59 protein-coding genes (2 of these 59 only partly in view) are annotated in these 56916 nt (G+C 40.1%); 30 read left to right on the top strand and 29 right to left on the bottom strand.

The window, feature by feature from the left end; all coding sequences use genetic code 11:
• The 3 genes in view from ESA94_RS07430 to ESA94_RS07420 are tightly spaced (at most 1 nt apart) and all read right to left on the bottom strand, a layout consistent with a single transcriptional unit that may run on beyond the window.
• A protein-coding gene (locus ESA94_RS07430; RefSeq protein ID WP_129130191.1) for a class I SAM-dependent methyltransferase crosses the window boundary here: on the bottom strand, window positions 1–145 show its 5' end (the start). It extends 536 nt beyond the left edge of the window; the window shows 145 of its 681 coding nt (coding positions 1–145); its start codon is at window positions 143–145; the stop codon falls past the left edge of the window.
• Window positions 142–1845: a single-stranded-DNA-specific exonuclease RecJ gene (recJ, locus tag ESA94_RS07425; RefSeq protein ID WP_129130190.1), complete on the bottom strand. Its 1704-nt coding sequence runs from the start codon at window positions 1843–1845 to the stop codon at window positions 142–144. Before recJ ends, ESA94_RS07430 begins: the two co-directional genes overlap by 4 nt.
• 1 nt (window position 1846) lies before the next feature.
• A complete protein-coding gene (locus ESA94_RS07420; RefSeq protein WP_129130189.1) occupies window positions 1847–2818 on the bottom strand; it encodes a polyprenyl synthetase family protein in 972 nt (323 codons plus the stop codon).
• 186 nt (window positions 2819–3004) lie between these two features.
• Here ESA94_RS07420 and ESA94_RS07415 point away from each other — a divergent pair, with 186 nt between their 5' ends.
• The 7 genes from ESA94_RS07415 (at window position 3005) to ESA94_RS07385 (ending at window position 9304) form a co-directional block, all read left to right on the top strand.
• On the top strand, window positions 3005–4699 hold the full coding sequence (locus tag ESA94_RS07415; RefSeq protein WP_129130188.1) for an OmpA family protein: 1695 nt from the start codon (window positions 3005–3007) through the stop codon (window positions 4697–4699).
• Between the two features lie 136 nt (window positions 4700–4835).
• Window positions 4836–5666: an outer membrane protein assembly factor BamD gene (locus tag ESA94_RS07410; RefSeq protein WP_129130187.1), complete on the top strand. Its 831-nt coding sequence runs from the start codon at window positions 4836–4838 to the stop codon at window positions 5664–5666.
• Window positions 5641–5982, top strand: a complete 342-nt coding sequence (locus tag ESA94_RS07405; protein WP_129130186.1) for a DNA-directed RNA polymerase subunit omega — start codon at window positions 5641–5643, stop codon at window positions 5980–5982. Before ESA94_RS07410 ends, ESA94_RS07405 begins: the two co-directional genes overlap by 26 nt.
• Before the next feature lie 90 nt (window positions 5983–6072).
• Window positions 6073–7272: a bifunctional phosphopantothenoylcysteine decarboxylase/phosphopantothenate--cysteine ligase CoaBC gene (gene coaBC, locus ESA94_RS07400; protein ID WP_129130185.1), complete on the top strand. Its 1200-nt coding sequence runs from the start codon at window positions 6073–6075 to the stop codon at window positions 7270–7272.
• Window positions 7265–8188 (top strand): type IX secretion system protein PorD, encoded by a 924-nt coding sequence (gene porD / locus ESA94_RS07395; protein WP_129130184.1) that lies wholly within the window; start codon window positions 7265–7267, stop codon window positions 8186–8188. The genes coaBC and porD overlap by 8 nt, the downstream gene beginning before the upstream one ends.
• Window positions 8185–8601 (top strand): DUF4296 domain-containing protein, encoded by a 417-nt coding sequence (locus ESA94_RS07390; protein WP_129130183.1) that lies wholly within the window; start codon window positions 8185–8187, stop codon window positions 8599–8601. Before porD ends, ESA94_RS07390 begins: the two co-directional genes overlap by 4 nt.
• 145 nt (window positions 8602–8746) lie before the next feature.
• Window positions 8747–9304, top strand: a complete 558-nt coding sequence (locus tag ESA94_RS07385; RefSeq protein WP_129130182.1) for a hypothetical protein — start codon at window positions 8747–8749, stop codon at window positions 9302–9304.
• On the opposite strand, the gene ESA94_RS07380 is transcribed toward ESA94_RS07385, so the two are convergent.
• The 4 genes from ESA94_RS07380 to ESA94_RS07365 all read right to left on the bottom strand — a co-directional run bounded on the left by ESA94_RS07380 (window position 9301) and on the right by ESA94_RS07365 (window position 11934).
• The gene (locus ESA94_RS07380; protein ID WP_129130181.1) at window positions 9301–9951 is read right to left on the bottom strand and encodes a response regulator transcription factor; all 651 of its coding nucleotides are present in this window, start codon (window positions 9949–9951) and stop codon (window positions 9301–9303) included. The two genes, ESA94_RS07385 and ESA94_RS07380, sit on opposite strands and share 4 nt — an antisense overlap.
• Window positions 9952–9986: 35 nt before the next feature.
• Window positions 9987–10811 carry a sensor histidine kinase gene (locus tag ESA94_RS07375; RefSeq protein ID WP_129130180.1) on the bottom strand — a complete coding sequence of 275 codons (825 nt, stop codon included), beginning with the start codon at window positions 10809–10811 and terminating at the stop codon, window positions 9987–9989.
• 13 nt (window positions 10812–10824) lie between these two features.
• Entirely contained in the window at window positions 10825–11286 is a 462-nt protein-coding gene (locus ESA94_RS07370; protein ID WP_129130179.1) for a hypothetical protein, read from the bottom strand.
• 282 nt (window positions 11287–11568) lie between these two features.
• Window positions 11569–11934, bottom strand: a complete 366-nt coding sequence (locus ESA94_RS07365; RefSeq protein ID WP_129130178.1) for a hypothetical protein — start codon at window positions 11932–11934, stop codon at window positions 11569–11571.
• A 523-nt stretch (window positions 11935–12457) separates the two neighbouring features.
• On the opposite strand from ESA94_RS07365, the gene ESA94_RS07360 reads away from it, so the two are divergent.
• The 4 genes from ESA94_RS07360 to ESA94_RS07345 all read left to right on the top strand — a co-directional run bounded on the left by ESA94_RS07360 (window position 12458) and on the right by ESA94_RS07345 (window position 16178).
• Entirely contained in the window at window positions 12458–13117 is a 660-nt protein-coding gene (locus ESA94_RS07360; RefSeq protein ID WP_129130177.1) for a response regulator transcription factor, read from the top strand.
• A 116-nt stretch (window positions 13118–13233) separates the two neighbouring features.
• Window positions 13234–13917, top strand: a complete 684-nt coding sequence (locus ESA94_RS07355) for a response regulator transcription factor (protein ID WP_129130283.1) — start codon at window positions 13234–13236, stop codon at window positions 13915–13917.
• Between the two features lie 71 nt (window positions 13918–13988).
• A complete protein-coding gene (locus ESA94_RS07350) occupies window positions 13989–14834 on the top strand; it encodes an aminotransferase class IV (RefSeq protein ID WP_129130176.1) in 846 nt (281 codons plus the stop codon).
• 30 nt (window positions 14835–14864) lie between these two features.
• Entirely contained in the window at window positions 14865–16178 is a 1314-nt protein-coding gene (locus ESA94_RS07345) for a cryptochrome/photolyase family protein (RefSeq protein WP_129130175.1), read from the top strand.
• Here the strand turns inward: ESA94_RS07345 and ESA94_RS07340 are convergent.
• Together ESA94_RS07340 and mqnB are read right to left on the bottom strand one after the other, a co-directional pair.
• The gene (locus tag ESA94_RS07340; RefSeq protein WP_129130174.1) at window positions 16175–16984 is read right to left on the bottom strand and encodes a 1,4-dihydroxy-6-naphthoate synthase; all 810 of its coding nucleotides are present in this window, start codon (window positions 16982–16984) and stop codon (window positions 16175–16177) included. The genes ESA94_RS07345 and ESA94_RS07340 overlap by 4 nt on opposite strands.
• A gap of 11 nt (window positions 16985–16995) precedes the next feature.
• Window positions 16996–17652, bottom strand: coding sequence for a futalosine hydrolase (mqnB, locus tag ESA94_RS07335; protein WP_129130173.1), 657 nt, complete (start codon window positions 17650–17652; stop codon window positions 16996–16998).
• 94 nt (window positions 17653–17746) lie between these two features.
• Here mqnB and ESA94_RS07330 point away from each other — a divergent pair, with 94 nt between their 5' ends.
• The 4 genes from ESA94_RS07330 (at window position 17747) to fabD (ending at window position 20347) form a co-directional block, all read left to right on the top strand.
• Window positions 17747–18157, top strand: a complete 411-nt coding sequence (locus tag ESA94_RS07330) for a 6-pyruvoyl trahydropterin synthase family protein (RefSeq protein WP_129130172.1) — start codon at window positions 17747–17749, stop codon at window positions 18155–18157.
• Between the two features lie 94 nt (window positions 18158–18251).
• Window positions 18252–18665 (top strand): 6-pyruvoyl trahydropterin synthase family protein, encoded by a 414-nt coding sequence (locus ESA94_RS07325; protein WP_129130171.1) that lies wholly within the window; start codon window positions 18252–18254, stop codon window positions 18663–18665.
• Between the two features lie 45 nt (window positions 18666–18710).
• Entirely contained in the window at window positions 18711–19307 is a 597-nt protein-coding gene (folE, locus tag ESA94_RS07320) for a GTP cyclohydrolase I FolE (RefSeq protein ID WP_129130170.1), read from the top strand.
• Between the two features lie 149 nt (window positions 19308–19456).
• Window positions 19457–20347 carry an ACP S-malonyltransferase gene (gene fabD, locus ESA94_RS07315; protein WP_129130169.1) on the top strand — a complete coding sequence of 297 codons (891 nt, stop codon included), beginning with the start codon at window positions 19457–19459 and terminating at the stop codon, window positions 20345–20347.
• 54 nt (window positions 20348–20401) lie between these two features.
• Here fabD and ESA94_RS07310 read toward each other — a convergent pair whose 3' ends face one another.
• The 5 genes from ESA94_RS07310 to ESA94_RS07290 form a co-directional block, all read right to left on the bottom strand.
• Window positions 20402–20740: a hypothetical protein gene (locus ESA94_RS07310; protein ID WP_129130168.1), complete on the bottom strand. Its 339-nt coding sequence runs from the start codon at window positions 20738–20740 to the stop codon at window positions 20402–20404.
• Between the two features lies 1 nt (window position 20741).
• A complete protein-coding gene (locus ESA94_RS07305) occupies window positions 20742–21194 on the bottom strand; it encodes a GNAT family N-acetyltransferase (protein WP_129130167.1) in 453 nt (150 codons plus the stop codon).
• A gap of 47 nt (window positions 21195–21241) precedes the next feature.
• Window positions 21242–22210 carry a YitT family protein gene (locus ESA94_RS07300; protein WP_129130166.1) on the bottom strand — a complete coding sequence of 323 codons (969 nt, stop codon included), beginning with the start codon at window positions 22208–22210 and terminating at the stop codon, window positions 21242–21244.
• 132 nt (window positions 22211–22342) lie between these two features.
• Window positions 22343–24139: a serine hydrolase gene (locus ESA94_RS07295; protein ID WP_129130165.1), complete on the bottom strand. Its 1797-nt coding sequence runs from the start codon at window positions 24137–24139 to the stop codon at window positions 22343–22345.
• Window positions 24140–24217: 78 nt separating this feature from the next.
• A complete protein-coding gene (locus ESA94_RS07290; protein ID WP_129130164.1) occupies window positions 24218–25345 on the bottom strand; it encodes a trans-sulfuration enzyme family protein in 1128 nt (375 codons plus the stop codon).
• 136 nt (window positions 25346–25481) lie between these two features.
• On the opposite strand from ESA94_RS07290, the gene ESA94_RS07285 reads away from it, so the two are divergent.
• Window positions 25482–25976: a DinB family protein gene (locus ESA94_RS07285; RefSeq protein ID WP_129130163.1), complete on the top strand. Its 495-nt coding sequence runs from the start codon at window positions 25482–25484 to the stop codon at window positions 25974–25976.
• A 28-nt stretch (window positions 25977–26004) separates the two neighbouring features.
• Here ESA94_RS07285 and ESA94_RS07280 read toward each other — a convergent pair whose 3' ends face one another.
• From ESA94_RS07280 to ESA94_RS07270, 3 genes are all read right to left on the bottom strand, one after another.
• Window positions 26005–26532, bottom strand: coding sequence for a GrpB family protein (locus tag ESA94_RS07280; RefSeq protein ID WP_129130162.1), 528 nt, complete (start codon window positions 26530–26532; stop codon window positions 26005–26007).
• An 89-nt stretch (window positions 26533–26621) separates the two neighbouring features.
• On the bottom strand, window positions 26622–27068 hold the full coding sequence (locus ESA94_RS07275) for a DUF1569 domain-containing protein (protein ID WP_129130161.1): 447 nt from the start codon (window positions 27066–27068) through the stop codon (window positions 26622–26624).
• 185 nt (window positions 27069–27253) lie between these two features.
• Window positions 27254–28255: a beta-ketoacyl-ACP synthase III gene (locus ESA94_RS07270; protein WP_129130160.1), complete on the bottom strand. Its 1002-nt coding sequence runs from the start codon at window positions 28253–28255 to the stop codon at window positions 27254–27256.
• A 177-nt stretch (window positions 28256–28432) separates the two neighbouring features.
• On the opposite strand from ESA94_RS07270, the gene ruvA reads away from it, so the two are divergent.
• Window positions 28433–29017: a Holliday junction branch migration protein RuvA gene (gene ruvA / locus ESA94_RS07265; RefSeq protein WP_129130159.1), complete on the top strand. Its 585-nt coding sequence runs from the start codon at window positions 28433–28435 to the stop codon at window positions 29015–29017.
• A 37-nt stretch (window positions 29018–29054) separates the two neighbouring features.
• Window positions 29055–36344 (top strand): T9SS outer membrane translocon Sov/SprA, encoded by a 7290-nt coding sequence (gene sov, locus ESA94_RS07260; protein WP_129130158.1) that lies wholly within the window; start codon window positions 29055–29057, stop codon window positions 36342–36344.
• 167 nt (window positions 36345–36511) lie between these two features.
• On the opposite strand, the gene ESA94_RS07255 is transcribed toward sov, so the two are convergent.
• Window positions 36512–36790 (bottom strand): GNAT family N-acetyltransferase, encoded by a 279-nt coding sequence (locus tag ESA94_RS07255; RefSeq protein WP_129130157.1) that lies wholly within the window; start codon window positions 36788–36790, stop codon window positions 36512–36514.
• Between the two features lie 144 nt (window positions 36791–36934).
• On the opposite strand from ESA94_RS07255, the gene ESA94_RS07250 reads away from it, so the two are divergent.
• Together ESA94_RS07250 and ESA94_RS07245 are read left to right on the top strand one after the other, a co-directional pair.
• On the top strand, window positions 36935–37750 hold the full coding sequence (locus tag ESA94_RS07250) for an enoyl-ACP reductase FabI (RefSeq protein ID WP_129130156.1): 816 nt from the start codon (window positions 36935–36937) through the stop codon (window positions 37748–37750).
• Window positions 37751–37874: 124 nt separating this feature from the next.
• Entirely contained in the window at window positions 37875–38264 is a 390-nt protein-coding gene (locus ESA94_RS07245) for a VOC family protein (protein WP_129130155.1), read from the top strand.
• 144 nt (window positions 38265–38408) lie between these two features.
• On the opposite strand, the gene ESA94_RS07240 is transcribed toward ESA94_RS07245, so the two are convergent.
• Window positions 38409–38630 carry a DUF2795 domain-containing protein gene (locus ESA94_RS07240; RefSeq protein ID WP_129130154.1) on the bottom strand — a complete coding sequence of 74 codons (222 nt, stop codon included), beginning with the start codon at window positions 38628–38630 and terminating at the stop codon, window positions 38409–38411.
• 155 nt (window positions 38631–38785) lie between these two features.
• On the opposite strand from ESA94_RS07240, the gene ESA94_RS07235 reads away from it, so the two are divergent.
• Window positions 38786–39448, top strand: coding sequence for an ABC transporter ATP-binding protein (locus ESA94_RS07235; RefSeq protein WP_129130153.1), 663 nt, complete (start codon window positions 38786–38788; stop codon window positions 39446–39448).
• Window positions 39449–39555: 107 nt separating this feature from the next.
• Here ESA94_RS07235 and ESA94_RS07230 read toward each other — a convergent pair whose 3' ends face one another.
• From ESA94_RS07230 to mgtE, 4 genes are all read right to left on the bottom strand, one after another.
• A complete protein-coding gene (locus ESA94_RS07230) occupies window positions 39556–40116 on the bottom strand; it encodes a cob(I)yrinic acid a,c-diamide adenosyltransferase (protein WP_129130152.1) in 561 nt (186 codons plus the stop codon).
• Between the two features lie 99 nt (window positions 40117–40215).
• A complete protein-coding gene (locus tag ESA94_RS07225; protein WP_129130151.1) occupies window positions 40216–40920 on the bottom strand; it encodes an ABC transporter ATP-binding protein in 705 nt (234 codons plus the stop codon).
• A gap of 13 nt (window positions 40921–40933) precedes the next feature.
• Entirely contained in the window at window positions 40934–41224 is a 291-nt protein-coding gene (gene gatC, locus ESA94_RS07220) for an Asp-tRNA(Asn)/Glu-tRNA(Gln) amidotransferase subunit GatC (protein ID WP_129130150.1), read from the bottom strand.
• A gap of 83 nt (window positions 41225–41307) precedes the next feature.
• Window positions 41308–42702 (bottom strand): magnesium transporter, encoded by a 1395-nt coding sequence (gene mgtE, locus ESA94_RS07215; RefSeq protein ID WP_129130149.1) that lies wholly within the window; start codon window positions 42700–42702, stop codon window positions 41308–41310.
• 127 nt (window positions 42703–42829) lie between these two features.
• On the opposite strand from mgtE, the gene ESA94_RS07210 reads away from it, so the two are divergent.
• Window positions 42830–43213: an SET domain-containing protein gene (locus ESA94_RS07210; RefSeq protein WP_129130148.1), complete on the top strand. Its 384-nt coding sequence runs from the start codon at window positions 42830–42832 to the stop codon at window positions 43211–43213.
• Window positions 43214–43379: 166 nt separating this feature from the next.
• Window positions 43380–44675, top strand: coding sequence for a T9SS type A sorting domain-containing protein (locus tag ESA94_RS07205; RefSeq protein WP_129130147.1), 1296 nt, complete (start codon window positions 43380–43382; stop codon window positions 44673–44675).
• Between the two features lie 75 nt (window positions 44676–44750).
• Here ESA94_RS07205 and ESA94_RS07200 read toward each other — a convergent pair whose 3' ends face one another.
• Window positions 44751–46649 carry a gamma-glutamyltransferase family protein gene (locus ESA94_RS07200; RefSeq protein ID WP_129130146.1) on the bottom strand — a complete coding sequence of 633 codons (1899 nt, stop codon included), beginning with the start codon at window positions 46647–46649 and terminating at the stop codon, window positions 44751–44753.
• Between the two features lie 187 nt (window positions 46650–46836).
• On the opposite strand from ESA94_RS07200, the gene ESA94_RS07195 reads away from it, so the two are divergent.
• Window positions 46837–47487, top strand: coding sequence for an MCP four helix bundle domain-containing protein (locus tag ESA94_RS07195; protein WP_129130145.1), 651 nt, complete (start codon window positions 46837–46839; stop codon window positions 47485–47487).
• Here the strand turns inward: ESA94_RS07195 and ESA94_RS07190 are convergent, their stop codons facing one another.
• The 3 genes from ESA94_RS07190 to ESA94_RS07180 all read right to left on the bottom strand — a co-directional run bounded on the left by ESA94_RS07190 (window position 47488) and on the right by ESA94_RS07180 (window position 50628).
• A complete protein-coding gene (locus ESA94_RS07190) occupies window positions 47488–47967 on the bottom strand; it encodes a nucleoside deaminase (RefSeq protein ID WP_205755923.1) in 480 nt (159 codons plus the stop codon).
• Window positions 47968–48032: 65 nt separating this feature from the next.
• The gene (locus ESA94_RS07185) at window positions 48033–48251 is read right to left on the bottom strand and encodes a hypothetical protein (protein WP_129130144.1); all 219 of its coding nucleotides are present in this window, start codon (window positions 48249–48251) and stop codon (window positions 48033–48035) included.
• 106 nt (window positions 48252–48357) lie between these two features.
• Window positions 48358–50628 carry an aconitate hydratase gene (locus ESA94_RS07180; protein WP_129130143.1) on the bottom strand — a complete coding sequence of 757 codons (2271 nt, stop codon included), beginning with the start codon at window positions 50626–50628 and terminating at the stop codon, window positions 48358–48360.
• Window positions 50629–50846: 218 nt separating this feature from the next.
• Here ESA94_RS07180 and ESA94_RS07175 point away from each other — a divergent pair, with 218 nt between their 5' ends.
• The 3 genes from ESA94_RS07175 to ESA94_RS07165 all read left to right on the top strand — a co-directional run bounded on the left by ESA94_RS07175 (window position 50847) and on the right by ESA94_RS07165 (window position 53127).
• The gene (locus ESA94_RS07175) at window positions 50847–51065 is read left to right on the top strand and encodes a PspC family transcriptional regulator (RefSeq protein ID WP_129130142.1); all 219 of its coding nucleotides are present in this window, start codon (window positions 50847–50849) and stop codon (window positions 51063–51065) included.
• 68 nt (window positions 51066–51133) lie between these two features.
• Entirely contained in the window at window positions 51134–52123 is a 990-nt protein-coding gene (locus ESA94_RS07170; RefSeq protein ID WP_129130141.1) for a helix-turn-helix domain-containing protein, read from the top strand.
• 17 nt (window positions 52124–52140) lie between these two features.
• On the top strand, window positions 52141–53127 hold the full coding sequence (locus ESA94_RS07165) for a helix-turn-helix transcriptional regulator (RefSeq protein WP_129130140.1): 987 nt from the start codon (window positions 52141–52143) through the stop codon (window positions 53125–53127).
• A 9-nt stretch (window positions 53128–53136) separates the two neighbouring features.
• Here the strand turns inward: ESA94_RS07165 and ESA94_RS21390 are convergent, their stop codons facing one another.
• Both ESA94_RS21390 and kdsA read right to left on the bottom strand, forming a co-directional pair.
• On the bottom strand, window positions 53137–53286 hold the full coding sequence (locus ESA94_RS21390) for a hypothetical protein (protein WP_164972670.1): 150 nt from the start codon (window positions 53284–53286) through the stop codon (window positions 53137–53139).
• Window positions 53287–53395: 109 nt separating this feature from the next.
• Complete coding sequence (gene kdsA / locus ESA94_RS07160) at window positions 53396–54217, bottom strand: 3-deoxy-8-phosphooctulonate synthase (RefSeq protein ID WP_129130139.1); 822 nt, start codon at window positions 54215–54217, stop codon at window positions 53396–53398.
• Window positions 54218–54468: 251 nt separating this feature from the next.
• Here kdsA and ESA94_RS07155 point away from each other — a divergent pair, with 251 nt between their 5' ends.
• The 3 genes in view from ESA94_RS07155 to ESA94_RS07145 are tightly spaced (at most 35 nt apart) and all read left to right on the top strand, a layout consistent with a single transcriptional unit that may run on beyond the window.
• Entirely contained in the window at window positions 54469–55407 is a 939-nt protein-coding gene (locus ESA94_RS07155) for an NAD-dependent epimerase/dehydratase family protein (protein ID WP_129130138.1), read from the top strand.
• Between the two features lie 19 nt (window positions 55408–55426).
• On the top strand, window positions 55427–55930 hold the full coding sequence (locus ESA94_RS07150) for a hypothetical protein (RefSeq protein WP_129130137.1): 504 nt from the start codon (window positions 55427–55429) through the stop codon (window positions 55928–55930).
• Window positions 55931–55965: 35 nt separating this feature from the next.
• A protein-coding gene (locus ESA94_RS07145; protein WP_240671004.1) for a TlpA disulfide reductase family protein crosses the window boundary here: on the top strand, window positions 55966–56916 show its 5' portion. Its footprint extends 270 nt past the window's final position; 951 of the gene's 1221 nt are visible here — the first part of the coding sequence; its start codon is at window positions 55966–55968; its stop codon lies beyond the right edge, outside the window.

The following is a 56916-nucleotide window of genomic DNA, read 5'->3' as shown; positions in this document are numbered from 1 at the left end:
ATTTGGAAAGACTGATGGCCGCAGTCGTATCAATATTGTACCTGCGTTCGCCCTGGATTTCTTTTTTTAACGTAAACCAACCCAGTTTATAACTCCAGTTGGAAGCAATGTAGTAGAAGTATTTGATATGGTTTAGAAGTTTCAAAAAACAGATGGTCTTATGTCAATAATCTTTAGTTGAAGACTTGTTGTGCCGTTCCATTCATTCTCATCAATTGTATATACAACATCAACAGGTCCCTTTTGTAAAATAGGGAATAAATGTGCAGAGCGGAAACTGATGCCTGTTAAAACTGTTTCATTCTGCTTTACTACAAAACGAAGATGCTGTTCTTTTACAATTTTACTGTAGCCTGTATCAATTACATTTTTCGATACAAAAACAGGACGCATGTTTTCGGGACCAAACGGCTCCATTTGTTTAATGATGTTGAAAAAAGCAGGTTTTATATCCGCAAATTTCAGTTCGCTGTCAATAATTATTTCAGGAGTTAATTGATGATCTTTAATTGTTTCACTTACAGTTTTTTCAAACGCATTTGTAAATGCATCGATGTTTTCTGGTTGTAAGGTTAAGCCTGCTGCTGCAAAGTGCCCCCCGTAACCTAAGAGGTGCTCCCTGCATGCATGAATAGCTTCGTATAAATTAAACCCGTTAACACTGCGGGCACTTCCTGCAGCATAATCGCCGCTTTTTGTTAATACAATTGTTGGGCGATAATAATGTTCTGTTAACCGTGATGCAACAATGCCTACAACGCCTTTGTGCCAATGCGGTTGGTAGAGTACAGTTGTTTTTTTTGTTTTGAGTTTGTCATTACTGTTAATGATGTGCAGTGCTTCTTCGGTAATCGACATATCCGCTTCTTTTCTGTCATCATTATCTGCATGCAACAGTTCGGCGAAGCTTAGTGCCTGTTCATAGCTGTCGGCAATAAACATGTCTACTGCTTTTTTTGCATCGTCCATGCGCCCTGCTGCGTTTACTCTTGGCGCAATTATAAAGACCAGGTTGTTGATATGCATTTCTGTACGCACATCACTTAAATGCATTAATGCTTTTATACCATTTGATGGTTGTGTGTTTACTCGTTTTAAACCATGAAAAGCAAGTATTCTGTTTTCTCCTGTAATTGGTACAATGTCGGCTGCAATTGCAGTTGCCACCAGATCGAGATAACAGTAGATTTTCTCATCTGCAAGTTGGTGTTTCTCTGCAAGTGCAGTAATCAGCTTAAATCCAACCCCGCAACCACATAGCTCTTTGTAAGGATAAGCACAATCTGTTTGTTTGGGATTGAGAATAGCTGCTGCGTCGGGCACGGCCGCATCGGGTAAATGGTGATCGCACACAATAAAGTCGATTCCAAGCTCTTTTGCATAGGCAATAAGTTCTACAGATTTAATACCACAGTCGAGCGAAATAATAAGCGTAAAGTTGTTGTTTTTTGCAAAGTCGATTCCTTGTTTTGAAACACCATAACCTTCACGATAGCGATGGGGGATATAAAAATCGAGTAATGATTTGGGATGAAGCTCACAAAGAAATTGGTACATGCAGGCAACACTTGTTGTACCATCCACATCATAATCGCCGAATACCAAAATTTTTTCCGAAGCTGCAATAGCTTTACCAATCCGAGCCACAGCTTTGTCCATATCTTTCATTAGCCAGGGACTATGCAGATCACTTAACTGCGGTCTGAAATAATCTTTGGCTTTTACGAATGAGTCAATTCCACGTTGTGCAAGAGTTTTACAAATAACAGCGTGGACTTTCAGTTCCTGTTCTAAAATATCAGCGCCTTTCGGGTTGTCAGCTAAAAATGTCCATCGTTTCTGCATATCAGTATTTTCTGTCGGTTGTATAGCGCACAAGAGATTCTAAACCATCACGGATTTCGTTTTGAGGAAACTGCTGCAATAAAGCAATGGCCTCATCTCTGTAACGAAACATCGTTTTTTCTGCATATTCAATACCTCCCGCCTTTACAACTTCTTCGATAATGTATTGGATGTTTTTCTTTTGACGGTTATCATTTTTCAAAAGATAAATCAGCTCTTTTTTCTTGACCCCATCAACGTTGTTTAGCGTATAGATCAACGGAAGGGTAAGTTTTTTTTCTTTGATATCGTTTCCAGTAGGTTTACCAATTGATGCACTTCCATAATCGAACAAGTCGTCTTTTATTTGAAAAGCAATTCCGGCTTTTTCTCCAAAAAGTTTCAACTGTTCAGTTTTGTAATCGTCAGCTGTTGTTGACCATGCTCCTGCTGCACAGGCAGAGGCGAGGAGTGAAGCTGTTTTATTGGTAATGATTTCAAAGTAAACTTCTTCACTAAGGTTTAATTTACGGGTTTTTTCTATCTGTAATAATTCGCCCTCGCTCATTTTTTCAACCGCCTCAGATAAAATCTTTAGCGTGTTAAAGTCGTTGTTTTTAAGAGAAAGTAGTAATCCTTTCGATAAAAGGTAGTCGCCAACAAGAACAGCTACTTTATTTTTCCAAAGGGCATTAATTGAGAAAAACCCCCTTCTTTCCATCGATTCATCGACCACATCGTCGTGAACTAAGGTAGCAGTATGCAGTAACTCCACTAAGGCCGCAGCACGGTGCGTATTCTCTGTAACTGTTCCAAACAGTTTGGCGCTTAAAAAAACAAACATTGGCCGAACCTGCTTTCCCTTGCGTTTGATAATGTATTGCATAATGCGGTCAAGCAAAGAAACCCTGCTTTTCACCGCCTGTCGAAACCTGTCTTCAAAGGTATTTAGCTCGTCTTTTATAAGAAGTTGAATGGAAGAAGTCGTATTCATGATGCGGCAAATTACGGTAATTGCCTTTTTTTCAATAAAAATCAGTTCAAAGCAGCACTTCTTTATCGAAAGCGGTCATATACGACTAACTGATTGTAAATAAATTGCAAAAAATTTGCTTTTTAAGCTGTGATCTCTATTTTTGCATTAATCATCAGGAATTTTCGAAACTTAATTACAACAACTATGGCAAGCAAAAAGTACACCCTTTTACTGGGGGCCCTATGTTTCTTTTTAACAAACGTCTCTGCTCAAAGCTACGACTGGAAAGACTCCTCTCTCATCCCTAAAAAAGGACAAGCTCAACACAGCGAGTTTTTACAAAACCAAAACGCATTTCCTGCGAAACCACGTAACCAATGGGAAATTGGTTTAAGTGTTGGTAACTCTTTAATTTCAGGCGACGTATACGCTAAAATCCCTCAAATTGGTTGGGGTGCGCATGTTAGAAAAGCGTTCGGTTACATTTTCTCAGCTCGTGTTCAGTACATCGGCGGTATCGCAAAAGGTATGAACTTTACACCAGCTTACAACTATGCTAAAAACCCAGCTTGGGGTCCTAAATACGACGGCCCTCAAAACATTAAGCATGGCGGTACAACTCCAGGTTTACCCGGCGGTCAGTCTGGTCAACTTTACCAGGTAAGTTCTAAGCAGTTGCAAACTAATAGTTTGTATGTGCCTATTACTGACAACAACATCGATGCGGTTTATTATAACTACCGCACAGTGTCTCATCAGTTAGCTTTACAAGGTATTATTACTTTAAATAATATCCGTTTCCATAAATCAAAAACCAATTTCGTTATCTACGGTTTAGCAGGTATCGGCGGTATGATTTATGAAACTAAGTCTAACGCATTAAATGCAAGCGGCGCCCCTTACGAGGCATTATTTAATACTGTTGCTGCAACATATGCTCCATCTTTCAAAAACAGAAAGCAAATTCGTCGTGATTTGAAAGCTGGCATGGATAATACATACGAAAGCAAGGCTGACGGTCACCAATTGCGTCGTCCTAAATTGTTCGATATGACTTTCAAACCAGTTGCTCAAGTTGGTGCTGGTTTAGCTTTCAAAGTTGGCAAACGTTTCAGCATCGGTGTTGAAGAAGTTTTCACAACTACAAAAGATGATTTACTTGATGGTCAGCGTTGGCAAGAATGGGCTGTGGGTGATGCTTCTCTTACTCGTGATTTCGATACATGGCATTATACAAACATCAACTTTAACTATAGCCTTGGTGCTAAGTCAGTTGAGCCTCTCTGGTGGTTAAACCCATTGGACTATGCTTACAACGAATTGAATGCTCCTCGCCACATGAAAATGCCAAAACCTGTTTTGGACGATGCTGATGGCGATGGCGTTACAGATCAGTTTGATAACGAACCTAACACTCCTGCAGGTTGCCCTGTTGATACGCATGGTGTTGCTCGTGATACTGATGGTGATGGTGTTCCTGATTGTAAAGACAAGGAACTGATTACTCCTACTCAGTGCCAGCCAGTAGATGCTGATGGTGTTGGTAAGTGCCCAGATCCAGAATGCTGTAAAAATCCAGTAGTTGTTCCTCCAGCTTGTAACCTGGTTGATCTCCCAAGCATCAACTTCGGTGGTAGCTCAAGCAGCCTGAGTGCTGAAGCAAAAGCTTTGGTTGGTAGTGTAGCTTCTTCTCTCCGTGGTAATCCTGAATGTAAATTGATCGTTTGCGGTAGCGCTGCTAAGAGCAAATCTGGTCAGGCATTAGGTCAGAAGCGTGTTGATGCGATCGTTAAGTACCTGGTAGAAGTACAAGGTATCAGCGCTGATCGTGTAGTAGCGCAGTACGACTGCCACGAAGGCGATCCTTCAGTAGTTGAGCTCCGTGCTGAAAAGAAATAATCGTACAGACTAATTGCTTATATAGCCCCTCGGTTTCACCGGGGGGCTTTTCTTTATGAAAAGATTAACCGCCGTTTTCTGATTCAGAAAAAGGTTAGCCCTAATTTGCCCGAAAATCTTAACTTTGCTGGCTTTTATGAATTTGATCATTCGTTTTTTATTTCTGGTAATCGTTGCAGGCTCATTTGCAGGATGTAATAAGAAAACAATTACAAAAATCCTCAAGAGTAAAGATGTGGAGTACAAACTGGGTATGGCAGAACAGTATTATGCCAATAAAAAATTCAGTAAGGCTCAGGTTATTTACGAAGATCTGTTTCCGTTGTTGCGAAACGATCCGAGATTTGAAGATCTTTATTATAAGTATGCCTACTGTGCGTTCAATCAGAAAGATTATATGAGTGCAGAAAATCTGTACAAAGGATTTTTAGAAGTATTCCCTAAAAGCTCGAGGGCGGCAGAAGTTGATTATATGCGTGCTTATTGTTATTACAAGCAGTCGCCACGAGTAGAGTTAGAACAAACTGCAACTGAAAAAGCTATTGGGGCAATGCGTACTCATTTGAGTAATTATCCTGAATCGCCTAAGGCAGAAGAAGCAAGAAAAATCATTGATGAATGCTTTGATAAGCTGGAGCTTAAAGAATACAAAAGTGCGGAATTATATTATAATGTTTCATCTTACAGAGCTGCAGCAATAACATTTACCAATTTGCTTAATAATTATCCTGCATCAAAAAAAGGGGATGAATATAAGCTCATGATCATTAAATCATACTTTCAGTATGCGCAAATGAGTATAGAGGAAAAACAGAAAGAGCGTTATCAGAAAGTAATAGAAGAATATTACGATTTTGTTGATCGTTTTCCTGAAAGCAAGCTTACAAAAGACGCTGAAAAATATTTCATTCAATCATCAAATAATATAAAATCAAATAAAAATGAGCAGACTAATACGAAAAGTTAGCGCTAACACAAGCAATGTTGTAGAAACAAAGAATGTGGCTGACTTAAAGGCTAAAACAGGCAACTTGTACGAGTCTATTGCTGTTATTGCCAAACGTGCAAACCAGATCAATATTTCTTTGAAAGAAGAATTGCATAATAAGCTGGAAGAGTTTGCGAGCCATACCGATAGCCTCGAAGAAATTCACGAAAACAAAGAGCAGATTGAAATATCAAAAGCATACGAAAGAATGCCAAACCCTGCTTTATTGGCTACACAGGAATTTGTTGATGATAAAGTATATCATCGCAGAGCTGAGAATGATTTATTCTCTTAAGAGAGTAGCATACAAGATTTGTAATGGCGGTCGAGCTCGACCGCCATTACTGTTTTTTAATTGAACATTTTACTCTATTTTCAATAACAAATGAGTTTAGCAGGCAAGAAAATAGTATTAGGTATTAGTGGAAGCATTGCAGCGTATAAATCAATTTTATTAGTTCGGCTTTTGATAAAGGAAGGTGCTGATGTAAAAGTGATGCTTACTCCCGCAGCTAAAGATTTTGTTTCACCATTAGTACTTTCAACACTCTCTAAAAACAAAGTTGTGGTGGACTTGTTTGAGGAAAATAGCTGGACAAATCATGTTGAATTAGGCAGGTGGGCTGATTTGATGCTGATAGCTCCTCTAAGCTGCAATACCTTAGCAAAAATGGCTACAGGTATGTGCGACAATTTATTGCTTGCGGTATACCTTTCTGCTACTTGTCCGGTTATGGTTGCCCCTGCAATGGATGAAGATATGTGGAAGCACCCTGCAACGAAAAACAACATAGCGTCTCTTAAATCATTCGGAAACATTGTTATACCTGTTGCTGCCGGCGAACTTGCAAGTGGCCTGGTAGGAGAAGGACGAATGGCAGAGCCCGATGCAATACTTAATTCTATTCAGCAGTTTTTTTTTCAACAAAATGAATTCTCCGGTAAGACGGTTTTAATAACTGCCGGTCCAACTTATGAAGCTATTGATCCGGTTCGTTTTATCGGCAACAACTCAAGTGGTAAGATGGGGGTAGCTTTAGCTGAGGAATTGGCCAAAAGAGGTGCAAGAGTGGAACTTGTGCTGGGGCCATCATCGCAAATAGTGAAATCTTCAGGTATAAATGTTACAAAGGTTACAAGTGCAGAGGAGATGTTTAATGCGTGTGCGAGTTTGTTCCCATCTTGCCAAATAGCAATAATGTCTGCAGCCGTGGCAGATTATACGCCTGTAACAATTGAGAAAGAAAAAATAAAGAAGAGCGATACAGACTTGCAGGTGGAGCTTAAACGTACAAAAGATATCCTGGCATATTTAGGCTCAATAAAAAACAAAGAGCAGTTGCTTGTGGGCTTTGCATTAGAAACACAAAACGAAAAAGAGTATGCTCTAAATAAGCTTGAGTCTAAAAACGCAGATATGATTGTTCTCAATTCATTAAACGATCAGGGTGCTGGGTTTGGTAAAGACACGAATAAAATCACAATTTTCGATAAGAATAAACAGGAATATGCGTTTTCTGTAAAGAGTAAAACAGAAGTAGCTAAAGATATTGTTGATACAATTAAACAATTTATACATGTTTAAGAAATTGCTTGCTGCAATTATTTGCACTTGCTTTGTTTTTTGTTTGCAGGCACAAGAACTGAATGCAAGGGTTCGTGTTATAGATAATCAAATGCCTTCTACTGTTGATCGCAAAATTTTTCGTACACTGGAAACTGTGCTTACAAATTTTTTGAATAACCGTAAATGGTCGCAGGATAATTTTAAGTCTGCTGAGAAAATTAATTGCCAGTTTTTAATTAACCTGGAATCGATGGTTGAGCCAAATGTTTATAATGCAAGCATCACCATACAGGCAGCACGTCCCGTTTATGCAAGTTCTTATGTGTCGCCGTTAATTAATTTTAAAGATGCAAGTCTCGACTTTAAATATGTTGAATCGCAGCCAGTTGAATTTAATGATAACAGAATTTCAGGAGCTGATCCATTAGCTTCGAACTTATCTGCAGTAATGGCATATTATGCATATATCATTATCGGGTTCGATTATACTTCTTTTTCTACCAGAGGTGGAGATCCTTATTTTCAAAAAGCGTTGAACATTGTAAACAATGCTCCCGAAGCAAGTAAAATATCAGGTTGGAAGTCGTTCGAAAGTAATAATCGTAATCGTTATTGGTTAACTGAGAATTTAATTAATAACAGGTACGCCACCATTCATGATGTTTATTATACTTACTATCGCAAAGGGTTTGATAAACTTTATGAAGATGAAGCTGCTGCGAGATTGGAAGTACTCAATGCGCTCTTATATCTTGATAACTTGAATAGGGAAACTCCCAACCTGATGGTTGTCCAGTTTTTTATGCTCGGCAAAGCGGATGAGTTAATCAACCTTTTTCGTAAGGCACCGCAGCAGGATAAAACGAGAGTTGTTGAAATATTGAGCAGGCTTGATATTACAAATTCAAACAAATACAAACAGGAGTTGAAATGAGGTTGAAGCAAGTTGTTATTTTATGTGTAGCTGTTTTTTTATTTGCGTGTTCGGGTAAGGGGAAAGTGCCCTCCAATGTTTTAGGTGAGCAAAAGTTTCAGGCTGTTTTAAAAGATATTGTTATTGCGGATGCCTTAAGTACAGAGCAGTCGTTTAAAGATACCGGCGTTAAAATTCCCGATGCAAATGCTGTCTACTTTTTAAAAGTTTTTGAAATGCATGGCGTAACCAAAAATCAATTTATGGTTAGCTATAATTATTATTTAAGCCGGCCCGATCTGCTGAAAGTTGTTACAGACTCTGTATCTGCACAACTTTCTCGTAAAAGTGAACGTCTGTCTGCCGATACATCAAAACCTAAACCCAATGGTCATAACGTCTCGAAAGCTGGAGCAGGAGCTGGGAATAAATAGCGTAATTGCTAATTACTTCGCAAACGAAAGAAAGGTTCCCGACAACAACCTTTTTTGGAAAAATAAACGCATTTATATTTCGTCTGGTTTTGGATTTCTTACGATTCCAATGATCTTTGACCTGGTACATAAATGCGGAGTATCATTGGATTTATTACTGCAGGATGAACATGTGTCTTTAATGGAGCAAGGCTTTCACCTGTTGAAGCTCTATGAGAATGAAGAAATATCGTTTGAAAATTTTCTGGTTGGCTGTAAAACTTTACTGAAGGATAAAATAAAACAACCAAAGTTGGCCGCAGATTTGTTTGCTGTGTTTGCCGGTAAGCAGGCATCGTTCTTTACATTCGAAACTAAACATAAAGCTTTAGCAAGATCGGACAGCTTTTTATTTACGTTAGTAGATATTGATTTAACCGATGAGTGGATAAATCAATTTTTACCATACTGGTATTCCCTTGCACGCCCTATTTTACTGCTCGACGATTTTAAAGATTTGCCGGAGGACAGATTATCTGGAGATGAAAATACAATTATTGAGTTAGGAAATGATGCTGCGGCGATTGAAGCGGCTTATAACATGGGCATGTCCGATTTGGAACTACTTGCAACTATAAATCCACAACTTGCAACATTTATGCGAAGGTTCCTAAATGAAGCACTTCGATACAGCTACATTAAAACAGAATTGCTAAAAGCTTAATCGATCAATGAGTTTTTCATTGCAAAGAAAACCAGGCCAACAGAGTTCTTTACACCAAAACGTTCCATCAGGCGATCTTTAATTGCCTCAACAGTACGTGCACTGATTTCCATTTCTTTGGCAATTTCCTGAGCTGTGTATTCCATACATAAAAGACGAATAACCTGTTTCTCTTTATCAGAGATTTGAATTTCGCTGTTAAGTGTTGGAATTGATTTAACCTTGTTGTGTGATTTTTTGAGGAGAATGCGATTTACAAAGTTGTTGAGATAATATCCTTTTGTATACACTTCCAGAATAGCTTTTTTGATCTCCGAAGGGTCGGAGCTTTTAAGTAAATATCCATTCGCTCCGTTTTCCATCAGATGTGTTACAAAACGTTCGTCTTCATACATCGTTAACACCAATACATGCATATTGGGATAAAGCTTGTTTACCGCTTTGGTTGTTTCAATTCCATCCTTGCCGGGCATCCGTAAATCCATAAGAATTACATCAGGTTCTGCTTCAGCTAAACCTGCAAGCAACTCGTCGCCATTTTCAGCTTCAAGTACAAACTTTAAATTAGTATACGCACGAAGGGAAAGAATTACGCCTTTCCGGAAGATTTGATGATCGTCTGCGATAGCTACTTTTATCTGGCTCATATTATCAACAATTGTAAAGTTACTGTTTTCTCAAGTTACAACATTGCCTCAATTGGAATCTCAATAGTAACCTTATAGTATGTATTAGAGGGGTCTTTTTCAAAAAGGATTTTGGAGTTAAGGATTTTTACCCTGCTGAATATATTTTTCAATCCCATTCCCTGGGGCGTATCTCTTAACTTTTCGTACTCTGTTTGAGTAAGTCCTTCTCCATCGTGATGGATACGAATATATATATACTGATCCGTTTTATTTTGAGTTAAATGGATGAAACTGGAATGACTGTGTTTAATGGTATTATTTACTAACTCCTGCAACACACGGAAAATTGACAGTTCGTAATCAAGTTTTAAACGTCGCTTATAATCATGAAAACGTGCACTTGCGCTAATGGATCCGCTTCCGTTTATTTTTTGAAACATGTCATTTACAGCACTTTCCAAACCAAAGTTCTTCAACGTTGGAGGAATAAGGCTATGTGACATGTTACGTATCAACTGAATCGTATCATCAATAATCTGCTTGGCATTATAGATACTTTGCAATTGTGTTGCCTGATCCTGGTGAATTAGATTTTCATTCAAATAAAGACGTACTGTAGCAAGTAATGGTCCGGCATCGTCGTGTAAATCGGCTGCAATACGTTGGCGTTCTTCTTCCTGACTTTCAATAGATGCCTGAAGCATCATTTGTTGTTGCTCCTCCTGCATTTTTTTCATCCGTAGCTGAAAGTAAATAACCTTTCGCTGATGAATAACAATGAAAACAATGAGGCCAACAGCCAACAGAAGCATCCCGAATGTACCGAAGTACACCACATAGGTTACGTTAGTGGAAGTTGTGGCTTGTAAAAAAAACATGGGTTATAAGCAGTTATGCGGTAATGGGTTTTGATGTCGTTGATAGCAAAGGGTCTTTATATTGTTTGAACGTTGCAAAGGCAATGAGTAAATTATGCAATATCGATAAAGACCCAAAAATATTCATATAATCATTTTCATTTGCACTGTTTTGCAACCAAAAGGCAGCGAATATGTATATAAAGAAAGTACCGGCAGCATGTATAAACACAGCTGTTACATACCAAAATTCCGGTAGGGCGTAAATGAATAAAGTGTCGGGTTTTTTTATTTGTTCGTAAAAGAACAGAATTGATAGTACAATAACTAACACACCTTGAAATGATGACGGTGTTTTGTCATAATAGTTCCCGTCTGCAAAGAAAAAGAAGTATATACTTAACGTAAAAACATAAATAATAAACCCAATAAGCACTCCCTTTCTTAATAACGATGTAGTTGATATACTTTTGAAAACAAGGCAAACAATGGCCATTTTTATGTAGGAGAAGGTAATACCGTTTATTTCATAAATACTGAAGTTCCGGTAAAAAAAATAATTATTCAGTAATTCGCTAATAAGCTTAACTAAGAAAAATGATAAGACAAACTTTTTGAATGGTGATTGTCTGTTGGCTTTATTAAGAAAAAAAGCAATAATCGGGAGCAACAGAGTTAATCCCCGTAAATCGTTTATAGATAAAAAAGTTCCTATATCTGATGGTTTAAATCAAATATAGGAACTTCCTATTAGTAGTCAAAAATTACTTAATACTACTTACTTGCCAGAGCCCCAGCCACTGTTATCAATAGTGCCATCATCACCAACAAGCGCTTCTTCCATAGTGATTTCACCAGTAGCAGAAACTACAGCATATTGGTAAATTGGTTGTTTGTTAGCATCAACAGCTACAATGATTGCTTGGCGAACACCAGCAGCGTTGTAACCGGGAACAATTGCGATGCCTTCGCAGCCTGGTTGTGATAATGCTTTCAGAAATAAATCCTTTCCAAGGATGTTTACAAATGCTTGCTCAGGGTGCTTGTCAAAAAAACGTTTTGCCATTTCTTCGCCAGCTTCCAAGCCAATGTGTCTTCCAATTTCGGATACGTTTTGGGTTTTTTGAAGTAATTCGTGTTGCATAGTTGTAGGTTTAGAAGTTAAGTTTGAACTACTAATTTTTAAAAAAACTCGCCGACGAACAATAGTTTAGCATTGTGAATAAGTTGTTACGCTGCACTTAATTATTTGAAATAAAGTGCTTTATGCCTTAAATTTTGTGAAATAAGTAAAATAGCTAAGGCAAATCTACGTATTAAAATACGTAAAATTACTATTTCAAAAACTGTAAATTAACGAGTAGAATTTGCGAAAAATGACGAAGTAGGACTACTATGTGTAAAAAATGTGAATAAGTAGAAACACTTATTTAGCCCTCTCGAATGAATGGAGTTAAGGTCAACTATTCCTTTGATCTAATCTTTCAACACTCTAAAGTACCTAATTTAATTGGCTCAAGCAAGCAAATTGAAAGCGTATAAAAAGCACTGGTAAATGGGGTGAACGCTTTAACATACAAGGAATTAATCTATTTTGGTAAGCAAATTACTTTGAAGTGTGAATTAAGTAGTTTATTTTGCACTAACCTCTAAAACCCAAATATCCCATGTCTGTAGATACTAGCATTAAATTCGCTATTGCCGATGATCACAAAATCTTTCGTGACGGCATAAAAATGGCACTTGGCGGCAGACCCCACCTTAAATTAATATGGGAAGCAGAAGACGGAAAAGATCTGATGCACAAACTCACAATTAAAAAGCCCGACATTCTTTTAATGGACATTCGAATGCCTGAGCTGGATGGCATTAACGCTCTTCCGTTGATTAGAAAGGAGTATGAAGGCGTTAAAATTGTGGTGTTGAGTATGTACGACGATCAGCAAATGGTGAGCAAGATGATGGAGATGGGGGCCAATGCTTATCTTACAAAAACTACCGATCCTAACGAGATCTACGATGCTATTTTAACCTGCATGAATGAGGATTTCTACTTCAACGAGCTTGTTAACCAGGCTGTGTTGTTGAAACTGAACTACAAAAAAACAGTTAAACAGTTTTATCCCAACACAACCAAATTCTCTGAAAAAGAACTTCAAATCCTCAAACTACTGGCAGAAGATAAAACCACGGAGGAAATATCTAAAACTGTGTTTTTGAGCCCCAGAACAATAGAAACCATAAGGCAAAACATGAAAAATAAAGTGGGGGCTAAGACGATTGCGGGCTTAATTGTTTACGGAATGCGTAACCGGTTAATTGAGTAAAACCGTAAAATCCACAATTTTAAAGTCAGGTACTACTACCAGTAAAAATGACGCAAAAAAGCGCCATCTTGCATACTGAATAAGTACTACGTTAAACAACATATCCTATGTACACAATGAAAACCGTAAAACCAACTGACTCCACGACCGACATTATCAAAGTAGCCATTACTGATGACCATGTTTTATACCGTGCAGGTGTAAAAACTGCATTGGGTATGAAAAAGGATATACAGGTAGTATTCGAAGCAGACAATGGCATGCATTTATTGAACATGCTCAAGTCGATTCAGCCTGATGTTATCCTGCTTGATGTGCAAATGCCCATCATGGATGGTATTGCTACACTCCCCGAAGTAAAGAAACTCTATCCCGATATTAAGATCATTATGCTTACCATGCACGATGAGCATACCATGATCACTCGTTTAATGGAGTTAGGAGCAAATTCTTACCTCACCAAAAATTCGGATAGTGAAGTGATTTATGAAGCAATCAAAACCTGTCATGAACAGGAGTATTTCTTCAACACACTTACCAATAAAGCATTGATCGATGGTTTAAAAATGAAACGCCAGGGCGATTCGGTGATGGGCCACGATGTAAAGCTGAATGAAAAAGAAATTACAATCCTTCGTTTAATGTGCGAAGAAAAAAGCACAAAAGAAATTGCCGATATTGTTGATCTGAGTCCACGTACGGTTGAAGCCATTCGTGATAAACTCAAATCGAAGATCGGAGCAAGATCAACAGCGGGGCTTATCCTCTATGCTGTAAAACACAATATTATTGAAGGTTAAAACGAATAAACCAAAACCAACCGTATAGGCGATACTGCAAAGTGTCGCCTCTTTTTTTATATTCGCCTGCAATGGGAACAATGTATAACCTTGATGGTAAACTGTATGCTGCAGATGAATTGCTGATTCGTCCCGATAACCGGGCATTCCGATATGGCGAAGGTTTGTTTGAGACCATCAGGCTATATAAAGGCGAAATGCCTTTGTTTGATTCGCATTGGCAGCGACTTACCCGTTCGCTGCCAATTCTGTTTTTTAACCAGCCAACTCACTTTACAAAAGAATATCTGAAAAAAGCATTGCTTCAGTTAGCCCAACGGAATAATTGTTTTGATGCAGCAAGGGTGCGTATTATGATTTTTAAAGGCGAAGGAGGAATTTGGGAAAAGCCAACTTCTGGTTTTCGTTACCTGTTGCAATGCTGGCCCCTCGAACAAAAGGAAATAAACATAAATAAGAATGGGCTGGATATTGGTGTGTTTGAAAGTGGCCGCAAAGCCTGCGATGAAATTTCGAACTGCAAAACAAGCAACTATCTTTTGTATGCTTTGGCAGCACAATATGCGAAGGCTCAAAAGTGGAATGAGTGCATTGTATTAAATCAATTTAACAGAGTGAGCGATGCCACTATTGCCAATATTTTCTTTGTAAAAAATAAAACCATTTATACACCTGCACTTACTGAAGGTTGTATTGCCGGAGTTATGCGTACGCATTTACTAACATCGTTACCTCAAAACGGATTCAGCATTAAGGAAGGCGCATTTGCTCCGGAAGAGTTAGCTGAGGCAGATGAAATATTTCTTACAAATGCAATGAGCGGATTACGTTGGGTGAAGCAATGGAATGAAAAACAGTACACAGCTCAATTTGCGTCACTAATTTTTCAACAGATCATAAAACCGCTTTTCTCCTGAACATTCTGAACGGATCTTCGTTATACATGCATGGCTAAACAGACCGTTCATATTTGCTGGTTCCGGAGAGATTTACGTTTGCATGATAATGCTGCACTTTATTATGCTTTAAAGGAAGGTATTCCAGTTGTTCCTGTATTTATTTTCGACCGGTCTATTTTAGATCAGCTGGAGGATAAGCAAGACCGACGAGTGGAGTTTATTCACAATGCTGTAGAAGCTATGCAGCAACAGTTACAAGAAATGGGCAGTAGTATGGAAGTGTTTTATGGTTTTCCTGCCGATGTGTTTCGCAAGCTTGCAGAAAAATACAACATTGAAAAAGTATTTACCAATCACGACTACGAACCGTATGCAAAGCAACGTGATGCTGCTATTCAACAACAACTAAATGCAGCAGGTATTTCATTTCATACGTACAAAGACCAGGTGATTTTTGAAAAAGATGAAGTGTTGAAAGATGATGGTAAGCCTTACACGGTGTTTACCCCTTACAGCAGAAAGTGGAAGGCAAAGCTGAATGATTTTTATTTGAAGAGTTACCCTGTAGAAAAATACAGGGAGAATTTTTATCGGCAGCAGGCGCAAGTAATTCCATCGTTAACTGAAATGGGTTTTGAAGCGATAGGAATTCCTTTTCCATCTTCAGCAACAAGAAAAGAAATCATTAAACAGTACAAAGAACAGCGAGACTTTCCGGCAATAGAAGGAACAAGCCGGTTAAGCGTGCATCTTCGTTTTGGTACAATCAGTATTCGAGAGCTGGCAAAGCAGGCATTAGCACTAAGTGAAGGTTTTTTAAACGAACTCATCTGGCGTGATTTTTACCATATGATCCTTTGGCATTTTTCGCATGTTGGAGAAGATAAAGCTTTCAAAAAGGAATATGATTTTATTCAATGGCGACATGACGAAAATGATTTTCATAAATGGTGTAATGGCCAAACTGGTTATCCCATTGTTGATGCAGGCATGCGGGAGTTGAATGCAACCGGCTTTATGCATAATCGTGTACGCATGATCGTTGCTTCTTTTCTCACCAAGCATTTATTAATTGATTGGCGTTGGGGTGAAGCTTATTTTGCAAAGAAACTGTTGGATTTTGATTTAGCTGCCAATAACGGAGGTTGGCAATGGGCTGCAGGAAGCGGTTGCGATGCTGCACCTTACTTCCGCATTTTTAATCCTTATCTGCAAACACAAAAATTCGATCCGAAACTTGAATACATACGCAAATGGGTGCCCGAGTTTGAAGGGTTTAACTATGTACAACCTATCGTACAACATGAGTTTGCCCGTAAGCGATGCCTTGAAGTGTATGCAAATGCATTGAAGAAAGATTAGGCCGATGCAATACGGGTAAACTGTTCTACAGCTTTCAAACCATCATCGCCTAAGTCAACAGAATAATTGTTTACATACAAATCGATGTGCTGGCGCATCACCTCTTCACTCATTTCCTGCGAATGTTGTTTTACATAATCTGTTACAAGTGGATAATTGGCAAACGCATATTCCACACTTTTGCGAATGAGCACATCAACTTTTTGTGCAATGGCAATATCTAATCGTTTGTGTGCAACAATGCCACCAAGTGGAATAGGAAAGCCTGTAGTTTCTTCCCAATATTCACCAAGATCGATCAGCTTTGTTAATCCTCTTTGCTGGTAAGTGAAACGATTTTCGTGTATAATAACACCTGCATCCACTTTGCCGCTTAATACCGCATCTTCAATTTCATGAAATACCATGAACTGTTTTTGCTTTGCATTTGGAAATGCCTGCGAAAATAAAAAGTGGGCAGTTGTGTTTATACCAGGTATAGCGATTGTAGAAGTGGTTACAAGTTGCTGCAGTTCTTCGTGCGTTGTGTTATCTATTTCGTGCTTTGTGATTAATAAAGGTCCAACGCCTTTGCCTAATGCACCGCCGCTACGTAAAAGTGTATAGCTGTTCAAGAGTTTGGGGTATACTCCGTAACTGATCTTCGATACATCAAGCTTGCCCTGTAAAGCCCACTCGTTAAGCGTTTGTACATCTTCAAGCTGTACATCAAACAGTAAACCTTCGGTATCAATTTTATGATTCACCAACGCATCGAAAATGAATGTGTCGTTGGGGCAGGGCGAAAATCCTAGAGTAAGTTTCATTTTTAATTGCATTACAGGCTTTCAACAAAACGAATCAATTCTTTATTCAACGCTTCAACCGATTCTTTCAACATCCATTTCTTTTTGTTGCGTTCGCCAACATAATTAGAAATACTTCTTATTTGCACAAACGGAATATTTTCTTTTATGCAAACCAGGTGCAAAGCTGCACCTTCCATATTTTCAATTGCTGCTTTGTATTTTTTTTGATAAAGTTCAGCTGTTTTTTTTGCAGCAGTGATCTGGTTAACGGTAATACTGCTTACCAGTGGTAGCGATGTTCGTTCGAGCAAACCTGTAAATGGGTTAACAAGCTTCTTCTGTTTGTAAGGAAATTGATTTGCCGGCAGCAGTTTCAGATCAAACACATCTTTATAACCATCCTTTTCCATCACGCCCAAATCGGCCATTGCTTCCTGCTTTACTGCAACCACTGCCCCCAATTTCAGCTTTGGCGAAAACGCACCGGCTATGCCAGCCATCACCACCACATCGGGCTTTTTTACCTGCAAATGCTTCATGAGGCTGTATGTGCTGTTAACAGAGCCGACCCCTGTAACAAGGAAATCGATCTGTAAATCAATAAAATCGAGCTTATTGGTGCTGTGCAAATGCTGAATAAAGGGCTTTATTTCCTGTACGGTAGCCGAAACAACTAAACAGTTCATACGGTAAAGTTCGGGGAAGTTTCTTTAAAACCCGAAGAGCAGAAAAATGCCGCATTCTTGTTACCTTTGCGGCCCAACATTTTGAGGTATAGACATGGTGTATTTAACGAGACTTGAACATTTTAATGCGGCTCACAAGCTTTACAACCCAAACTGGACTCCCGAAAAGAACGAGGCTATGTTTGGAAAATGTGCTAACGAAAACTGGCATGGGCATAACTACGACCTGTTTGTTACCATTAAAGGACAAGTAAACGAAGACACCGGTTTTTTGTTTGATGTAAAAAAGCTGAGTGAGCTGATTAAAGTACATGTTCTTGAAAAGCTCGATCATAAAAACCTCAATATTGATGTTGATTTTATGCGTGGCAAAATGTGTTCTACCGAAAACCTTGCGAAAGCAATTTGGGAACAACTCGCTCCTCATTTACCCGAAGAAGTAAAACTGCATTGCATTAAGCTGTATGAAACAGCCCGCATTTACGTGGAATATTTCGGCGAATAAACATTTTACTGCGTACCTTGTTATAGTTCCTGTACACCTGCAAGGTTCTTTTCTGTAAAGTACATGGCAGGATTAAATTGGTGTTTCATCTGTCATGCAAAAAAAAGTATCTGTTTTCCGGCACGAACATTTCAATGCTGCACATCGTTTATACAACCCGGCATGGACCGATGAAAAAAATGATGCGGTGTTTGGTAAGTGCAACAATCCCTCCTTTCACGGACATAATTACGAACTTGTAGTAAAAGTTACCGGCGTGCCCGATGCTGCTACTGGTTATGTAATGGATTTAAAAATGCTGAGCGATCTTATTCATCGTGAAGTGCACGACCGCTTCGATCATAAAAATCTTAACCTCGATACCGAAGAGTTTAAAAATATAAATCCTACTGCAGAAAATATTGCAATTGTAATTTATGAATTACTGCGGCCGCATATTGATGCAGATAAAGAAATGCAGATTCGTTTGTACGAAACACCCCGCAACTTTGTAGAATATCCTGCCTGATGTAAAGGCAACAGGAAATAACTTATAGTATATTAAAACTGAAACATGGCGTATAAAAAAACAGAACAATACGAAGAGAAAATTACTTCAGGACTAATTGAAAATTACAGAAGCGCAATTGATCTGTTAGGGGAAGATTCCCAAAGAGAAGGATTATTGAAAACACCTGAGCGTGTAGCAAAAGCTATGCAGTTTCTTACACAGGGTTACCATATGGATGCGAAAGCAATTCTTGAAAGTGCAAAGTTTCATGAAGAGGTGAGTGAAATGGTAATTGTGAAAGATATTGAGTTGTACAGCATGTGCGAGCACCATATGTTGCCTTTTTTCGGCAAAGCACATATTGCTTACATTCCTAACGGCTGGATAACGGGGTTGAGTAAACTTGCCCGGGTGGTAGATGTGTACAGCCGCAGACTACAGGTGCAGGAACGTTTAACTACGCAAATACTGGAAGCCATTAAAGAATCGCTGAACCCGATGGGTGTGGCTGTTGTTGTAGAAGCACAGCATTTATGTATGATGATGCGTGGAGTACAAAAGCAAAACTCAGTAACTACTACCTCAGCATTTTCAGGCGAATTTCAAAAAGAAGCAACAAGGAGTGAGTTTCTGAAACTCATTTCCGGAAAGTTCAATTAATAGCCCGCTATTGATTATGATCGAAGTCTGTTGCTGATTGCAACAGACTTCTTTATTTTTGCCCACTGAATTTTTCAATATGAAATGAGTCATAAATTTTTTGTGGCGAATTATACAGGACAATTAAAAAACAATAAAAAGACAAGCATATGAAACATGCGTTTGTATTTCCGGGTCAAGGTTCACAATTTAGCGGAATGGGAAAGAATTTGTACGACTCAAGTGCATCTGCCCAACGTTTATTTGAACAGGCGAATGAAATATTAGGTTTCCGTATTTCTGATATTATGTTCACCGGCACCGATGAGGATCTGAAACAAACCAACGTAACACAACCGGCTGTGTTCTTACATTCTGTTGTAGCGTATAAAACAATTGAAAATGCCAAACCCGATATGGTGGCTGGTCATTCGTTGGGTGAGTTTAGTGCATTGGAGGCAAATGCTGTTCTTAGTTTTGAAGATGCTTTGCAACTGGTTAGTGTTCGTGCACAAGCCATGCAGAAAGCATGTGAAATGAACCCATCGACCATGGCGGCAGTATTAGCATTAGCCGATGAAAAAGTAGAAGAAGTTTGCAAACAGGTATTTGAAGAAACAGGTGAGGTTGTTGTTGCTGCAAACTATAACTGCCCCGGCCAGTTAGTGATCAGTGGTTCATTAAAAGGAATTGATATTGCCTGCGAACGTATGAAAGCAGCAGGAGCAAAGCGTGCATTGGTATTACCTGTTGGTGGAGCGTTTCACAGTCCATTGATGGAACCTGCAAAAGAAGAATTGAAAGCAAAGATCGAGAGCACAAATTTCTACACACCACAATGTCCCGTTTATCAGAATGTAGTTGCGAAAGCAGTGTTGGACAAAGATGAGATTAAGCAAAACCTTATCGATCAGTTAACCGGTGCTGTACGTTGGACACAAAGTGTGCAATCGATGATTGCAGATGGTGCAAGCAAGTTTACTGAAGTTGGTCCGGGTAAGGTACTGCAGGGGCTTGTACAAAAAATCAATAAAGAAATGTTGGTGGAAGGAGTGAATTAAATACGAAGTTAGAAGTACATAAAAAAAGAGCCGCAATGATTTGCGGCTCTTTTTTTATGTAAGAATGTTAAATAGTATTGAGATTAATAACGGGGTTGCAATTAAAATAGTTAAGAACCATGAACTAATTGGGTGTCGGAATTTGTGCTTTACATTTTTATAGTCTGGAATCGTATCTTCATTAAAACTCCTTCCATACCTTTTTAGTCCACATTTTTGGCAAATAAAATCAGCTTCTTTCTCTACAGGGCATGCCGGAATTCCATAGAAATGCAAATATTTACTGGAGATCATTACATCATGCCAGGTATGTGCTTCACATGCTGCACACTTTATCAAGTATTCATCAATTCCTATTGGTTTGCTGTATGTGCCGTAAATAAGTATTCCCATGCTACGAAATAGTTATGCTGCAGTTGATCCATTCGGGGTCAAAATCTGCTTTATATTTTTTATAGAAATTAATAGCAGGTTCGTTCCACTCCAACACCTGCCATACAATCCCGCTGAATTTTCGTTCTTTCGCTTCAGCAATTAATTGATCAAATAATAACTTGCCTAAGCCTTTACCTCTTGCCTGTTCGGTAACAAGAATATCTTCCAAATACATACGCTGCCCTTTCCATGTTGAGTAGCGAACGTAGTACAATGCAAAGCCTTGTACAAGTCCATCTTCTTCTGCAACAAAAGCCCACCAAACAGGATTTGCCCCAAAACCACTTTCAATAAAATGATCGAGCGTAACCGTAACTTCCTGCGGTGCTTTTTCGTACAATGCAAGTTCCTGTACCAGTTCTAATAAACGTGGACAATCTTCCTTAACAGCTCTTCTTATTGCAATTGCCATCTTGTATTTTTTAATTCAGCAAAATTACGTGTTATGCCGGTGATGTTTTAATGCTTGAGCGGACGCTTTTTAATCATCCCACCTTTTGTATCACGAACGCTGCTCATTACAACAAATGAATGCGGATCGATCTTTTCAATTTCAGTTTTCAATTTGTTCAATTCAAGCCGTGTAACAACTGTGTAGATAATGTCAACATCCTGCGATTCGCCTTTTTTACCAAAGCCACGTTTGCCATTGTACACAGTAAACCCACGGCCAATATTGTTGATCAGCATCTGCCGTATTTCTTCGTTGTGCGATGAAATGATCGTTACACCAATATATTCTTCCAAGCCTTCCACAATAAAGTCGAGTGTTTTTGATGCAGCCAGGTAAGTGATTAATGAATACATGGCAATTTCAATGGAAAGAAAATAAGCAGCAGTACCGAAGATGCAGATGTTGATGAGGATAATGATATCGCCCATCGTAGTACCCAGCTTACGGCTTAAATAAATTGCCAGTACTTCGGTGCCATCAATAACAGCACCTCCTCTTACCGAAAGGCCAATGCCTGCACCAAGAAAAAAGCCACCGAAAAGTGCTACGAGTAAATTGTCGTTGGTAATATTTGGAAATTCAACCGTTGCTACTACCAATGCAAGACCACAAATAGCCAACGCTGTTTTAATGGCAAAGGTTCGGTTTACTACTTTTAGTGCAAGAAGTATAAAGGGGATATTTACCAGCGGTAATAAAATGTACAAAGGCACTTTTGTAAGTGCAGAAATTAACAGCGATATGCCTGTTGCCCCACCATCAATAAAATGATTAGTAAGCAGGAAACCTTTAAAACCAAACGCAGCAGAAAAAATACCGGTAATGATCAATGCCACATCTTTTAGCTGACTGAAAAAAGTGATCTTCAACTCACGCCAGCCCATTGCCAGTTGATAATTGGTTACGGCTTTATCGTTTTTAATTCTACGACGTACAATTGTGTTGATGATTATTTTTTTCAGCAACGACTGCATAGGCAAAATGTTTAAATGAGGAATGTCGCTAAAATAAACCATCTGTACGGGTTGAACAAAACCTAAATGTTGTAAGTATGTAAATAAAAAAGCCGCTTGTATACAAGCGGCTTTTTTATTTACATGAGGTTGTTATTTTCGTTTTGCTTTGAATGTACCGTTGGGTTGTACAAAGTTTAATGCCGTAATGTTTCCGTTTTCATCTTTATCAAACTTTACACTAAAACCACTCAATGCTTTAAAGTTGAAGAGATCGGTTTTTACAGCAACCAATTCATAATCGGGCTGACCGGGAACAAACACCATGAGGGTTTTATCGCCTTTAATGTACACTTTTACAATTGTTGGTCCGGGTAATTCGTATTCGCCAACATATTTTTCAAGATCAGCTTTGCTAACTTCAATTGTTTGCACCTGCTTTTTGAAAACAATATCTTTTACTCCCGATTGCAGTGGTAACGACAGCGATTCGATTTCACCTTTTACATTAATGTTGAACTGACCTTTTAAAGCTGCACTTTCATCAGCATCGACTCCATCATCAACAGGAATGAAGTTGAAATAATTAAAATGATAGTGTTTTACTGTAAATGTTAAACTGTTGTAATGTGCAGTAAGTCCGTCCTTTTTCTGATCAATTACAATACTTCCATAACCATCGCTTGTATATGTGCCTGTATAATCTGTTATTGCATGCGTCGGTTTTGTGCCAAGCTTACGTTGTGTGCTATCGGCTTTTGCCTGTTCTTTTGCAGTGGCTAATGCTTTTTCGTATGCATTGCGTTGTGTTCGTTGCCAGTCTTTATACGGAAGTCCTAATAATTTATCAGCAATAGTATTACGGATGATGGACGGAATTGCTGAACCGTTTTGATTTACCGATACAAAAATGCCGATGCTATCCGTTGGAAAAAAGCAAGTGCTTGTACTGAAACCATCGATATTACCGCCATGTTCAACACGATAATGACCCCGGTAGTTTGCAAGAAACCATCCGAAACCATAATTGCTGAAGAATACATCTGGCTGTTCTTTTGTTGGCAAACCTGCACCAATGATCATTTGCGAACTGATAGCCTGGTTATAATACAAGGATGGAAGAATTTCTTTGCCGTTGAATTTGCCGCCATTCACCCACATCATTACCCACTTGGCCATATCTGTTGCATTGGAGTTGATGGAGCCTGCCGGACCAATTGCATCAATATTCATAAACTTCATCTTTACAACCTTGCCATCTTTTTCTTTATAACCGAATGAATAATCAGGAGCAAGTACATGATCGTGCATAGATGTGTTGGAAGCACCCATGCCAAGCGGAGTAAACAATTGTTCTTTTACTAAATTTTCCCATGTTTTGCCACATAGTTTTTCTGCAAGCACACCTTGTGCTAAAAACATAAAGTTGTTGTATTGCCAAACTCTGCGAAGCGGAGCTGTTTTTTCAAAAAAACGGATGGAGTAAATTAAACTGTCTCTTCGTGTAGATGAACCATACCATGCAAGATCGTGACGGGGTAGGCCGGTACGATGGCTCATCATATCTCTTGTTGTTACATTGTTGTTCAAATCATCATCAATAAAACGAAGCTCAGGTAAATACTGTGTTACCGGCTTATCTAAATCGAGTTTGCCATCCTTCATTGGAAATGCAAGTAATGAAGATGTGAAAGCTTTGCTGCAGCTGCCAATTGCAAACAGTGTGTTTTCAGTTACAGGCACTTTATTCTCATAATCTTTGTAACCAAATCCTTTTGCAAGAACCACTTTGTTTTTCTCAACAATTGCAACTGTTACACCTGCTGCTTTCCATTCGTTTAACACACGGGTAATAAACGTATCAATACCTGCAAGGCGTTTATCGGTTTTTTGTGCATAGGTTATTTGCACTGCTGCAAAAGCAATGAGCGACAGTAAAAGTTTTCTCATGATGATGTTGTTTATGGTGTTCGATGATAGTCTTTCGATTAGTAAGTCGCAATAAGTGATGCGCTGTTACAGGCAGAACTAGATTTTTTCAAGCGCCTGCTTAAAATCTTCAACAAGATCTTTGATGTCTTCTATACCAACAGAAATACGCAACAGGTTATCTGCAGTAGGGGAAGCTTCTCCTTCTATTGACTTACGATGTTCTATTAAACTTTCAACACCTCCTAAACTGGTTGCATGTGTAAACAGGTTTAATGCATCTGCAAGTTTTAATGCAGATGAACGATCGCCTTTTACTAAAATGGAAAGCATGCCACCGTAACCGTTTTGCATTTGTTTTACAGCAATTGGATGTTGCGGGTGCGATGTAAGACCGGGATATAGCACCCGTTCAATTTTTGGATGCGCTTCGAGGTAACTTGCAAGTTGCATAGCGTTGTTTGAATGTATTGGCATACGTGCAACAAATGTTGTAAGACTTCTGCATAACAACCAGCAATCGTATGGTGAGGGAACAGCGCCTCCTAATTTTTGAAATGCACGGATGCGTTCATAACGTTCATCGGCGTTCTTAAAAATTAATGCACCACCAAGTATATCGCTGTGGCCGCCTAAGTATTTTGTTGTTGAGTGTAACGTAATATCAACACCAAGATCGGTAGGCTTTGTATAAAAAGGAGTAGCCCATGTATTGTCGGCAACGGTAAAGCAGTTGTGTTTTTTTGCAATACGCACAATTGCTTCGATGTCGGTTATTTTTAATGACGGGTTCGAAGGTGTTTCCATCCAGATGAGAACAGTGTTTGGTTGAATTGCTTTTTCAACACCTGCAAGATCGGTCATATCAACCAATGTATAACGGATGCCAAATGCAGCAAACATCTGATCAAGAATTGAACGGATGGAAAAGTAAGTATCATCGGGGATGATGATGTGGTCGCCGCTTTTCAAACTCTGGAAAACGTTGGTTGCAGCTGCAAGTCCTGATGCAAAGCTTACACAGGTAGCACCGTTTTCCATCTTCGCTAATTTGTTTTCAAGTGCATTACGGTTAGGGTTATCGTAACGTGAATAAAAATAACCACCGGGATAATTGATGCCGTCTTCACCACGTTCGAACGTGGTAGATAAAATGATCGGAGACATTACTGCTCCACTTCCATCTTTAATATTGTCTTCGTGAATGATGCGTGTAGAAAATTCCATTGCTTCCTTATTTACTATGAGTGAATAAAAGTACGCATTAATAAAACGTACAGCCAACCGTTCTTAAAGAATTGAAGACGCCAAACGAAGTAATTTCGTTTTGATTAATTGATTAATTTCAAAGCAAATCTTTTTTATGAAAGAACTGCTGCAGGCATACGCAACTTACAATCGTTGGGCATATGAGCAAATTACAACAGCTATTCTGGAAATGGATGAACATCTGCACCAGCAGATTGTGAAAAGCAGCTTCCCGAACTTGTACGCAACTGTTCTGCATTTGTGGGATGCCGAAAGTATCTGGTGGCAGCGTATGGAAGGCCATCAGCAACTGGTGATACCGAGCAAACAGTTTAATCCCACAATGAACGAAGTGATCAATGGGTTGTTGCAACAATCGGGAGAGTGGGAGCGTTTTTTACAACATTGTACCGAAGACGATCTCCATCGTGAATTTGACTATAAGAATTTAAAAGGTGATGCGTTTCGATCGGCTGTATGGACAGTTGTGCATCATCTGTTCAATCACGGCACGTATCATCGTGGGCAATTGGTTACAATGATGCGGGAGCTGGGCGTAACCAAAATTCCTGCAACCGATTTTGTGCATTGGTACCGCACACGTGTCTGACGTTGCAACGCATAGCCGGCATTCATACTTAATGAACTGCTTTAGCAACGATACTTTCAATAAACGCTTTTGCTTTTTCTTCCTTCAGTTGAGCATAAAGCTTTTTGTTGTGTTTGGCTTCTTCTGCAAGTTGATATTTCAGTTGTTCATAGGTGTTTCTTGCAGCTGCGTTTGAACGTAAATAATTCCTGAACAACAGATGTCGCTTTAACTCTTCACTGTCTGCAGGGCAAACGTAAAGGTGATGAGCGATCATGTCTAAAATGTTGTTTGATATAGACTCTGCAGATCGTTTAAAAACTTCTCTGTCTGTAATTCCCTGGTTGCCGTTGTGATAATAACCAAGCAATTCAAGTTTCGATTTAATGTTGTTGAAGTCGGTGTTGTTATCAAATGCAATATCAAGATCGATAATTGGTTTAGCCGCCAAACCGGGAACAGCCGTGCTGCCAATGTGTTCAATAGTAAAGGAGGTTCCCGTCAACGCTTTTGCAAGTACGGTTTCGATGCGTTGAAAATCGGAAGCCCATGTTGCTGAATACGGCCTGATGAGCATTGCGTTTGAATAATTAAAACAGAAATAAAACGTTTAAGGCAGAGCTATTGGTTAACTCAGTGTAAGGTGTATTTCGAAATGCCGGATACTTATGCTCCGAACTGCCGCAGGTGATGATCTGCATGTTTATATGCAAATAAACCGATCTGCTCTTTGTTCATTGGCCCAAAAAAGGGATGCACAAAATTATTGTTGTTGAAATCTGCAAATTGCTCGATGCTAAGTGTCCATTCTTTTTTTTGCACTGCAAGATCACACACCTCATTATTTGTTTTCAACAGCGGACTTGTTGGTGAATTTTTTCCAAAACCACGATCATCCTGCAATGCCTTCTTCAATAACATTGGCCCTATAAGGCGACCAATGAACACACGCTTGATATTAATCTTTCCGAAAAACATATCATCACACAGTGTACAATGTTTCAGCATTTGCGAAACATTCATGGTGCCCCATTGTGCATTGTTTTCTGATGTTAAAGAATTGATGCGGTTGATAATTTCTTCACGAACCGATGATTCGAATAGCGTTTTCATGTTTTAATCTTGTTTAATTTCTCTCTGCTAAGCTAAAATTTATTTATTGCGGCTGAAACATTTTTTAAAACGACATCCTGGATAAAAACGTAGTAGACAGAAAGAACTGATTATTGTATAATTAAGAGTAAACAAAAAGCGGCTGCTGCTGCAACCGCTTTTCTTTATAACTTTTTTCTCTTAGCTTATTTCGGATCGTAGGCCCACTTTAACCAGGTTGCACCCCATGTAAAGCCACCACCAAAAGCAGCCAGTACAATGTTGTCGCCTTTTTTCAGTTTGCTTTCCCATTCCCACAAGCAAAGCGGAATAGTTCCTGCAGTTGTGTTACCGAATTTTTGAATGTTGATCATTACTTTTTCTTTTGACAAACCAATGCGGTTTGCAGTGGCATCAATAATGCGCAGGTTGGCCTGGTGTGGAACCAGCCATGCAATATCATCGCCTGTTAAATTGTTACGCTCTAATAATTCGGCACTCACATCGGCCATGCCCTTTACCGCAAATTTGAAAACAGTTTGTCCTTCCTGGTAAGCAAAGTGCTCACGGTTGGCAACAGTTTCCATACTTGCAGGACGTAAGCTACCACCTGCTTTCATATTCAGGAAGTTTCTTCCGGCACCATCACTTTTTAAAATGCTGTCCTGTACGCCATAACCTTCTTCGTTTGGTTCCAGCAAAACGCAGGCTGCACCATCACCAAAAATCACACAGGTGTTACGGTCGGTATAATCAATGATCGCACTCATTTTATCGGCACCCACTACCACAACTTTTTTGTAACGCCCGCTTTCGATGTAAGAAGCGCCGGTAGTAAGTGAAAAAAGGAAACCGCTGCAGGCTGCACTTAAATCGAACCCCCATGCATTAGTAGCACCGATTTTGTCGCACACCACATTGGCTGTTGAGGGAAACACCATGTCGGGGGTAACCGTACCCACGATCATACAATCAATTTCTTTCGGGTCGATGCCACGCTTTTTACAAAGCTCCAGTACGGCAGGTGCAATCATATCGGAAGTTGCAAGACCTTCACCTTTTAAAATTCTTCTTTCAGAAATGCCGGTACGTGTACGGATCCATTCGTCGTTTGTATCAACCATTTTTTCGAGGTCGAAGTTGGTTAACCTGTCTTCAGGAACCCATCCGGCAACAGCTGTAATAGCTGCAGTAATCTTATTGCTCATGTGGTTTTTTATGTTTACAACAGGGTGAACCCTGTTTTCTGGCGCAAATATAAGCTTTGAAAAGCAAGGAGTTGTTAGCGGATAACAAGTGGTTGCTAACCTTTACATTTTCGAATATAACAGTCCGGTCCGAAAAGTTCGGTTGGCAACCCTTTGCAAAACCATTATTTTCGTTTCATGTTTGCGTACCTAAAAGGAGTCTTTTCGCTTAAAACCCCAACTGTTGTACATGTAGATGTGCATGGCGTAGGCTATGAAGTTCAGGTAAGTCTGCACACCTATTCCAAAATTCAAAACCTCGATGAGGGTACACTTTTTACACATTTATTAATCAGGGAAGATGCACATACACTTTATGGTTTTTACGACAAAGCCGAAAAAGAAGTGTTTCTGCACCTGTTAAGTGTAAGCGGAGTAGGGGCTACCACTGCACGCATGATGCTTTCGTCGCTGCATGCAGAGGAGGTGGTAAAAGCCATTCTTAACGGAAACGTGGTGCTGCTGGAAAGCGTAAAAGGCATTGGTAAGAAAACTGCTCAGCGAATTGTTTTGGAATTAAGGGATAAACTGGCGAAAACCCCGGTAGAGGTGAATATTTCTCCGCTGAATCACAATAGTTTAGACCTTGATGCGTTAACAGCTATGACTGCTTTAGGCATTGCCCGCAATGCAGCCGAATCAGCGATAAAAAAGGCAAGGCAAATTAATACGGAGTTTGCCGAAGTTCAGGAGCTGATAAAGGCGGCCCTAAAGTGCCTGTAACCTACAAAACTTATTTGCTTTAGAGACCTTGACCCTGATGCGACGCACCATAACTGGCATCTATGCCCTCCTGACCATTGTAATTACCTGCTTGTCATTGGTAAGTTACGGTGGAGCTTATCCATTCGATATTCCTGTAAGAGATACTGTTCCCGGAAAAGATAGTTTGCGTTTTCCGCTCACCGACCGCCGTGGCGATGCTTTTACCGAGCCAAACAGAAATACGTTCGATCTGCAACGCCCATCGAATATCAACGATTCCATTGCCTACGATCCTGCAACCAAGCGTTACTACATTTATGAAAAGGTCGGTCGTACATGGTTTCGCAAGCCAAGCTATCTCACATTCGAAGAAATGCTTGCATATAAAAGCCGGCAAGATGAGCGGGACTATTTTCAACGCCGCTTAAATACTACACTTAATCTTAATCGCAAAATACAAGACCCCAAGCTGCAGGTTCGCCCCAGTTTCTTTAACCGCTTGTTTAGCACAACGGGCATTCCTAAAGTAGAGATCCGTCCGCAGGGTGATGTTACGTTGACAGCCGGTTATCTTGGCCAGAATATTAAAAACCCAACTTTACCTGAGCGTGCACGCAAAAACGGAACCTTTGATTTTGACATGAACGCCAACTTTGGTTTAAATGCGAAGATTGGTGATAAACTTAATTTTCCGGTTACCTATAATACACTCGCAAACTTCCAGTTCGAAAACCAATTAAAGCTGGATTATTCCGGTAATTCCGACGCTATCATCAAACGTATTGAAGCAGGTAATATTCAGTTTCCCGCAAAAGGAACATTAATGCCGGGCGCCTCGGCTTTGTTTGGTTTAAAAACAGAACTGCAGTTTGGCAAGTTGTATGTTACCGCAGTATTGGCTAATCAAAACTCTAACCGTCAGCAAATGCAATTGGCAGGTGGTACAGGTTTGCAACAGTTTCAGGTTAAAGCCGATGAGTATGAAGAAAACCGCCACTTCTTAATGGCGCAATACTTCCGTAAAAATTATAACAAGAACATGAAAAATGTACCGGCTGTAACATCGCCTGTACAGGTTCTTCGTATGGAAGTGTGGGTTACAAACCGTACAGGATCTACCACCGAAAACAGGAATGTAGTTGCATTAATGGATTTGGGAGAATCGCAACCATACAACAGCAATGTATTTCCATTAACTACTTCCGAACTGCCGGCAAACGATGCCAACGATCTGTATCAACGAATGGTGAACGATCCTGCAACACGTGATGCATCACTTGTAACAAACCGTTTAACAAGTTTTGGTTTAACAGCAGTACAGGATTTCGAACGCACATTTGCACGCAAGCTTCGCCCCGAAGAATATTATTTCAATCCGCAAATTGGTTTTCTTTCGCTCAATACCATTCTGCAACCCGATGAAGTATTGGGCATTGCCTTCCAGTACACCGTTAACGGCAGAGTTTACCAAGTGGGTGAATTTTCGAACGATGTTACTCCCGATACAACAGCAAACAACAGCGGTACACAAAAAGTTTTGTTCTTAAAAATGCTGAAGGCAACATCACAACGTCCGTTGCTGCCTATCTGGGATTTAATGATGAAGAACGTGTATTCAGTTGGTTACGGTCAGCTGGAACGTAAAGATTTTAAACTGAATATTCTTTACCAGGAACCGGGCGGCGGTGAAAAAAGATATATTCCGGAAGGCGAAGAAAAAGGTCGCCCTATTATTGAATTGGTAAACCTCGATCGTTTAAATAATCAAAACGATCCGCAGCCCGATGGTGTGTTTGATTATGTAGAAGGATTTACCGTTAACTCGCAATTAAGCCGTGTTATTTTTCCAACACTCGAGCCTTTTGGTAAAGACCTTGAATATGTTTTTCGTGGAGTAGACTCTATTGAGCTGCGGCAGAAATATCTTTTCTATCCTTTGTACGATTCAATTAAATGGGTAGCACAGCAATCGCCACAGTTAAACCGTTTTATCTTCCGTGGAGCATCACGCAGTGCAGGTGGCAGCGGCGATATTTCACTCGGTGCATTTAATATTCCGCAAGGTTCTGTAACAGTAACAGCCGGCGGACAAGTGTTGCGTGAAAATGTTGATTACACAGTAGATTATAATTTAGGTACAGTACGCATCATTAACCAGGCAATTGTAAACGCAGGTGTACCAATTAATGCAAGCTTCGAAAACAATGCAACCTTTGGAATGCAAAACCGCAACTTCATGGCATTGCGTTTAGATTACAAAGCCATTGAACGACAAAACAAGCAACTGAATCTCGGCGCAGCGGTTATGCGTTTGGGTGAGCGTCCTTTCTTTACAAAAATGGGTTATGGTGATGATCCGATCCGCAATACAATGATCGGCGCCGATGTTAATTACCGCAGCGATTGGAAACGATTAAGCAAATGGCTGGATGCTTTACCGTTTTACTCAACAAAACAACCATCATCAATTAATGTATATGGCGAAGGTGCACAGCTTATTCCAAGTACAGCAAAACAAATACGTCCTGAAAAAGGAGGTGGTGGGTTGGTTTATATTGATGATTTTGAAGGAACACGTAATGGTATTGATCTGCGTTTTCCGTTCATCGCCTGGTCGCTTGCATCAACACCTTACAAATCGCAGGATCGTTTTGGTGTAGAATTATTTCCTGAAGCCGGTTTATCCGACGATCTCCAATATGGTTATAACCGTGCAAAAATGGCCTGGTATAATATCGAACCGGTATTGCAGCAACGTCGTGATCCCAATAATCCGTTGGGCGATAATCTGATTGAGTTGTCCGATCCTCGTGTACGTTTTGTAAACAGGCAGGAAGTGTTTCCGCAGGTAACACCTGATCTCGGTCAAAACCAGTTGATCACTTTCGATATGGCTTTTTATCCAACAGAACGTGGTCCGTATAATTTTGATGCACGTAATGGCAGCATTAATCCTGCCAATGGCCGCTTACTCAACCCAACAAGAAGATGGGGTGGTATTATGCGTGCCATCGACCAGATCGATTTTGAAACAAACAACATTGAGTTTATTGAAATGTGGGTGCAGGATCCCTTCATCCTTAACCCAACAAGCACCGGAGGTCAGATGTATTTCAACCTCGGTAACATTTCGGAAGATATCTTAAAAGATGGCCGCCGTTTTTACGAAAACGGATTGAGCACAACACAAACACCGGCACGTGAAGATTTCAGTAACTGGGCACGTGTACCACGCAATCCAATTCAGATTGCACAAGCGTTCAGTAATATACCCGAAGAGCGTCCGCAACAGGATGTTGGTTTAGATGGACGCAGCGATAGTGCAGAGGCAAGAGTGTTCAATGCATTCCTTACACAGTATAGCAGCAATTTTGGTACAGGCGCTGCCTATCAGCGTTTGCTGGCCGATCCATCGAGCGATAACTATAAACATTTTCGTGTCGATCAGCCAGCTAATGCAGGTATCCTTAATCGTTATAAAAACTTCAACAATCCGCAAGGCAACAGTCCAATTGCAAATAACGATGTGGAGTATACATCTGCATCAACATTGTATCCAGACAATGAAGATCTTAACCGGGATAATACCTTAAATGAAGTGGAAGAATATTTCCAGTACCATTTAGAGATGCGTCCTAAAACCGATCCGTTAATGCAGGTTGGGCAAAATTATATTGCAGACAGAAGAGATGTGGATGTGAAACTTGCAGATGGCAACACCCGTAAAGAAACATGGTTCCTGTTCCGTATTCCAATTAAAGATTACGAACAAAAAGTGGGCAATATCCCCGATTTTAAATCGATCCGTTTTATGCGGATGTTTATGACGGGTTTTGAAGATTCACTTGTTGTGCGTTTTGGTAAACTGGAACTGGTGCGTAACATGTGGCGTTCTTATCAGTATGCGCTTGATACAACCGGTCAGTATCTGCCATTGCAGAACCAAACAGTTACTTCGTTTAATGTAACTGCAGTAAACGTTGAGGAGAACGATAACCGTGTTCCTGTTAATTATGTTATTCCTCCTGGTATTGAACGTGTACAACAGTTGAGTAATAATGGTGTAAACCTGTTGCAAAACGAAGCATCGTTAAGTATGCAGGTGTGCGACCTGCAGGATGGTGATAGCCGTGCTGTATTTAAAACGCTTAACCACGATCTGCGCCAGTACAAACGAGTACGCATGTTTATGCACGCAGAGTCGAGAGGTAAAAGCGATAACCTGCAGGATGGTGAAGCAATTGCTGTAATTCGATTTGGTACCGATTTTATCAATAACTTTTACGAAGTACGTATGCCGTTAAAAGTTACACGTTGGGGCTCCTATCCACGACCCGGCAGTAACGCAGGCGATACAAGTGCTGTATGGCCGGGTATCAATCAGTTTGATGTGAACTTGGAAGAACTTGTTCGTTTCAAGTTACGTCGTACAAGCTCTGTAAGTATGTTGTACAGCGAAGACAGAGGAAACGGTGTTCGATGGGCAGTAATGGGTAATCCCAATCTTGGTGAAGTAAAAGGTTTCCTTGTTGGTATTGAAAATAACAAGAACGATAATACATCTTCTATCTGTTCTGAAGTTTGGGTAAACGAATTACGTTTAAGTGGGTTGGATGAAAAAGGCGGATGGGCAGCAACCGGTCGTGTAGATATTCAGTTGGCCGATCTTGGTACCATTTCCGTTTCTGCTTCTGCACGCAGTGCAGGCTTTGGTACTATTGAACAACGTGTAAACGAACGCAGCCGTGAATTCTTTTACCAGTTTGATGCTGCTACAAGTTTACAGTTAGGCAAACTGTTGCCGAAAAAATCCGGATTGGAAATTCCGTTCTATGCCAGCTATTCGCAAACAGTGATGAACCCGGAGTATGATCCATACGATCAGGATGTGAAGTTTAAAGACAAACTGCAAACAGTAAACAACAAAGACTCGTTAAAAAATATTGCACAGGATTTTTCTGCTATTACAACGGTTAACGTAACCAACATGCGGAAAAATAAAACCAATGGTAAACCTGCACAGATCTACGACATTTCAAATTTTGATGTAAGCTACTCTTACACCAAAACAGAAAAACGTAATCCGCTTATAGAAAACGATGTAATTGAAAAGCATTATGCAGGTGTGGGATATAACTATGCACCACAACCGAAATTTATTGAGCCGTTTAAAAAACTCATTAAATACAGAAGCCCCTGGTGGAATATTGTTAAAGACTTCAATTTCAACTATCGCCCAAGCTTATTAAGTTTCCGTGCAGATATTAACCGCCAGTTTGGTGCAGTGCGTGCAAGAGAAGTAACAATACCCGGTGTTGCACCAAGTCCGTTCAAAATTCCTGAAACCTACGATAAGTATTTTGTGTTCGATCGTGTGTACAACATGCGTTGGGATCTTACACGTTCTATCAATATCGATTTTAGTGCAACCAATAACTCACGTGTTGATGAGCCGTTTGGCCGCATAGATACCAAACAGAAAAAAGATAGTGTTCGCACAAACCTGTTCAAAGGCGGAAGAAATACGATCTATCGCCAAACAGCAAATGCATCGTACAATTTGCCGTTAGCAAAAATTCCTGCACTCGACTGGACAACTGCACGATTCAATTACGCTACAACGTATAACTGGATCGGCGCATCACGCCTTGCAGTAAACCTTGGCAACACGATTGAAAATTCGCAAACAAGAGTGTTTACTGGTCAGCTCGATTTTAACAGGCTTTATCAAAAATCGAAATTCCTGCGTGCACTTGAAACCGAAAAAGATCCCAATGCGCCTGCTGCATTAGCATCGCCCAATATTAAATTCAATCCAAAAGATACAGTTGGTAAGAGTAAGAAATATGTGGCGAAGCTGTTCCGCCGGTTAAACCGTTTGGAAGCGAAAAAAGATAAGAGTCTGCAATACGAACCTTCCGGTGCTGCACGCTTCTTTGGTGGATTACTTACTTCGGTAAAGAGTATTAATCTTAACTACAACGAATCATTTAATTCACGCTTGCCGGGTTACCTGGATAGCACACAGTTTATTGGACAGAACTGGCGAAGTGGAGCACCAAGCCTTGGTTATATTTTTGGCAAACAACCCGATAATAACTGGCTCAACAGTGCTGCACAAAAAGGACTGATAACAAGAGATACCAATTTCAACTACCTGTTTACACAGAGTTATAAACAGGAATTGAAAGTGGAAGCAACTGTTGAACCGTTCCGTGACTTTACCATTGATTTAAACCTTACACGTTCGTTCAGCAAAAATTATTCGCAACTGTTTAAGGATACAACAGGCACTGGCACTTTCGGTCATCTGAGTCCGTTAGCAAGTGGTGGTTTCGATATCAGCTTTATTTCTTATCAAACCATGTTTAAGAAATTTTCAGCAACAACACCGGGCGAAACATTCCTGCAGTTTGAAGCCAACCGTTTAATTCTGTCGAAGCGTTTAGGCCAGTCGAATCCTTACAGCCAAACTCCTAACGCAGATAGTTATTATAAAGGCTACGGACGTTATGCACAGGATGTGTTGATTCCTGCATTTATTGCAGCATATACCGATCAGGATCCTTTGAAAGTTGGTTTGATCGATCAGTCGAATAAACGTATTAACGATAATCCGTTCAAACGTTATTTCCCCAAACCCAACTGGCGTTTAACCTATAATGGTTTAACACGTATACCCGGAATGGAACGCTTGTTTACCAACTTCAGCATAACACATGGTTACAGCAGCAACCTCAGCATGAACAACTTTACAAGTGCGTTGCTGTACGCCGATCAGTTTGGTTATGGGTTCCCTTCGTTTGTTGATCCGGTATCGAACAACTTTGTACCGTTCTTCATTGTGCCCAACTTAACCATTAGTGAGCGCTTCTCGCCATTGATCGGTATTGATGTGCAAACAACCAGCCAGGTAAACTTTAAGCTCGATTATGGCCGCAGCCGTACCATCAGTTTAAGTTTGATCGACTTCCAGGTAAGTGAAGTGCGCAGCATTGAAATTACTGTTGGTGCAGGTTACCGTAAGCGTGGATTGAAGTTGCCGTTTAAAGTGCCGTTCAGTAAAAACAACAGCAAAGCATTATCAAATGATTTAAGTTTCCGTTTCGATCTTACTTATCGTGATAACGCAACGTCCAATAACATTCTTGATCAGCGGAACACGATACCAACAGGTGGACAGAAAATTCTTTCTATCAACCCCTCGATTGATTATGTATTAAACAACCGGATCCGTTTACGTTTGTTCTTTGAGCAAAACAGGGTTACAGGTTATATTGCAACACCGCCGCCGGTTGTAAATACAAGAGCAGGTGTGCAGATTAATATCAGTCTGGCGCAATAACAAAATAGTTTATAGTAAAAAGCCTCCGAATTATCGGAGGCTTTTTTATTGTTGTCTGTTCATCTGCAAATTGACTGACAACTTTAAGTTGTTGTCTTTTGCATTCATGCTACACAGTCATCATGCAGGTGAACAGCTATTAATATTCAATTTGTACGAAATGGTAGTTAGAGCACATCATGATATTCCGGAGTTTTATCAAATACCGATTTTGCAAAAGGGCAAAGCGGTTTGATTTTTACTTTTTGCTCCCTTGCAAAATCCACTGCTTTTGCTACTAACTGTTTGCCTGCACCTTTTCCTGCAAGCTTATCGCTAACTTCTGTGTGGTCGATAATAAACATGCCTGTTCCTGCCCATACATAGGTCATTTCGGCAAGGAGTTCGCCATCTTCTTCAATATAAAAAGCACCTTTTTTACCATTGTCGGTTTGTAAAATATTCATACTGCAAGAAACGTCATTTAAACCGAACAACCGAAACTGGTTGCTCCTTGTGCCTTCAGCTTTGCTTTCTCTTCCTTATCTGTTAAACGGTGTTCTTCAAACATTTGCCTCATCTTCCTTACTTTTGACCCCAAATCAAAGTTTATGAGTCATCAATTATTGAAAGGGAAAAAAGGGATCATCTTCGGCGCACTCGATGAAAAATCAATTGCCTGGAAAACTGCGTTGAAGTGTTATGAAGAAGGCGCACAGATCGTATTAACCAATGCGCCTGTGGCTTTACGCATGGGCGAGATCAATAAACTGGCTGAAGCTTGCGGTAATGCACCCGTTATTGGTGCTGATGTTACCAATATGGACGATTTGAAAAATCTGTTCGAAAAATCAATGGAACATTTCGGCGGTAAAGTAGATTTTGTATTGCACTCAATTGGTATGAGCTTAAATGTTCGCAAAGGCAAACATTATACAGAACTTAATTACGAATGGAATGCAAAAACACTCGACATTTCTGCAATGAGCCTGCACCGTGTATTGCGCACTGCATGGGATATGGATGCGATCAGCGATTGGGGAAGTGTGGTGGCACTTACTTACATTGCTGCACAACGTGTGTTTCCTGATTATAATGAAATGGCTGATGCGAAATCGTTATTGGAAAGTATAACACGCAGTTTTGGCTATCATTATGCGGTGAAAAACAAAGTACGTGTAAATACTATTTCGCAATCGCCAACTAAAACAACCGCAGGTAGCGGAGTAAAAGGTTTTGACGGGTTTATTAACTATGCGGAAAAAATGAGTCCGTTAGGCAATGCTACTGCAGAAGATTGCGCAAATTATATTGCTGTTATGTTCAGCGATCTTACACGTTATGTTACCATGCAAAATCTTTTCCATGATGGTGGCTTTAGCTTTACCGGTGTAACGGCTGAAGTAATTGAACAGATGGAAAAGTAAACACAAGTAAGAAGTAAGAGGTACGAGGTACGAATTGTCCTATGTTCATCTTTCTTACAATAATTAATAGTTGAAAAGTTGATAGGCCTGTGCTTGTCAACTTTTCGTTTTTAAAGAATAAGCAATGCGTATTGAACATCTTGCCCTATGGGTGAAGGATATTGAACTGATGAAAGATTTTTACTGCAGTTATTTTGCAGCTACAGCTAACAGTAAATACATCAATCCTGTAAAACAATTTCAATCGTATTTTCTTTCGTTTGCAGGCGGTCCCCGTTTAGAGTTGATGCAGATGCCAACGGTGCCTGATACAAACGATGATATTTACAAGCAGTTCACAGGGCTTATTCATTTTGCCATTTCATTAGGCAGCAAAGAAAAGGTTGATGAGATGACTGCAAGATTTAAAACTGATGGATTTGAAGTACTGGATGGACCACGAACCACTGGTGATGGTTATTATGAAAGTGTGATACTTGATCCGGAAAAAAACAGGATTGAGTTAACGATTTGATGTCTGTTCACCGGCAAGGTGACTGACATCGGTTACAATCATTTGTATCTCGACTTCGCTCAGGATAAAAACAAACCCTGCCATTTGGGGCAGGGTTGAATAATGTTTTAGCTAGTAGCTAAAAACTGTAAACTTACAGCTTGCTTAATATTCATCTTCGTTAAAGAAGAAGTCTTCCTGGCTTGGATAATCAGGCCAGATGTCGTCAATGCTTTCGTAAATTTCGCCCTCGTCGTCTAACTCCTGCAGGTTCTCTACTACCTCAATGGGTGCACCACTGCGGATCGAATAATCAATCAATTCATCCTTGGTAGCAGGCCAGGGAGCATCTTCGAGGTACGAGGCTAATTCAAGTGTCCAGAACATAAGGTAACCCTTTAATTTTCCGCAAATGTAACTCTCCTGCTGAAATAACCAAATCTGCTTTGTTAAGTATGTGAATAACGGCCCGAAAGGAATTTTTACCGGCTGTTTGGTGCTACGGTTCAATAGCTTAGGTTTGTACAAAGGAGATATGATGCATGTTAAGCTGTAAACAGATAACAAAACAATACGGAAACCTGCAGGTACTGAAGGGGGTTGACCTAGAGATTGCCAAAGGCGAAATTGTAAGCCTTGTAGGAAGCAGTGGTGCAGGTAAGAGCACTTTGCTGCATATTTTGGGTACGCTGGATGAAGCGGATGCGGGGCAAGTGTTGCTGAATAATGTACAGGTAGATAAACTGAAAGGAAATGCACTGGCTGCGTTTCGTAACAAACATATCGGTTTTGTATTTCAGTTTCATCATTTGCTACCGGAGTTTACTGCTTTGGAAAATGTATGCATTCCGGGTTGGCTGGGTAATAAAAAGAAAAAAGAAGTTGAAACAAGAGCAATGGAATTACTGGCTATGCTTGGACTGAAAGAACGCATGCATAACAAACCATCTGAACTAAGCGGGGGCGAACAGCAACGGGTAGCAGTAGCAAGAGCGCTTATTAATAATCCTGATATAATCATGGCCGATGAGCCAACCGGTAATTTAGACAGTACACATGCCCGTGAGTTGCATCAGTTGTTTTTTGATCTGCGTAAACAATTCAATCAAACTTTTTTAATTGTTACACATAACGAAGAGTTAGCTGCACAATGCGACAGGACTGTGCATATGAAAGATGGGCGAATTGTGGCAGGAGTGAATTAAGAATTAGCACTTATGATGTAAGAACCTTCCTTGATTATCTTAATCGTACGACAGATGCTTGAGTGGGAATTCTTGCGTACTTCCAACTTTGTACCTCGTACTTGCTATTACACTCTCGGCTTCCATGGAATTTCATCAATACCTAACTGATGACCTGTAAAACGTGCCAGCACAAATAAGTAATCGCTTAAGCGGTTGATGTATTTAATAACAAGAGGTTCAACAAACATATCTTCCTGCTGCATATGAACGCATAAACGTTCGCAACGACGGCAAACACAACGGGCTACATGCATTGTACTAACTGAAACATGACCGCCGGGTAACACAAAGAATTTCATTGGAGGAATGGCTTCATTCATCTTATCCATTTCTTTTTCCAGCAACTCTACATCACTTTCCTTCAGATCAGGAATTTTCATCTTCGGCTCTTTCTCCGGGTCGCAGGCTAGCGATGAACCAATGGTAAACAAACGATCCTGCACTTCTTTTAATACCGCTTTGGTATGTACATCGGCCACATGATCGGTAACAAGACCCACATACGAGTTGAGTTCATCAACAGTGCCATATGTTTCAATACGAATATGGCTTTTTGGAACTTTTGTTCCGCCGATTAAACTTGTTTTACCAAGGTCGCCTGTTTTGGTGTAGATCTTATATGCCATGATGTTTCCTTTTCTTATTACAAAAATAGACAGGTATTGGTTGTAAATAAAAATGGAGAGTTGAAAACTCTCCACAACTATAATCAGTTAAAAGAATGATTAATGCTGATGTGCCATTTCTTCCCGCTTACGGTCGCTTTCAATTAAGCCATCACGAAGGCGAACCACACGCTTTGCATAACCTGCAATATCTTCTTCGTGTGTAACAAGTACAACGGTATTTCCCAATTGATGAATATCGGTTAAGAGGTTCATGATCTCCACCGAAGTTTTTGAATCGAGGTTACCTGTAGGTTCATCTGCAAGAATAATCGAAGGACGGTTTACCAAGGCACGTGCAATAGCAACACGCTGTATTTGTCCGCCACTCAGTTCATTTGGTTTATGATGATAACGATCGGCCAGTTTTACTTTTTCAAGCATTTCCAAAGCACGTTCGTTGCGTTCTTTTTTTGTAACACCTGCATAAATAAGCGGTAGAGCTACATTTTCCAAGGCGGTTAAGCGTGGCAAAAGATTAAACTGTTGAAATACGAAACCGATTTCCTGGTTACGAATTTCTGCAAGGTCGTTGTCGCTCATGCGGCTTACATCTTTTCCGTTCAGTACATATTTCCCATCACTCAATGTATCAAGGCATCCGAGAATGTTCATGAGCGTACTCTTACCCGAACCGGAAGGTCCCATCAACGCAACAAACTCGTTTTTAAAAATGTCGAGATCGATCCCTTTCAAAACCGGTAATTCCTGTTTGCCGAGATAATAACTTTTGCGGAGATTTTCAAGATGGATAACTGACGACATAAAGATGATAAGTTTATTTTTTGATGACTTTGGGCACCATAAAGAAACGATCTTTTTTCAATCGGGCATTTTGCAAGGCTTCATCTATTGAAACAGATCCTTTTACTTCATCGGTACGCAGTACATTTATTTCTTCGGTTAAATGCATCAGAGGTTCGATACCTGTAGTGTCCAGCTCTTGCAGCTTTTCAATAAAGCCAATCATTTGTTCAAGATCACTACGCAGCTTTTCTTTTTCGGCAGGCTTAATGTTCAGTCTTGCTAACAGGCTCAGTTTATCAATTAATGCATGGTTTACTTCCATTTTTCAAAAATAAGCAAATTGAATGGTGAACGTTGGCTTTTAGATAAACGGAAACATGATGGCTTCATCAACCGGCTTCCTGCTTACAGCAGTATTCCTTTTAAAAAGAGAAATGCCATTGAGAAGTAAATGATCAATCCGGTAACATCAACCAGCGTTGCCACAAATGGTGCTGATGAAACGGCAGGATCGGCCCCCAGTTTTTTCAGGAATAAGGGAAGCATTGAACCGCTGAGCGTACCCCATAGCACTACCCCCACGAGCGAAAAGCCAACCACCATCCCAATTTCATCCCAATGACTGCCATAAATTTCGGGAGAGATAGAATGCCAGAGAAAAATGCGGATAAAGCCAATAATACCCAAAGCCGTACCAAGCATTAAGCCCTGGATAATTTCCCTGCGCATCACCTTCCACCAATCGGAGAGGGTTACTTCACCAACAGCCATTGCCTGTATAACCAAAGTTGAAGCCTGCGAGCCGCTGTTACCTCCGCTCGAAATGATTAAAGGAATAAAAAGAGCAAGTACAACTGCTTTGGCAATTTCATCTTCAAAAAAAGCCATTGCCGATGCAGTTAATAATTCGCCGAGGAAAAGAACGATCAGCCATACAACCCTTTTTTTGAAGAGTTTCATTAATGGTGTTTCGAGATAGGGTTCATCGAGTGCTTCTGTACCACCCATCTTTTGCATGTCTTCGCTAAACTCTTCATTGGCTACCCACAAAACGTCGTCGATTGTTACAATGCCGAGGAGTTTATTGGTGTTGCTCACTACGGGTAAAGCCACACGGTTATTCATTTTAAATGCTTCGTTGGCCGTTTCCTGGTCGTCGTAGGCTTTTAATGCAATGAAACGTCCGTCAATCAATTCTTCTACACGTTTGTCAGGAGCAGCAAGAATAATATCCCGGATGCGGATATCATCAATCAATTCACCTTTCCTGTCAATTACGTACAATACGTTAATGGTTTCACTGTCTTTGCCATATTTACGGATGGTGTCAAAAACTTCTGCAACAGTATCGTTGGCATAGATGTACACATAATCTGGTGTCATCAAACGACCAATGCTATTCTCCGGATAACCAAGAAGCGATAACGTGATCTTTCGTTCCTCAGGGTTCAACAGTTTTATCAATTCCCGTACTACATTACTCGGCAGTTCTTCCAGGAAAGAGGTACGGTCATCGGCAGGAAGTTCGTTTAACAGTTCGGCAGTTTTAAACGGAGGTAATTCTTTGATGACATGTTTTTGTGTTGGCAGGTCAAGAATTTTAAAAACACTTGCAGCCCTATGCACGCTCATATTAGCCAGTATCTGACCTTCATAGTCGGGAAATTCATCAACAAGCTCAGCAACATCGCTGATGTTCTGATTATTTAAAAAATCCTGTATTTCCAGCTTGTCTTCCCTGATCATCAGGGTTTCAAACTGCTCTTTTAAGGAAACTTCCGGTTCCAGTTCAAGACTCATACTGCGCTGTTTTAAGATTAAATTCCCGGCTTGCAATTTAAGCTAAAGCAAGAGAAGGAACAGCAAACTTACCCTTCGGCGTTTTAGCGAAAAGTTAGTTTCTTTGGCATTGCTAAAACAAAACCGCATGCGTTTACCCGATCTTTATATTGATAATACTGCCGATAAAGGCCGGGGTGTTTTTACCGAGCAGGGCATTGATGCTGGAGAAATAATAGAAATGGCTCCCGTAATAGTGATGAGTGCGGCGGAACGTGTTTTGCTCGATCAGACCTTATTGCATGATTACATTTTTGAGTGGGGGGAAGGTAAAACCGAATGTGCAATGGCTTTGGGCTGGATACCGGTGTATAACCACTCTTATGCCAGCAATGCCGAATATTTTATGGATTTTGAAGAGGGGTGGATGTTTGTTAAATCGGTGCGGTCTATTGCTCCCGGCGAAGAGATAACCATTAATTACAACGGAAACTGGGACGACAAGAAAGTACTTTGGTTTGAAGCAAAATAGGGTTAGGGCTTGTCGTAATTTTACGACATTTTTCTTTTAAAAAATCTACAGTTCTACTTGCTATCCTCGGGTGTGAATATTACTTTTGCACTACGATCTCCCTGAAAAAGCCCTACTTTAATCTCCCACACCTACGGAAACCAGTTAACAATTTAAACTTCTCTACATGATTAGAAAGTTACTCTTGTTGCTGGTTGTAGTAACTGCACACCTGCAAAACACATATGCTCAAGGCGCTGAAATGTATGCCAATTGTTTTTGGCAAAGCGCATCAAACAGAATAGTTGTACGTTTGGCATTGCGTAATCCTACTGGCTCAAGTACCGGTCAAATGAAATTTGTTGGTATGCGCTTTGGTTTTCAATATAACCCTGTGCATGTTAACTATGTTGGTTATCAAAGCTACATGACTTCTTTAAATGATCCCAGTTATTTGTCCTTTATTGGGCCAGATACGGGTGATGCTCCGAGTGATGATGATTCCCCTTCTTCTCGATCTGCTTACGTACAATCAACTGGTCAATATAAAACAATGAACAGAAAGTATATTAACCGCTCTACTTCTGTTTGTACCAACGCCATCCCAATTCCATCAGGTTCCATGATCATTTTGCTCGATATTTATTTTACACTTGTATCTAGGCAACCTTCTTATTATCATCTTACTGATCCTGATTATGGATTTGGTGACAATGAGTTTATTGCCCAACTCTTGGATAAATGGAGTGTGCCAAATAATAATCCGCATAATGCTTATCTCTCTGATGATTTTAAAGACATTGCAATTATTGTTAATAGAATATCGAATTCACAGGAACCTTACCAGCCATTTGATGCAAGCAATTGTGAATTAGGTAATTTTAATCCAATTTCAATTGGTAAAGAGGATGCAAATTTCATTACGCCCATCAACGGTGTTCTTGCCGGTAAAGCAGTTGATGCCAACGTTGCAGATAAATCAAATCATGTAGAAGTTCAGTGGAAATCGGAAAACAATCAGTTGATCGATTATTTTGAAGTGCAACGAAAAGATAATAATGGCGATTTCAAAACGATTGGCTTAGTGATGGGTACAGATAATACAGCCGAAGAAAAATACGAATACAAGGATAAGATAACTGTACGTGATGTTGAATCTTCTTACCGGATTAAAGCTGTTGGTAAAGACAAAATAACAACGTACAGCAATGTACAAAAGATACGATTAAGCAGTGGACAATCATTAACTGTAAAATTATATCCTAATCCAACTAGTGATATTGTTCGAATAAGCCTTCCTGAACAAAACGGCATTTATGTTTGTCGAATGTATAGTACAGAAGGACGAATGGTGTTAACCAGCAATGTATCCTCTTCCAACCCATCAGTTAATATTAAAGCGTTGCAAACAGGTTCTTATTTTATGGAGCTGTATCAACCAAAAACGGGCATGCGGTATTATACACAGTTTACAAAACAATGAAAGAGTAAGTAAAGGTTATAAATCAGAAAGCCCTCTCAGCAATGAGAGGGCTTTCGCTTAAATATGGTTGTTTAATTACCAGCCAATGCCATAATCTTCGCCATGATTACTACTACCACCCCAGAATGTTTTATGTTTCCAATCAAAATATATTGCATTGATCGGGCCACTTGTACGATCATCGAATGTAAGTGTATAACCCATCTGCCGTAATTCCTTCCGCACCCATTCCGATGTGTTGTCGTGTAATAACAAACTGCCAGGGCGTGGTTTGCGATCATCAACTTTACTGCCACCAAGCGATAACCAGAGTTGATTTGTATTAATGTTTGCTGCTTCGCATGCTTCCTGCACATTCATTCCAAACTCAACAATGTTTAAGAAAAACTGTAAGAGGTTCTGATCCTGTGTATCGCCACCTTGTACTGCAAATGATAAAAACGGTTTGCCATCTTTGAGTGCAAGCGTTGGTGTTAATGTTACACGTGGACGTTTGCCCGGTTCAATTACATTGAAAGGATTGAGTGTTGCATCAAGCACAAAACTTTGTCCACGCTGACTCATACCAACGCCTGTATTGCCTGCAATGCAGGCAGGTAACCAACCACCAGATGGTGTTATAGAAACTACCCAGCCTTCTGCGTCGGCTGCTTCAACTGATGTTGTACCTCTCCACAAACGATCCATATAATCTGCATCAACAGCTGCTACAGCTTCGTTACGTACATCATGTGCTGGCGCAAAATTTCTGCGTTGTGTTGATGTGGTATCCATATTGAATCCTCTTTTCTTCAGCACATCCATGTAGGGATTGGTTTTGCCTTCGTATGGATAAGGATCGCCTGGTCCGGTTAATGGATCATTACGTTCCATTGAAATTTGTTTGGCTCTGAACTTTGCATATTCTTTACTCAGCAAACCTTGAATGGGTTCAGCAGGAGCGAAGTAAGGATCGCCATAATAAAAATCTCGGTCAGCAAATGTCATGTTCATGGTTTGATACAACGTATGAATATAACGTGTGCTGTTGTAGCCCATACTCTTCAAATCAAAGTTCTCCAGGATGTTGAGGCTTTGCAACAGCATGGGGCCTTGTGTCCATTGGCTCAGCTTATATACTTCAATGCCCTTATAGTTTACATGCATCGGTTCTTCTTCAATTGGTTTCCAGTTTGCCAGGTCCTGCATGGTAATTAAGCCGCCTTGCTCCTGGCAACCACGAACAAACTCCTGTGCAATATCACCTTTGTAAAAACGATCATACGCTGCCATTATCGCTTCTTTACGGCTCTTACCTTTTTTCAACGCCTGTTGTTCTGCTTCCACCATTTTGGTAAGTGTCTCTAACAATTCTTTCTGAACAAAAATCTCTCCTCCTTCCGGTGCTTCTCTTTTTTCGCCGGCATGTGGCAAAAAAACTTTCTTACTGTAAGGCCATTGCTTGATCATTTGTTTACCACGCTCCATACTGTTTGCGGTTTGCGCATCAATAGCGTAACCTGCTGCTAATTGCATGCTTGGTGCCAACACCTCTTTTAAACTCATGGTTCCATAGTTTGCAAGCATTAAACATAAACCGCCAACAGTACCTGGTGTTACTGCTGCCAACGGGCCGTATTCGGGCGGGAAGTTATAACCCTTGCTTTTATAATATTCTGCTGTTGCGCCGGTTGGAGCAACACCCAATGCATTAATGCCAATTACTTTTCCTGATTTGGGATTGTAGATAAGCGCCTGCGTTTCGCCGCCCCAGCTTAATACATCCCACATGGTACAAGTAGCACCAAGCATGGCGCAGGCTGCATCAACAGCATTGCCACCTTTCTGAAAGATCATGCTACCAGCTGTAGCAGCCAGTGGCTTACCGGTGATGGCCATCCAGTTTTTCCCATGCAAAACAGGTTTTTGTGTTTGCTGTGAAAAAAGAGAAAATGAATAATTGGAAATAAGTAGTAGAAGAAACAGTTTTCTCATGCGAAGAAGTTTAGTGTTTTAAAGTTAGGCATAGATCAGTTACAACTTCGCTTCTGTGATAAGTGGTTGATGCAGGAAAGCCTGCGGTTTATGTGCTGTATAAACTAAACGCCTTTAACAATGTGTTTTTTGAAGGCATATAATATAGTCGTAAATTGATTGTTGCGAACGATTAAAATCTTGCTGTATGAAACAGTTTATTTCTATTAAGGAAAAACGTATTGCTGCCATTGTGTTGTTTGTGGTGCTGGTGGGTATTGGATTAAATCAACTCTGGCATGAAAAAGAATATGCCCAGCTGGGTAAAAACATGGCATCATTATATCAAGACAGGCTGATGCCATCCGGGTATTTATTTGAGATCAGCGATCATCTTTATCAAAAGAAAATACTGCATATGAACGAAGCAGTAGCAGCAGAACAATTAAATGCTCAACTGCAAAAGCATGATGTTGCTATTACGCAACTCATCAGCGCTTACGAAAAAACCTATCTCACAAAAGATGAGCAGCAACACTGGAAGGCTTTACTTGCCAGCCTTGCTGCGTATAAAACAGCTGAAGAGAATTGGAGAAGCAGTTCAGATTCACCGGCACATGAACCCATACTGGAAAAACATTTTCAGCAGGCGCAAGCGGCGTTGGGCAATTTGAATGATGTGCAGGCGAAAGAAGGGAGTGTGTTGCAAAGCAATTCGAAAGCAATCATCAGTCATACAGTTGTGCAGTCGTATTTGCAAATTGCCATGTTGGTTGTTATTGCAGTGATTGCCGCCATACTTTTGCTTGCACGTGATAATCCATTCTTTCCGACAGAAAAGAAAGCATTGTTGAATTGATCAGTATAGTTTTTTGCCGGAGTTGTTCCTCCACTTTTCGAAAGCAGCTAAGGCTTCATCACGTAACAATTGTACTGTTTCTACTTTCCGGTTTGCATGTGAGCGATCAATCTCTTTGTAAATAAAATCATCATCAAAATCAATGGCAGCTGCATCTTCTTTGGTATTTGCAAAATAAATTTTTGCTGCTCTTGCCCAATAGATAGCACCTAAGCACATGGGGCAGGGCTCGCAACTGCAATAAATTTCACAGCCATCGAGTTGATAAGTGTTCAACTTGCTGCATGCATTGCGGATGGCTACTACTTCTGCATGAGCAGTAGGGTCATTGCTGGAAGTTACTTCGTTAACGCCTGTTGCAATGATCTTCCCCTCTTTAACAATAACAGCAGCAAATGGGCCGCCTTTGCCATTATCTACATTTTCGATGGAGAGGCGAATGGCTTCACGCATGAAATATTCGGAGTTGTAATTTATCATAGGCGTTCTTTACTTTTTTATTAGTTACTCGGGTTTACGACCATATTTAAAAACATCCCAGTTTTTCAGTCATCTGCTTGTGTAGAAAGTTTGAAAATTGTTTTATCCATTTTTGGCGGATTATTTATATCAAAGCCGTAGGCGAGACTGGTAAGAAAGAAAGAAATTTTAAGGCGTTCCTTCCAATGATAATTGCGATAATCTCGCATGTAATTGTCCGCTTCCTCAACCCTCATCGCCTGAAACGCTGTTCTGTCAAGCTTATATTTTTTCTCTTCAGCCATTACTTAAAATTAGAAAGAAATAATGTGATGTGTATGCATAAAAAAATCCCGCCTTTTACAGCGGGATTCAGTTTATTATTCAGGTCGCTGAGCGTCCTGATGGTTATTATGCTTTTGCAAACTCAGAACGGATCACATTCAATGCGCCACCTGCTTTGAACCACTCAATTTGCTGAGCGTTATAGCTGTGGTTAACAGTGATTGTTTCGCTGCTGCCATCTGCATGATTCAACACCAATTGTAAAGCCTGACCAGGAGTAAAGCTGGTTAAGCCAATTACATCAATGGTATCATCTTCAAGGATCTTATCGTAATCTTCTTTGTTGTCAAAAGTCAACGCTAACATGCCTTGTTTTTTCAGGTTGGTTTCGTGGATACGTGCAAATGATTTCACCAATACAACACGAACACCAAGATGACGTGGCTCCATTGCCGCATGTTCACGACTTGAACCTTCACCATAGTTTTCATCTCCAACTACAATTGTACCAACACCTGCTGCTTTGTAAGCACGCTGTGTTGCAGGAACTGCACCGTGTTCACCGGTCAACTGATTTTTTACGTTATCAGTTTTTTCGTTGAAGAAGTTTACAGCACCGATCAGCATGTTGTTACTGATGTTATCGAGGTGACCACGGAATTTCAACCATGGACCAGCCATTGAGATATGATCAGTTGTACATTTTCCTTTTGCTTTGATGAGGAGTTTCAATCCTTTCAGATCTGTGCCTTCCCAAGGAGCAAAAGAATACAACAACTGTAAACGCTTGCTGTCAGATTTTACATCAATCACAACACCACTTCCATCTTCAGCAGGAGCCTGGTAGCCCGCATCTTCAACTGCAAAACCTTTTGTTGGTAATTCATCACCACTTGGAGGATCGAGTTTTACCTGCTCACCTTTTTCGTTGGTTAATGTATCTGTAACGGGATTGAATGTAAGATCGCCAGCAATAGCCAAAGCAGTTACCAGTTCAGGACTTGCAACAAACGCTAATGTGTTTGGATTACCATCTGCACGTTTTGCAAAGTTTCTGTTGAACGAGTGAACGATGGTATTACGTTCTGCTTTTTCAGCACCAACCCTGTCCCACATACCAATACATGGTCCGCAGGCATTGGCAAATACTGTCGCACCAATTTTTTCGAAAGTGCTCAGGTAACCATCTCTTTCAATCGTATAACGAACGAGTTCGCTACCTGGAGTAATAGTGAACTCAGCTTTAGTTTTCAAACCTTTTTCAGCAACCTGTTTTGCAAGACTTACCGCACGGCTGATATCTTCGTAAGAAGAGTTGGTGCAGCTACCGATCAAACCAACTTCCACTTTTGTTGGCCAACCATTTTTAGCAGCAGCTTCTTTCATTTGAGAAATCGGCGTAGCTAAATCCGGAGTGAAAGGTCCGTTTAAGTGTGGTTCCAGTTCGCTCAGGTTAATTTCAATTACTTTATCGAAATACTTTTCAGGATTTGCATACACTTCAGCATCACCAGTTAAATATTCTTTTACGGCATCTGCTGCATCAGCAACTTCTGCACGACCTGTTGCTTTCAGGTAACGGGCCATGCTTTCATCATAACCGAAAGTAGAAGTAGTAGCACCAATTTCAGCACCCATGTTACAGATAGTGCCTTTACCGGTACAGCTCATGCTTGTTGCACCTTCGCCAAAATATTCCACAATAGCGTTGGTACCACCTTTTACGGTAAGGATACCAGCTACTTTTAAGATCACATCTTTTGGAGCTGTCCAGCCATTGAGCTTACCGGTCAATTTCACACCAATCAGTTTTGGCATCAACAGTTCCCAGCTAAGGCCAGCCATAACATCACAGGCGTCAGCACCACCCACACCAATAGCGATCATACCCAAACCACCTGCATTTACAGTGTGGCTGTCGGTACCAATCATCATACCGCCGGGGAATGCATAGTTTTCCAATACTACCTGGTGAATGATACCAGCGCCGGGTTTCCAGAAACCAATGCCATATTTATTTGAGATAGAAGAAAGGAAGTTGTACACTTCTTCATTATCGGTAACCGCTTTTACCAGATCCTGCTTACCCTCATTCTTTGCAACAATCAAGTGATCGCAATGAACGGTTGAAGGAACGGCTACTTTCTTACGGCCAGTTGTGTCGAACTGGAGAAGAGCCATCTGTGCTGTTGCATCCTGCATTGCCACACGGTCAGGAGCAAAATCAACGTACGCTTTACCTCTTTCGAAATCTTTGGGTTCAACACCTTTCCAGAGATGAGAGTATAAGGTTTTCTCTGCCAGTGTTAAAGGACGTCCCAATGCTTTACGGGCTGCATCCACTTTGGCAGGCATTTCGCTGTACGTCTTTTTAATGAGGTCGAGATCGAATACCATGAAGAAGAATTTGATAATGATGAATAGTAGCTAATGTGAAAATTCAGAACAGCTGGCAGAAAAGATTGAGAAACAATGTAAATTGCCCAAACAGCCGCTGTTCAAATTTGCATATTGCTGTTAGAGGTTGCGAATTTACCGATAAATCGCATACATTTTAAACGAACATTACCAAAGAATTGTTCTTACGATTAATTTTGTAACAGAAACGAATACTTATGAACCGCATTAGACGAATGATAGAATGGAATGTGTTTGGTGTTTGCACCTGGCTTGGCGAACGCATGGGTATTGCTACAAGCACCATTCGTAAATATTTTATCTACCTGTCTTTTCTAACAATGGGCTCACCTTTAATTATTTACTTGTTTATTGGCTTTTGGGTGAACATTCGTCAGTATATCTGGTTCCGCAAAAGAAACCCATTACGTTACTAAGCTTTTTTGCAATCATTGTTTTTTGAAGGCTGATTGTTTAATTTCAACTAACAATCAATTATAAGCACATGTTTTCTTACGAGTACATACATTCCAGTTACAGCGACATGATGGATGATTTAGCTGTAAAGCTGGGTGTAAAGCCGAAAGATAACTGGTTGTTTTTGCCCGAAGAATTTGGACATGGATACTATCGTTCATTAAAATTGTCTACCGGGCTGGATGTAAATATTGTTAACTGCCGCATTAATAAAGATTGGTTGTTACGTCGTAAAAGCGACGATACAGAATATTATACTTTACGCTTTGATGAACTCAGCATTGAAAAAAGTATCCGCATTGGTATTGATACGGATGTAGTAGAGAAAGAAAAGGAAACTGTAGCTGTAGCCTATCTTACCAGTTCTTTGTTCGATTGGTTTTATCATGGCACAAAAGGAACCACGTTTAAAGCTGTAAACATTCTTATACCAAAAGAGTGGTTGGGTAAATTAATGGGCATTGAAGTGTTTGATGATATACTGCCTGCTTACATTGCATTAAAGAGCAGAAGTTTTAATATGGAGCCGCTGGATACAGTATATTACCAGCTGATGAATGAAATTATGCAGGAAGACCCGGATATGCCTTTTCCGCATTTGTATATTGAAAACAGAGTGCAGTTGTTGCTTGAACGTTTTTTCACCCGTATTCATTCCAGAGTATCGTTGGCCGATGTTGAAACAAATATTAAGCAGGATGATATTTTCACTGTGTTCAGAATAGAAAAATTATTGGTTGAAAATTTCTCCCAAAAACCAAAATCCATTGAAGAGCTTTCCCGTACAGCAACCATGAGTTCTACCAAGCTGAAAAAAATTTTTAAATCGGTATATGGTGTTCCTATTTACGAATATTACCAGCAAAAGCGGATGCAGAAAGCAGGGGAGTTATTAAGCACCGGAAAATATTCTGTAAAACAAGTTGCAGGAATTATAGGGTACAGCAACATCAGCAACTTTACCATTGCCTTTAAAAAATATATGAAGCAGGAACCTTCTGATTTTACAAAAGCCTGATTACACAATACGTAACGGTGATTACACTCGATCTGCAACATACCGATTACCACACTTTGCTGCAAAGTTTTGCTGCGCAATTGAATTGTGCCTACGAGGATAATGTATTGCAACTTCCGGCGCATGTAGGTGAAGGTTTTTTTAAACTGGTTGAATTGCCCAATGGGTTACAAGCATTACTTTCCGATATTACCTACAACACAGATGTAACCTTTCGGCGTACAAAAAGCGAAATATATTACTGCGTATTATACTTCAACGATTCGGCATTGAGTGAGCCTTTGCAATTTGAACGTAACGGTAAATGGCATGTTGATAAAAGCATTCGCCGTTCAGGTATATCGCTTGTAAGCAGTACAAGTGATATGAGTTTTACCATGAAGGCAAAAACCAAAGCAAGAACCATTAACCTGTTACTACCTGAACTATGGATCAACAGCAATCTTAACAGGTATAATGAACTGCATTTACTCATGCGGTTTAACCAGCAACAAAACAGTATTTCTTATCCCGAACCTTTTGATGCACAAAACAGAATTTTGTTTGATGAGGTCTTTGAAACAGAAGAATCAAATCCCATGCAGCAAATGATCGTTAAAAACAGGATCATGCTTTTGCTGGAACAGTTTCTGTCGAAAGTGCATCGCAAGATGGAAGAAAATCCCGATGCAGGGCCACGTAAAATAAAACCTGCCGATTTAAGTAAGCTGATGGAGATAGAAGCAATTCTTGTACAGGATTTCGGCCAACCGCCCCCAACAATTGTAACACTTGCCGGGTTTAGTAAAATGAGTGTGTCGAAACTGAAATCAACCTTTAAAAAAGTATATGGAACAGGTATTTACGAATACTATCAAAAAAACCGGATGCTTAAGGCAAGAGCATTGTTACTTACAGGTAAATACAATGTAAAGGAAGTAGGCACACAGCTTGGGTATACCAACCTTAGCAATTTTTCCCTGGCTTTTAAGAAAGAATTTGGCTTGCTGCCAAGTGAAGTATAAAAAGTTTTTCTACTGCATTTCAAATTTCCTATCTTTAAGCATACTCTTACTTAATTGAACATACACCTGGGTTTTTAATTTCCGCTTTCCCTCACCCATTCCATATTTTATATTATTGATCAATAAAGGCGATGCCTTTGCAGCAAATTTTTTGCCCATTGGGTAGATGTTTGTGTCGTTGCATCCTTTTGAAAACGTATGTTTATCCAACGCCCCCACAAAAGAGGCTCTTTCTTAAGAGCCTCAACTTTTTTATAAAACAGAAGAATTATACAACAGCTTTACGGAGTGTTACCAGTTGCTCCAATAAGGTTTGCAGTTTATCTAATTGCAACATGTTGGCGCCATCGCTTTTTGCAACAGCAGGATTGGGATGCGTTTCAATAAACAACCCATTTACACCTGTTGCAATAGCAGCTTTGGCAATTGTACCGATCAGTTGTGGGTTACCACCTGTTACACCACTTGTCTGGTTGGGTTGCTGCAGCGAGTGTGTACAATCCATGATCACAGGTACATTTAATTCTTTCATCCATGTAATGTTGCGATAATCAACCACAAGATCAGTATAACCAAAGCTGTTACCTCTTTCGGTCAACATCACTTTTTCATTGCCAGCTTTCTTAATTTTTTCTACTGCAAACTTCATTGATGGTCCGCTGAGGAATTGCCCCTTCTTCACGTTTACAATTTTTCCTGTTTCAGCAGCAGCCTCCAGCAGATCGGTTTGGCGGCAAAGGAAAGCAGGTATCTGTAAAATATCTAAATACGGAGCTGCCATAGCTGCTTCTTCATGTGCATGAATATCAGATGTTGCCGGAAGACTATAAGTTTTACGCACTTTGTCGATCAATGTTAAACCTGTATCATCGCCTAAGCCGGTAAAGGATGATGCACTGGTGCGGTTGGCTTTGCGATACGATGCTTTGAACACATACGGAATGCCAAGGTTTTTACAGATAGTTGAAACTTTATCGGCCACTTCCATTACTAACTCCTCACTCTCAACTACACAGGGGCCTGCAATTAAAAAGAAACTCTTTTCGTTGTACGATTGGTTGGCAAACAGATCTTTTAAATATTGTTCCATGCGGCAAAGATAACGGGAAGTAAGATGGCAGAAGGAGCATGGAAGAAAATCCAATGTCCGGAATTCAAGGCCCAAGAAAAAAATCCGGAGATCAGACAAAAAAATCAATCTCTAAAGAAAGTGAAGAAACCAATAGAACAGCGTTAACCAAATGTAAAGAGAAGCAATTGTGTATATCAATAATTAGCGCAAACGAATGAATGTTTGCACAGTTGTTTTTCCCCCTATTTTTGTCGCCATAAATTGCTGTTATGATTCGAGAAAAAATATTGGTGATCGGCGCCTCCGGTCAGATAGGAGTTGAACTTACACTTGCACTGCGTAAAATGTATGGTAACCAGAATGTGATTGCATCCGATTTGCGTGAACAGAATCCTTTGCTGGAAGGAACCGGTCCGTATGTAAGTCTGGATGTAATGAATAAGGAAATGCTGCATGTGCAGGTTATCCGTCAAAACATCACACAAATCTATTTGCTGGCGGCTATTCTTTCTGCCACGGGTGAGAAAAATCCCAACCTCGCCTGGAATCTGAACATGACAGGCTTGCTGAACGTGCTGGATATTGCCCGTGAAGAAAAGATCTACAAAGTATATTGGCCAAGTTCAATTGCAGTGTTTGGACCAACAAGCCCAAAACAAAACTGTCCGCAGCAAACCATCATTGAACCTACTACGGTGTATGGCATCAGCAAATATGCAGGTGAGTTTTGGTGCAACTATTATCACCAGCGTTTTGGTGTGGATGTAAGAAGTTTGCGTTACCCAGGTTTGATCTCGTATAAATCAGCACCAGGCGGTGGTACAACCGATTATGCAGTGGAGATTTTTCACGAAGCACTGGAAGAAAACAAATACGAATGCTTTTTGAAAGAAGATACTTATCTGCCAATGATGTACATGCCCGATGCCATCCGTGCAACCATTGAACTGATGGAAGCACCTGCATCCAAAATATCTATTCGCCACTCGTATAATATTTCATCGATGAGTTTTTCTCCAAAGGAAATTGCAGCCGAAGTAGCAAAACATCGTGCAGGTTTTGAAATGAGTTACAAACCCGATTACCGTCAGCAGATCGCCGACAGTTGGCCTGCAAGTATTGATGATAGTGTTGCAAGAGCCGACTGGGGTTGGAAGCACGAATACGACCTTGCTGCAATGACAAAAGACATGTTCGAAAACTTATAAACAAACACAACTTAAACTTATGAACAAACTCTTTACTGTTTTATCCATTGTGTTTTTTCTTGCTGCACAGATTGTTTCCGCACAATGCGATCCGAAAGTTTTAAAGCTGCAAAGCAATAAAGCAAGAGGATTAAAAACAAACATGCAAGCAGAGGAGCTTGCAATGGAAACGGTTATTGCTATCGATTCGGTAAAGATTGTTTTAACCGGCTCATTCAATGGAGAAACAGAAACGCTGGAAGGCAATATTGTTGAAGTTGTATCCTGCGAGTGGGGTGAATATTTAAAAAATGGCAAAACAGAATACAGAATTGTTGTAGGTAAAGATGGAGCGTCAATGAAATCCATCATGATACTTGAAAGTGAAAATGGAAATACAACGCTCACTTTTTTTGAAGAAGATAAAACCGATACAAAACTACAGTTTGTAATTTCGGAGTACAGCATTACAGAAATAACAAAGCCTGTAAACACCCCGGTACAACCAGAAAAGAAATCAAAAAAGCAAAAACGTAAATCATAAGTTTGAGAGCAACAGTATTTTTTCTGAAACCCTTCTTGATCTTTTTTATAACAGGATCGTTGTTAGCAGTAACAACAAATGCACAAACAACATTACTGCGTAGCGGTTGGTACCGTGCATCTGTTTTGCGTGAAGATGGTACGGCTATTGTGTTTAATGCGGAAGTGCAACAGAAAAATGGCAAGCCCGTTATGTTTATCCGTAACGCAGCTGAACGATTACTGGTAGATGATGTAAAAGTGAAAGGCGATTCGGTGCATATTGAAATGCCTTTTTTTGAATCGTACTTCCGCCTGCAATTTCAGAACGATGGATCGCTGAAAGGAAAGTGGTTTAAAGCTGGTAGTTTAAAGTTGCTGGAGTTTCCCGTAACGTTTGTGTATGGACAGAAAGAACGGTTTGCTGTAAACGAAAACACAACACAAAACGTAACAGGTCGCTGGCAGGTAACCTTTACAAGAGTAAACGGTGCTGAACGTCCTGCCATTGCCGAGTTCAAACAAAACGGTACTGCACTAAGCGGAACCTTTTTAACACCCAGTGGCGATTATCGTTTTCTCGAAGGCATTGTTAACGGAAAAGAAATGCAGTTGAGTTGTTTTGATGGAAGTCATGCCTATTACTTTACAGCAAACATCAATGACAACGAAATCAACAATGGAAAATTTTTCAGCAGTGCATCACCCGTTGAACAATGGCGTGCAGAACGGAACAGCGCTGCCGCATTACCCGATACAACTCCTGTAACACAATTAAAGCCGGGCGAAAGCAAACTCAATTTTTCGTTTAAAGATGTTACCGGCAAAACAGTTTCTATCAACGATGCCCGCTTCAAAAACAAAGTAGTGATCATACAGATCATGGGCAGCTGGTGCCCCAACTGTATGGATGAAAGCAAATTCCTCAGCAGCTTCTATAAAGAGTATAAAAACAAAGGCGTAGAAATAATTGCGTTGGCGTATGAATACAGTATCGATTTCAATCGC

The sequence above is a fragment of the Lacibacter luteus genome (assembly GCF_004118265.1).
In the GTDB taxonomy this organism is placed as follows: Bacteria; Bacteroidota; Bacteroidia; order Chitinophagales; family Chitinophagaceae; genus Lacibacter; species Lacibacter luteus.
This window is presented reverse-complemented; position numbering and strand designations above follow the sequence as displayed.

What these genes read in the sequence shown, in the direction of transcription:
- ESA94_RS07205 (WP_129130147.1), top strand. Translation starts at nt 43,380, where the DNA reads ATGATTAGAAAGTTACTCTTGTTGCTGGTTGTAGTAACTGCACACCTG.
- ESA94_RS07285 (WP_129130163.1), top strand. Translation starts at nt 25,482, where the DNA reads ATGAAAGAACTGCTGCAGGCATACGCAACTTACAATCGTTGGGCATAT.
- ESA94_RS07360 (WP_129130177.1), top strand. Translation starts at nt 12,458, where the DNA reads ATGTCTGTAGATACTAGCATTAAATTCGCTATTGCCGATGATCACAAA.
- ESA94_RS07245 (WP_129130155.1), top strand. Translation starts at nt 37,875, where the DNA reads ATGCGTATTGAACATCTTGCCCTATGGGTGAAGGATATTGAACTGATG.
- gatC (WP_129130150.1), bottom strand. Translation starts at nt 41,224, where the DNA reads ATGGAAGTAAACCATGCATTAATTGATAAACTGAGCCTGTTAGCAAGA.
- ESA94_RS07295 (WP_129130165.1), bottom strand. Translation starts at nt 24,139, where the DNA reads ATGAGAAAACTTTTACTGTCGCTCATTGCTTTTGCAGCAGTGCAAATA.
- ESA94_RS21390 (WP_164972670.1), bottom strand. Translation starts at nt 53,286, where the DNA reads ATGGGCAAAAAATTTGCTGCAAAGGCATCGCCTTTATTGATCAATAAT.
- ESA94_RS07310 (WP_129130168.1), bottom strand. Translation starts at nt 20,740, where the DNA reads ATGGGAATACTTATTTACGGCACATACAGCAAACCAATAGGAATTGAT.
- sov (WP_129130158.1), top strand. Translation starts at nt 29,055, where the DNA reads ATGCGACGCACCATAACTGGCATCTATGCCCTCCTGACCATTGTAATT.
- ESA94_RS07325 (WP_129130171.1), top strand. Translation starts at nt 18,252, where the DNA reads ATGCAAAAAAAAGTATCTGTTTTCCGGCACGAACATTTCAATGCTGCA.
- coaBC (WP_129130185.1), top strand. Translation starts at nt 6,073, where the DNA reads ATGAGTTTAGCAGGCAAGAAAATAGTATTAGGTATTAGTGGAAGCATT.
- ESA94_RS07365 (WP_129130178.1), bottom strand. Translation starts at nt 11,934, where the DNA reads ATGCAACACGAATTACTTCAAAAAACCCAAAACGTATCCGAAATTGGA.
- mgtE (WP_129130149.1), bottom strand. Translation starts at nt 42,702, where the DNA reads ATGAGTCTTGAACTGGAACCGGAAGTTTCCTTAAAAGAGCAGTTTGAA.
- ESA94_RS07255 (WP_129130157.1), bottom strand. Translation starts at nt 36,790, where the DNA reads ATGAATATTTTACAAACCGACAATGGTAAAAAAGGTGCTTTTTATATT.
- ESA94_RS07195 (WP_129130145.1), top strand. Translation starts at nt 46,837, where the DNA reads ATGAAACAGTTTATTTCTATTAAGGAAAAACGTATTGCTGCCATTGTG.
- ESA94_RS07170 (WP_129130141.1), top strand. Translation starts at nt 51,134, where the DNA reads ATGTTTTCTTACGAGTACATACATTCCAGTTACAGCGACATGATGGAT.
- ESA94_RS07330 (WP_129130172.1), top strand. Translation starts at nt 17,747, where the DNA reads ATGGTGTATTTAACGAGACTTGAACATTTTAATGCGGCTCACAAGCTT.
- ESA94_RS07235 (WP_129130153.1), top strand. Translation starts at nt 38,786, where the DNA reads ATGTTAAGCTGTAAACAGATAACAAAACAATACGGAAACCTGCAGGTA.
- ESA94_RS07210 (WP_129130148.1), top strand. Translation starts at nt 42,830, where the DNA reads ATGCGTTTACCCGATCTTTATATTGATAATACTGCCGATAAAGGCCGG.
- ESA94_RS07355 (WP_129130283.1), top strand. Translation starts at nt 13,234, where the DNA reads ATGAAAACCGTAAAACCAACTGACTCCACGACCGACATTATCAAAGTA.
- fabD (WP_129130169.1), top strand. Translation starts at nt 19,457, where the DNA reads ATGAAACATGCGTTTGTATTTCCGGGTCAAGGTTCACAATTTAGCGGA.
- ESA94_RS07275 (WP_129130161.1), bottom strand. Translation starts at nt 27,068, where the DNA reads ATGAAAACGCTATTCGAATCATCGGTTCGTGAAGAAATTATCAACCGC.
- ESA94_RS07185 (WP_129130144.1), bottom strand. Translation starts at nt 48,251, where the DNA reads ATGGCTGAAGAGAAAAAATATAAGCTTGACAGAACAGCGTTTCAGGCG.
- ESA94_RS07375 (WP_129130180.1), bottom strand. Translation starts at nt 10,811, where the DNA reads ATGTTTTTTTTACAAGCCACAACTTCCACTAACGTAACCTATGTGGTG.
- ESA94_RS07370 (WP_129130179.1), bottom strand. Translation starts at nt 11,286, where the DNA reads ATGGCCATTGTTTGCCTTGTTTTCAAAAGTATATCAACTACATCGTTA.
- ESA94_RS07350 (WP_129130176.1), top strand. Translation starts at nt 13,989, where the DNA reads ATGGGAACAATGTATAACCTTGATGGTAAACTGTATGCTGCAGATGAA.
- ESA94_RS07420 (WP_129130189.1), bottom strand. Translation starts at nt 2,818, where the DNA reads ATGAATACGACTTCTTCCATTCAACTTCTTATAAAAGACGAGCTAAAT.
- ESA94_RS07410 (WP_129130187.1), top strand. Translation starts at nt 4,836, where the DNA reads ATGAATTTGATCATTCGTTTTTTATTTCTGGTAATCGTTGCAGGCTCA.
- ESA94_RS07300 (WP_129130166.1), bottom strand. Translation starts at nt 22,210, where the DNA reads ATGCAGTCGTTGCTGAAAAAAATAATCATCAACACAATTGTACGTCGT.
- ESA94_RS07180 (WP_129130143.1), bottom strand. Translation starts at nt 50,628, where the DNA reads ATGGTATTCGATCTCGACCTCATTAAAAAGACGTACAGCGAAATGCCT.
- ESA94_RS07380 (WP_129130181.1), bottom strand. Translation starts at nt 9,951, where the DNA reads ATGAGCCAGATAAAAGTAGCTATCGCAGACGATCATCAAATCTTCCGG.
- ESA94_RS07250 (WP_129130156.1), top strand. Translation starts at nt 36,935, where the DNA reads ATGAGTCATCAATTATTGAAAGGGAAAAAAGGGATCATCTTCGGCGCA.
- mqnB (WP_129130173.1), bottom strand. Translation starts at nt 17,652, where the DNA reads ATGAACTGTTTAGTTGTTTCGGCTACCGTACAGGAAATAAAGCCCTTT.
- ESA94_RS07240 (WP_129130154.1), bottom strand. Translation starts at nt 38,630, where the DNA reads ATGTTCTGGACACTTGAATTAGCCTCGTACCTCGAAGATGCTCCCTGG.
- ESA94_RS07270 (WP_129130160.1), bottom strand. Translation starts at nt 28,255, where the DNA reads ATGAGCAATAAGATTACTGCAGCTATTACAGCTGTTGCCGGATGGGTT.
- ESA94_RS07405 (WP_129130186.1), top strand. Translation starts at nt 5,641, where the DNA reads ATGAGCAGACTAATACGAAAAGTTAGCGCTAACACAAGCAATGTTGTA.
- ESA94_RS07415 (WP_129130188.1), top strand. Translation starts at nt 3,005, where the DNA reads ATGGCAAGCAAAAAGTACACCCTTTTACTGGGGGCCCTATGTTTCTTT.
- ESA94_RS07175 (WP_129130142.1), top strand. Translation starts at nt 50,847, where the DNA reads ATGAACCGCATTAGACGAATGATAGAATGGAATGTGTTTGGTGTTTGC.
- ESA94_RS07290 (WP_129130164.1), bottom strand. Translation starts at nt 25,345, where the DNA reads ATGGAATTTTCTACACGCATCATTCACGAAGACAATATTAAAGATGGA.
- porD (WP_129130184.1), top strand. Translation starts at nt 7,265, where the DNA reads ATGTTTAAGAAATTGCTTGCTGCAATTATTTGCACTTGCTTTGTTTTT.
- ESA94_RS07340 (WP_129130174.1), bottom strand. Translation starts at nt 16,984, where the DNA reads ATGAAACTTACTCTAGGATTTTCGCCCTGCCCCAACGACACATTCATT.
- ESA94_RS07305 (WP_129130167.1), bottom strand. Translation starts at nt 21,194, where the DNA reads ATGGCAATTGCAATAAGAAGAGCTGTTAAGGAAGATTGTCCACGTTTA.
- ruvA (WP_129130159.1), top strand. Translation starts at nt 28,433, where the DNA reads ATGTTTGCGTACCTAAAAGGAGTCTTTTCGCTTAAAACCCCAACTGTT.
- ESA94_RS07225 (WP_129130151.1), bottom strand. Translation starts at nt 40,920, where the DNA reads ATGTCGTCAGTTATCCATCTTGAAAATCTCCGCAAAAGTTATTATCTC.
- ESA94_RS07190 (WP_205755923.1), bottom strand. Translation starts at nt 47,967, where the DNA reads ATGATAAATTACAACTCCGAATATTTCATGCGTGAAGCCATTCGCCTC.
- ESA94_RS07155 (WP_129130138.1), top strand. Translation starts at nt 54,469, where the DNA reads ATGATTCGAGAAAAAATATTGGTGATCGGCGCCTCCGGTCAGATAGGA.
- ESA94_RS07200 (WP_129130146.1), bottom strand. Translation starts at nt 46,649, where the DNA reads ATGAGAAAACTGTTTCTTCTACTACTTATTTCCAATTATTCATTTTCT.
- recJ (WP_129130190.1), bottom strand. Translation starts at nt 1,845, where the DNA reads ATGCAGAAACGATGGACATTTTTAGCTGACAACCCGAAAGGCGCTGAT.
- folE (WP_129130170.1), top strand. Translation starts at nt 18,711, where the DNA reads ATGGCGTATAAAAAAACAGAACAATACGAAGAGAAAATTACTTCAGGA.
- ESA94_RS07280 (WP_129130162.1), bottom strand. Translation starts at nt 26,532, where the DNA reads ATGCTCATCAGGCCGTATTCAGCAACATGGGCTTCCGATTTTCAACGC.
- ESA94_RS07230 (WP_129130152.1), bottom strand. Translation starts at nt 40,116, where the DNA reads ATGGCATATAAGATCTACACCAAAACAGGCGACCTTGGTAAAACAAGT.
- ESA94_RS07390 (WP_129130183.1), top strand. Translation starts at nt 8,185, where the DNA reads ATGAGGTTGAAGCAAGTTGTTATTTTATGTGTAGCTGTTTTTTTATTT.
- ESA94_RS07345 (WP_129130175.1), top strand. Translation starts at nt 14,865, where the DNA reads ATGGCTAAACAGACCGTTCATATTTGCTGGTTCCGGAGAGATTTACGT.
- ESA94_RS07150 (WP_129130137.1), top strand. Translation starts at nt 55,427, where the DNA reads ATGAACAAACTCTTTACTGTTTTATCCATTGTGTTTTTTCTTGCTGCA.
- kdsA (WP_129130139.1), bottom strand. Translation starts at nt 54,217, where the DNA reads ATGGAACAATATTTAAAAGATCTGTTTGCCAACCAATCGTACAACGAA.